The 57671-nt window shown below is 42.1% G+C and carries 45 protein-coding genes (2 of these 45 cut by a window edge); 22 read left to right on the top strand and 23 right to left on the bottom strand.

Annotation, left to right across the window (positions count from 1 at the left end):
• The 3 genes from gcvP to ACSX1H_RS11585 all read right to left on the bottom strand — a co-directional run.
• Positions 1-2553: the 5' portion of an aminomethyl-transferring glycine dehydrogenase gene (gene gcvP / locus ACSX1H_RS11595; protein ID WP_439184108.1), read on the bottom strand. The gene continues 318 nt to the left of window position 1, outside the view; the window shows 2553 of its 2871 coding nt (coding positions 1-2553); its start codon is at positions 2551-2553; the stop codon falls past the left edge of the window.
• A gap of 165 nt (positions 2554-2718) precedes the next feature.
• Positions 2719-3360 carry an MBL fold metallo-hydrolase gene (locus ACSX1H_RS11590; protein WP_439184106.1) on the bottom strand — a complete coding sequence of 214 codons (642 nt, stop codon included), beginning with the start codon at positions 3358-3360 and terminating at the stop codon, positions 2719-2721.
• A 51-nt stretch (positions 3361-3411) separates the two neighbouring features.
• Entirely contained in the window at positions 3412-4062 is a 651-nt protein-coding gene (locus ACSX1H_RS11585) for a protein-L-isoaspartate(D-aspartate) O-methyltransferase (RefSeq protein ID WP_439184105.1), read from the bottom strand.
• A 221-nt stretch (positions 4063-4283) separates the two neighbouring features.
• Here ACSX1H_RS11585 and ACSX1H_RS11580 point away from each other — a divergent pair, with 221 nt between their 5' ends.
• Complete coding sequence (locus ACSX1H_RS11580; RefSeq protein WP_439184103.1) at positions 4284-4970, top strand: sugar transferase; 687 nt, start codon at positions 4284-4286, stop codon at positions 4968-4970.
• Between the two features lie 36 nt (positions 4971-5006).
• Here ACSX1H_RS11580 and ACSX1H_RS11575 read toward each other — a convergent pair whose 3' ends face one another.
• The 4 genes from ACSX1H_RS11575 to ACSX1H_RS11560 form a co-directional block, all read right to left on the bottom strand.
• Entirely contained in the window at positions 5007-7808 is a 2802-nt protein-coding gene (locus ACSX1H_RS11575; protein ID WP_439184101.1) for an alpha-amylase family glycosyl hydrolase, read from the bottom strand.
• Between the two features lie 61 nt (positions 7809-7869).
• A complete protein-coding gene (locus ACSX1H_RS11570) occupies positions 7870-8892 on the bottom strand; it encodes a SusE domain-containing protein (RefSeq protein ID WP_439184172.1) in 1023 nt (340 codons plus the stop codon).
• Positions 8893-9000: 108 nt separating this feature from the next.
• A complete protein-coding gene (locus ACSX1H_RS11565) occupies positions 9001-10617 on the bottom strand; it encodes a RagB/SusD family nutrient uptake outer membrane protein (protein ID WP_439184099.1) in 1617 nt (538 codons plus the stop codon).
• Positions 10618-10629: 12 nt separating this feature from the next.
• A complete protein-coding gene (locus tag ACSX1H_RS11560) occupies positions 10630-13635 on the bottom strand; it encodes a SusC/RagA family TonB-linked outer membrane protein (RefSeq protein ID WP_439184097.1) in 3006 nt (1001 codons plus the stop codon).
• A 490-nt stretch (positions 13636-14125) separates the two neighbouring features.
• Between ACSX1H_RS11560 and ACSX1H_RS11555 the strand changes: the two genes are divergently transcribed.
• The 4 genes from ACSX1H_RS11555 (at position 14126) to ACSX1H_RS11540 (ending at position 20687) form a co-directional block, all read left to right on the top strand.
• Positions 14126-15154 (top strand): LacI family DNA-binding transcriptional regulator, encoded by a 1029-nt coding sequence (locus ACSX1H_RS11555; protein ID WP_439184096.1) that lies wholly within the window; start codon positions 14126-14128, stop codon positions 15152-15154.
• Between the two features lie 1136 nt (positions 15155-16290).
• The gene (locus ACSX1H_RS11550) at positions 16291-17649 is read left to right on the top strand and encodes an MFS transporter (RefSeq protein WP_439184094.1); all 1359 of its coding nucleotides are present in this window, start codon (positions 16291-16293) and stop codon (positions 17647-17649) included.
• Between the two features lie 9 nt (positions 17650-17658).
• Positions 17659-18312, top strand: a complete 654-nt coding sequence (gene pgmB / locus ACSX1H_RS11545; protein WP_439184092.1) for a beta-phosphoglucomutase — start codon at positions 17659-17661, stop codon at positions 18310-18312.
• Positions 18313-18374: 62 nt separating this feature from the next.
• Positions 18375-20687, top strand: a complete 2313-nt coding sequence (locus ACSX1H_RS11540; RefSeq protein ID WP_439184091.1) for a family 65 glycosyl hydrolase domain-containing protein — start codon at positions 18375-18377, stop codon at positions 20685-20687.
• A gap of 322 nt (positions 20688-21009) precedes the next feature.
• Here ACSX1H_RS11540 and nhaD read toward each other — a convergent pair whose 3' ends face one another.
• Positions 21010-22383, bottom strand: coding sequence for a sodium:proton antiporter NhaD (gene nhaD / locus ACSX1H_RS11535; RefSeq protein WP_439184089.1), 1374 nt, complete (start codon positions 22381-22383; stop codon positions 21010-21012).
• A gap of 75 nt (positions 22384-22458) precedes the next feature.
• The gene (locus ACSX1H_RS11530; RefSeq protein ID WP_439184088.1) at positions 22459-22797 is read right to left on the bottom strand and encodes a hypothetical protein; all 339 of its coding nucleotides are present in this window, start codon (positions 22795-22797) and stop codon (positions 22459-22461) included.
• A 168-nt stretch (positions 22798-22965) separates the two neighbouring features.
• On the opposite strand from ACSX1H_RS11530, the gene ACSX1H_RS11525 reads away from it, so the two are divergent.
• From ACSX1H_RS11525 to ACSX1H_RS11490, 8 genes are all read left to right on the top strand, one after another.
• The gene (locus tag ACSX1H_RS11525) at positions 22966-23589 is read left to right on the top strand and encodes a DUF4294 domain-containing protein (protein WP_439184086.1); all 624 of its coding nucleotides are present in this window, start codon (positions 22966-22968) and stop codon (positions 23587-23589) included.
• A 66-nt stretch (positions 23590-23655) separates the two neighbouring features.
• Positions 23656-24276, top strand: coding sequence for a recombination mediator RecR (gene recR / locus ACSX1H_RS11520; RefSeq protein WP_439184084.1), 621 nt, complete (start codon positions 23656-23658; stop codon positions 24274-24276).
• Between the two features lie 2 nt (positions 24277-24278).
• Positions 24279-24731 (top strand): hypothetical protein, encoded by a 453-nt coding sequence (locus ACSX1H_RS11515; RefSeq protein ID WP_439184083.1) that lies wholly within the window; start codon positions 24279-24281, stop codon positions 24729-24731.
• A 12-nt stretch (positions 24732-24743) separates the two neighbouring features.
• Positions 24744-25178 carry a BT0820 family HAD-type phosphatase gene (locus ACSX1H_RS11510; protein ID WP_439184082.1) on the top strand — a complete coding sequence of 145 codons (435 nt, stop codon included), beginning with the start codon at positions 24744-24746 and terminating at the stop codon, positions 25176-25178.
• A 45-nt stretch (positions 25179-25223) separates the two neighbouring features.
• Positions 25224-26396, top strand: coding sequence for a glycosyltransferase family 2 protein (locus ACSX1H_RS11505; protein WP_439184081.1), 1173 nt, complete (start codon positions 25224-25226; stop codon positions 26394-26396).
• A gap of 108 nt (positions 26397-26504) precedes the next feature.
• Positions 26505-28094: a hypothetical protein gene (locus ACSX1H_RS11500; protein ID WP_439184079.1), complete on the top strand. Its 1590-nt coding sequence runs from the start codon at positions 26505-26507 to the stop codon at positions 28092-28094.
• Between the two features lie 130 nt (positions 28095-28224).
• Entirely contained in the window at positions 28225-30138 is a 1914-nt protein-coding gene (locus ACSX1H_RS11495) for a tetratricopeptide repeat protein (RefSeq protein WP_439184078.1), read from the top strand.
• Between the two features lie 5 nt (positions 30139-30143).
• Positions 30144-30650 carry a GNAT family N-acetyltransferase gene (locus tag ACSX1H_RS11490; RefSeq protein ID WP_439184077.1) on the top strand — a complete coding sequence of 169 codons (507 nt, stop codon included), beginning with the start codon at positions 30144-30146 and terminating at the stop codon, positions 30648-30650.
• Between the two features lie 4 nt (positions 30651-30654).
• Here the strand turns inward: ACSX1H_RS11490 and ACSX1H_RS11485 are convergent, their stop codons facing one another.
• Entirely contained in the window at positions 30655-31107 is a 453-nt protein-coding gene (locus ACSX1H_RS11485) for a type I restriction enzyme HsdR N-terminal domain-containing protein (protein ID WP_439184074.1), read from the bottom strand.
• Positions 31108-31250: 143 nt separating this feature from the next.
• Here ACSX1H_RS11485 and ACSX1H_RS11480 point away from each other — a divergent pair, with 143 nt between their 5' ends.
• From ACSX1H_RS11480 to ACSX1H_RS11460, 5 genes are read left to right on the top strand one after another with little or no spacing between them, the layout of a single operon-like run.
• Complete coding sequence (locus tag ACSX1H_RS11480; RefSeq protein ID WP_439184073.1) at positions 31251-32027, top strand: AMP nucleosidase; 777 nt, start codon at positions 31251-31253, stop codon at positions 32025-32027.
• A gap of 12 nt (positions 32028-32039) precedes the next feature.
• Positions 32040-33041 (top strand): DNA polymerase III subunit delta, encoded by a 1002-nt coding sequence (holA, locus tag ACSX1H_RS11475; protein ID WP_439184071.1) that lies wholly within the window; start codon positions 32040-32042, stop codon positions 33039-33041.
• Positions 33042-33079: 38 nt separating this feature from the next.
• Positions 33080-33691 (top strand): rhomboid family intramembrane serine protease, encoded by a 612-nt coding sequence (locus tag ACSX1H_RS11470; protein ID WP_439184069.1) that lies wholly within the window; start codon positions 33080-33082, stop codon positions 33689-33691.
• 2 nt (positions 33692-33693) lie between these two features.
• Positions 33694-34191, top strand: coding sequence for a D-glycero-alpha-D-manno-heptose-1,7-bisphosphate 7-phosphatase (locus tag ACSX1H_RS11465; RefSeq protein WP_439184067.1), 498 nt, complete (start codon positions 33694-33696; stop codon positions 34189-34191).
• A gap of 11 nt (positions 34192-34202) precedes the next feature.
• Positions 34203-35069 carry an aminotransferase class IV gene (locus ACSX1H_RS11460; RefSeq protein ID WP_439184066.1) on the top strand — a complete coding sequence of 289 codons (867 nt, stop codon included), beginning with the start codon at positions 34203-34205 and terminating at the stop codon, positions 35067-35069.
• Here the strand turns inward: ACSX1H_RS11460 and ACSX1H_RS11455 are convergent.
• A complete protein-coding gene (locus tag ACSX1H_RS11455; protein ID WP_439184064.1) occupies positions 35038-35652 on the bottom strand; it encodes a YqgE/AlgH family protein in 615 nt (204 codons plus the stop codon). The genes ACSX1H_RS11460 and ACSX1H_RS11455 overlap by 32 nt on opposite strands.
• Before the next feature lie 297 nt (positions 35653-35949).
• Here ACSX1H_RS11455 and ACSX1H_RS11450 point away from each other — a divergent pair, with 297 nt between their 5' ends.
• Positions 35950-37869: a Na+/H+ antiporter NhaC family protein gene (locus ACSX1H_RS11450; RefSeq protein WP_439184062.1), complete on the top strand. Its 1920-nt coding sequence runs from the start codon at positions 35950-35952 to the stop codon at positions 37867-37869.
• 44 nt (positions 37870-37913) lie between these two features.
• On the opposite strand, the gene ACSX1H_RS11445 is transcribed toward ACSX1H_RS11450, so the two are convergent.
• Entirely contained in the window at positions 37914-40337 is a 2424-nt protein-coding gene (locus tag ACSX1H_RS11445; protein ID WP_439184061.1) for an alpha-ketoacid dehydrogenase subunit alpha/beta, read from the bottom strand.
• A 155-nt stretch (positions 40338-40492) separates the two neighbouring features.
• Between ACSX1H_RS11445 and ACSX1H_RS11440 the strand changes: the two genes are divergently transcribed.
• On the top strand, positions 40493-40735 hold the full coding sequence (locus ACSX1H_RS11440; protein ID WP_439184059.1) for a hypothetical protein: 243 nt from the start codon (positions 40493-40495) through the stop codon (positions 40733-40735).
• Positions 40736-40819: 84 nt separating this feature from the next.
• On the opposite strand, the gene ACSX1H_RS11435 is transcribed toward ACSX1H_RS11440, so the two are convergent.
• The 10 genes from ACSX1H_RS11435 to ACSX1H_RS11390 all read right to left on the bottom strand — a co-directional run bounded on the left by ACSX1H_RS11435 (position 40820) and on the right by ACSX1H_RS11390 (position 54015).
• Positions 40820-41824 carry an FAD:protein FMN transferase gene (locus ACSX1H_RS11435; protein WP_439184057.1) on the bottom strand — a complete coding sequence of 335 codons (1005 nt, stop codon included), beginning with the start codon at positions 41822-41824 and terminating at the stop codon, positions 40820-40822.
• Positions 41825-41897: 73 nt separating this feature from the next.
• Entirely contained in the window at positions 41898-43028 is a 1131-nt protein-coding gene (locus tag ACSX1H_RS11430) for an efflux RND transporter periplasmic adaptor subunit (protein WP_439184056.1), read from the bottom strand.
• 31 nt (positions 43029-43059) lie between these two features.
• The gene (locus ACSX1H_RS11425) at positions 43060-47409 is read right to left on the bottom strand and encodes a CusA/CzcA family heavy metal efflux RND transporter (RefSeq protein ID WP_439184055.1); all 4350 of its coding nucleotides are present in this window, start codon (positions 47407-47409) and stop codon (positions 43060-43062) included.
• A 121-nt stretch (positions 47410-47530) separates the two neighbouring features.
• Complete coding sequence (locus ACSX1H_RS11420; protein WP_439184053.1) at positions 47531-47923, bottom strand: hypothetical protein; 393 nt, start codon at positions 47921-47923, stop codon at positions 47531-47533.
• Positions 47924-48112: 189 nt separating this feature from the next.
• Positions 48113-49372, bottom strand: coding sequence for an NADH:ubiquinone reductase (Na(+)-transporting) subunit F (gene nqrF / locus ACSX1H_RS11415; RefSeq protein WP_439184051.1), 1260 nt, complete (start codon positions 49370-49372; stop codon positions 48113-48115).
• A 19-nt stretch (positions 49373-49391) separates the two neighbouring features.
• On the bottom strand, positions 49392-50024 hold the full coding sequence (gene nqrE / locus ACSX1H_RS11410; RefSeq protein ID WP_439184049.1) for an NADH:ubiquinone reductase (Na(+)-transporting) subunit E: 633 nt from the start codon (positions 50022-50024) through the stop codon (positions 49392-49394).
• A gap of 18 nt (positions 50025-50042) precedes the next feature.
• A complete protein-coding gene (locus tag ACSX1H_RS11405; protein ID WP_439184048.1) occupies positions 50043-50702 on the bottom strand; it encodes an NADH:ubiquinone reductase (Na(+)-transporting) subunit D in 660 nt (219 codons plus the stop codon).
• A 13-nt stretch (positions 50703-50715) separates the two neighbouring features.
• Positions 50716-51414: an NADH:ubiquinone reductase (Na(+)-transporting) subunit C gene (gene nqrC / locus ACSX1H_RS11400; protein WP_439184047.1), complete on the bottom strand. Its 699-nt coding sequence runs from the start codon at positions 51412-51414 to the stop codon at positions 50716-50718.
• Between the two features lie 12 nt (positions 51415-51426).
• Complete coding sequence (locus ACSX1H_RS11395; RefSeq protein WP_439184046.1) at positions 51427-52584, bottom strand: NADH:ubiquinone reductase (Na(+)-transporting) subunit B; 1158 nt, start codon at positions 52582-52584, stop codon at positions 51427-51429.
• 81 nt (positions 52585-52665) lie between these two features.
• Positions 52666-54015: a Na(+)-translocating NADH-quinone reductase subunit A gene (locus ACSX1H_RS11390; protein WP_439184045.1), complete on the bottom strand. Its 1350-nt coding sequence runs from the start codon at positions 54013-54015 to the stop codon at positions 52666-52668.
• Positions 54016-54105: 90 nt separating this feature from the next.
• Between ACSX1H_RS11390 and ACSX1H_RS11385 the strand changes: the two genes are divergently transcribed.
• Both ACSX1H_RS11385 and pruA read left to right on the top strand, forming a co-directional pair.
• On the top strand, positions 54106-55446 hold the full coding sequence (locus ACSX1H_RS11385; protein WP_439184044.1) for a type IX secretion system plug protein: 1341 nt from the start codon (positions 54106-54108) through the stop codon (positions 55444-55446).
• Positions 55447-55825: 379 nt separating this feature from the next.
• Positions 55826-57454 carry an L-glutamate gamma-semialdehyde dehydrogenase gene (gene pruA, locus ACSX1H_RS11380; protein ID WP_439184043.1) on the top strand — a complete coding sequence of 543 codons (1629 nt, stop codon included), beginning with the start codon at positions 55826-55828 and terminating at the stop codon, positions 57452-57454.
• A gap of 69 nt (positions 57455-57523) precedes the next feature.
• On the opposite strand, the gene ACSX1H_RS11375 is transcribed toward pruA, so the two are convergent.
• Positions 57524-57671: the end of a lipopolysaccharide kinase InaA family protein gene (locus tag ACSX1H_RS11375; RefSeq protein WP_439184041.1), read on the bottom strand. 629 nt of this gene lie beyond the right edge of the window; 148 of the gene's 777 nt are visible here — the last part of the coding sequence; its start codon lies beyond the right edge, outside the window; it ends in the stop codon at positions 57524-57526.

The following is a 57671-nucleotide window of genomic DNA, read 5'->3' as shown; positions in this document are numbered from 1 at the left end:
CACCATTAAGGTTCCATATACCGGGAACGATAAAGTTGGGGCATGAAATCCGTAATCCATCAAGCGCTTGGCAATATCAGTTTCGGTAATGCCAGAAGCTGCTTTAAAATGACGACATTCCAAAATCATTTCGTGGGCAACACGGCCATTCTTACCTGTGTAAAGAATACCATAGTCATCCTTCAGCTGCGAGGCCATATAATTGGCATTTAAAATAGCCATTTTGGTCGACTGCGTCAGTCCCTCACCACCCAGCATTTTGATATAACCATAGGTAATAGGCAATACACTGGCACTGCCCCAAGGCGCTGCAGAAACAGCCGTTATACCTTTTCGTCCGTTATCAATAACAGGGTGAGTAGGTAAGAAATCAACCAGATGCTTGGCAACACCAATTGGTCCAACACCTGGTCCACCACCACCGTGTGGGATAGCAAATGTTTTATGTAAATTCAGGTGGCATACGTCTGCTCCAATGTGTCCAGGGCTGGTCAAACCAACCTGAGCATTCATATTAGCACCATCCATGTATACCTGGCCACCATTATCATGAATAATCTGACACACCTCAATAATCGACTCCTCAAACACACCGTGTGTTGATGGATAAGTCACCATTAAGTTCGACAGGTTGTCTTTGTGCTCCTCGGCTTTGACACGCAAGTCTTCAACATCAATGTTTCCTTTTTCGTCGCACTTAACCACCACAACCTTCATACCAGCCATTACAGCACTGGCCGGGTTAGTACCGTGGGCTGAAGCCGGAATAATCGAAATATTACGATGCCCTTCTCCACGACTTTCGTGGTAGGCCTGAATAACCATTAAACCAGCATATTCACCGGCTGCACCTGAATTTGGCTGTAAGCTCACATCGGCAAAACCAGTAATTTCAGACAGGTCGCTGCGTAACTCATCCATCATCATGTGGTAACCTAAGGCCTGGTTGGTAGGAATAAATGGGTGCAAGCCATTAAACTCAATCCAGCTCAAAGGGAACATTTCCGTTGAGGCATTCAGTTTCATGGTACAAGAGCCCAGTGAAATCATCGAATGCGTTAAAGAAATATCGCGGCGCTCCAGCTTTTTAATGTAGCGCACCATTTCAGCTTCGGAACGGTATTTTTTAAAGATGTCCTGAGTAAGGAAAGGACTAGTACGGGCCAACTCGGGCCTGATAGACATCTCGTCACTGAAATCACCAATAACAGGCACGTCTTTTCCAGCCGCCTTAGCAAAAACCTCGATAATCCAGTTAAGGTCGAACAGGTTGGTCGTTTCATCAATACTGATACCCACATCCCCGTTTTCGTAGTATCGGAAGTTCATTTCCAAATCGAGGCTGAAACGCTCGATATCTTCAACCTTCACCCCTGCAGGCAATTGGAAACGAATGGTATCGAAATAGTCCTTATTTAGTTGCTTATACCCTAGTTTTTCAACCTCACGGGCAATTTGATAGGTAATCGCATGAATGCGCTGAGCAATTGCCCGTATGCCTTCCTCACCATGATATACCGCATAAAAACCGGCCATGGTTGCCAATAAGGCCTGTGCTGTACAGATATTTGAAGTGGCGCGCTCCCGCTTAATATGCTGCTCACGGGTTTGCAAGGCCATCCGCAAAGCACGCTTGCCATTCACATCTTTGGTGATTCCGATAATACGGCCTGGCAGCTGACGCTTTAATTCTTCTTTGGTAGCAAAATAGGCGGCATGAGGTCCTCCGTATCCCATTGGAATACCAAAACGCTGAGTGGTTCCAAATACGACATCAGCTCCCCACTCTCCCGGAGGTGTAAGCAGAGCTAAAGACATCAGATCGGCTGCTACTGCAATGCGGCAATCGTGTTCGTGAACCTTTTCAGTTAAGGCTTTGTAGCACTCGACCGTACCATTAGAGTTCGGGTACTGCACCATCACACCAAATACCTTGTCATCGCAGGCAAAGGCATGAATATCGCCAAACTGCAACTCAATACCAAGTGGTTTAGCTCTGGTAACCAATACCTCCTTGGTTTGGGGCCACATGTTTTCATCGGCAAAAAACACATTAACGTCTGCTTTTACCTGCTTACGGCTTCTGGAGTTAAACAGCATAATCATTGCTTCGGCAGCGGCCGTCGCCTCATCCAGCAAAGATGCGTTGGCTAACTCCATGCCTGTCATCTCTGTTACCACCGTTTGAAAATTCAGTAAGGCTTCAAGGCGTCCCTGTGAAATTTCGGCCTGATAAGGCGTATAAGATGTGTACCATACCGGATTCTCCAAAACATTACGTTGAATAACGGCAGGTGTAATAACATCGTAATAGCCCATACCAATATAGGTGTTGTACACTTTATTTTGTTGGGCAATATCATGTATCTTCCTAAAATACTGACGTTCAGTCAACCCCTTTCCTATATTTAAAGGCTTTTTCAACCGAATCGAAGCCGGTACGGTTTGTTCAATCAGCTCATCGAGGCTCGATGCGCCAATTGTTTGTAGCATGGTGTCAATCTCATGATCCCTAGGACCAATGTGGCGAGAGACGAACTTATCGGTTCCCATATGCTTATGCGTTTATGTTATCGATTTACTTTTGTTAAAATGAAGATTCAAATTGATTAATAAAAACTTAAAAAGACAATGATATTTGCTTGGTTAATAGAAAAAAAATATCAGTGCCATTAAACAAAAAACTCCTTTGTTGCAGGACAAAGGAGTTTTAAATAGCTAGCTCAAAAATGGATTATTGGTGCGTTCATGTCCAATTGTTGATGACGGCCCGTGTCCGGGATAGATGGTCACATCATCATCGAGTGTGAGCAGTTTACTTTTGATATTAGCGACTAATGTTTCAAAATCGCCTCCCGGTAAATCAGCCCGGCCAATACTTTCGCGGAACAAAACATCACCAACAATGGCCATCTTATCGTCCTTGCTATAAAAAACGATGCCTCCGGGTGAATGTCCTGGCACATGAATAACTTCCAGAGATGAATGACCAAAGCTTACTGTATCCCCTTCGCTCAGGTAGTTGCCTATTGCTGGCGGATTGGCATCGAGCTGCATGCCGAAATTAGCGGCATAATCTACGGTTTGTTGGCCCCAGAACTCATCATCTTTATGCGCCTCTAATTTTAAACCATAGGTATCGGCTATAAATTTACTGCCAAATACATGATCGAGGTGCATATGTGTTTGCAACATACGAACCGGTTTATATCCCCGGTCATCAATAAATTTGGCAACTGAATTTCGCTCTTCGGGCGATAAGCACCCTGGATCGATAATAACACATTCTTTTGTTTCATCTGACAGGATATACGTATTTTCCTGCCACGGATTGATTGGTATTATGTCTACTCGTATCATCTATATTAAGGGTTTTGGCTATCAGCATTTAGCTGCAGCACATTATCATAATTACTTTCCGGCAATACCATTCAGCATTGGGACAAAAGCACACTCTTCAATTTCCTCTTGCTCAAACTCTTCCTCATTAATGCGGGTAATACGCATCAATACCTGCCGGGTATCTCCGAGGGGAATGACCATGATACCTCCCACCTTTAGCTGCATGAGCAGACTCTTGGGAACAAAGGGAGCCCCGGCGGTAATAATTATCTTATCAAAAGGAGCCTGTGCGGGTAATCCCTCATACCCATCACCCAAATAAAAACGCCCCTGATACCCTAACTCTCTGAGCAAACGCGTAGAGCGCTGATAAAGTTCACTCTGACGTTCAATTGAGAAAAGCTTCACCCCCATCTCAATTAAAACGGCCGCCTGATAGCCAGAACCGGTTCCAACCTCCAGTACTTTCTCCCCGGCTTGTGCTTGGAGCAATTGCGACTGCAAGGCTACAGTATACGGTTGTGAAATAGTTTGTCCCGCACCAATAGGAAAAGCCTTATCCTGATAGGCGAATTTTATGAACCCACTTTCCAAAAATAAATGACGCGGCACTTTACCGATGGCCACCAGCACATTGGGGTCAACAATGTTTTTTTGTTTTAACTCCTGCACCAGGCGGTTTCGCATGCCTATATGTCTGAATGAATCATTACGCACCATGGCCGCAAAAATAGTGTTTTATTCGAATTACCATGAGGAGAGCCTCACTGTTTAGCTGCCATCCTTAATACTCTTTTTAATAACACCGCCACCTGCCATAAGCGGTAAGATAGAGCCCTGATCGAATAATTTAGAGAAGAAGGTATACTAAAACCTATTACACCTGCGTTATTCTTAGCATAGATACTAAGGGAAAACTTTTGAATGACAGGGGGAATACTATGCAACTTGCTCAGCTAGATATATATAATTACAATGAAGAAATAAGTAAGAGAATTGCAAAAAGCGAGCCTCAGCTGCAAACTACGCCCTATAAATGGGCACTAACTGCAGCAGCAATCAAACGTTGCTGCGACATTGCAGTTTCGTTAGTGGGTCTGTTATTGATTCTTCCATTTGTACCGCTTATTTACTGGAAGATTAAAAAAGATTCAGCAGGACCATTTATTTACAGACAAGAACGCATTGGAAAAGGAGGACGTAAATTTATTATTCTCAAATTCAGAACTATGTATATGGACGCTGAAAAAGATGGTCCGGCCCTCTCTTCGCAAAACGATGCCAGAGTAACTCCTTTCGGCCGCTTTTTAAGGAAATGGCGGCTCGATGAATTTCCCCAATTTTGGAATGTACTTAAAGGCGATATGTCCGTAATTGGCCCCCGGCCAGAAAGACAATATTACATTGAGCAACTGGCCAAAGATGAGCCTTGTTTTAACGAACTACTCAATGTAAAACCTGGCATTACCTCGTTGGGTCAGGTCCTTTATGGATATGCTGAAAACAAAACAGAAATGCTTCGTCGCATCAAACTGGAACTGTTTTATACCAGAAACTACTCTATGAGCCTTGACCTAAGAGTATTTGTTTATACGCTCAGAACCCTGATAAAAGCGGAGGGGAAATAAAAAGAGGCTGCTAAAACTAACAGCCTCTCCGCATAACTATTGTTTGACAAGCTTAAGTACTTCGGTACTTTCATTATCGCTAACACGCAAGAGGTAATGGCCCTGAGGCAACTCGCCCCAGTAGAAAGTTGTTTTTTGATGATACAACCATCCCTTCTTTAATAACGCCCCTGCTAAACTATAGAGTTCGTATGAAGCATTGCTGGATCGGGTGGTAATATGTATCTGATTTTTAAAAGGATTTGGACCAACCAATAATTGTGAGCTCTCTGAAGGATCTTTAACCGAAGTAGGCTGGTCAAAGCCCGTTAGTTTCTTTTGGCTATACATCAGATACTCCCCAGGTTTCAAGGTAAGTTCCATCTGCCGGTCAGTTACATTGATGCTATCGCGTGCAAAAATATCGTACCACTTTCCTGTCGTACTAAAATTAGGCGTTATAGTGGCAGCTGTTACGCCAAAGTTAGCCACCATCCGAATGTCTGAACCACTCATGTTTAACTCAATTCGCTTAGTGGTTCCTGCCACATCCATCGAGTAGTCGGCAGTTGAAAAAACGGGCTCGTTTTTCTTGTAATCAATCATTAGCTGATAGACTTTAAACAAACGTCGGCGCTCAGCACTGTTTTGATACTCCCAAACGGGTGGTTTAGGCGCCAATCTGCAATCATTACTGTTAGACCCATCTGTACAACGGTTAATACTTAAATCGAAACCCAGCTCGCCAAACTGCCAAATCATCGTCGGTCCGGGGATGGCCATCAACATGGCTGCGGCGGCCTCTGTGCGCCGTAAAGCTGTCGCTTCTAATTTAACATTGTAGTCGCCACTAGCATTGCCATATTGCAGGTTTTTATACATGATACGTTCCTCATCGTGGCTTTCCATATAATTGACAATGTGCGGCTTATCCCAGCCTCTTTTTTGGTAAGATGTCCAGGAGAAATCAGAGGCATACCCCATTGTAGCTTCATTAAATGAATGATTGGCATTGCCCCATAGCAATATTCCATGATTGGCTAGCTCCAATTCTTCGGCATTATCAGCCAGGTGCTCAAAAATAACCAAAGCATCGCTTTTGCGTTTCCAAATTTCATCGGCCATCCTTTTCAAAAGGCTTACTCTATCAGCATCGGGCCCATTGGCCCACTCATCATGTGCAATTGTAAAAGGTGTATTGGAAAATCCTTTTGTAAAATCAAAACGAAAACCATCCACTTTATATTCACTCATCCAATAACTACAAATGCTATCGACCAATTCCTGGGTATCCAAACTTTCATGGTTAAAGTCATAGCCCCAACTTAAACCCGGATTCTCAATATTTGATTCAGCATTGTACCAAGGATTGTTCAATGGTTTGCCATCAGGCCCCAGGTACATTTGGGCAAAAGGGGACTGTCCATAAGAATGGTTCAATACCATGTCCATGATAACTGCTATTCCTGCTTTGTGGCACTCATCTATAAACGTTTTATAATCGTCAACGGTGCCGTAGGCCTTGTCTGCAGCAAAATAAAACGACGGATTATAGCCCCAGCTGTCATTTCCTTCAAACTCATTAAAAGGCATTAGCTCAATGGCATTTACTCCGAGCCGTTTCAAATACGACAAGGTGTCTGTGATGGTTTTGATATCCTTATTGGCCGTAAAATCACGAATAAGCACTTCATAAATCACCAGTTTCTCGGGTGCTGGCGCTACAAAGTTGGGTACCTCCCAGTTAAAGCTTTGTTCAGCAGTAGTAAACGCACTTACAATACCATCTGTTTTTCCTGCAGGATAAGCTTTTAGATCAGGGTAAATTTGCTCGGGAATATACTGATCATTCCACGGGTCCAGTATTTTTGTGGCGTAAGGGTCGGCCACCTTTAGGTCACTCCCTATCCAAAACTGATAGGCATATTCCTTTGTGTCATCCAAGCCGTTGAGTGTTAACCAAAAATAGTCACCGTCCTTTTTCATCATGGCAGAATTGGATGGCTCCCAATTATTGAAGTCGCCCATTAAATATACATATTCTTTATTTGGCGCGTACAACACAACTGTTGCGGTATTGGCATCCATCACATTAACACCACGCAATAATTGTTTGGGCATTGGTTCATGAACCACTTCCCCTCTGACGAAAAACTTGGTGATAGCAGATACCGACCCATTGGCATCAGATGCAATGGCTTCCAGCTGATATTCATCCAAAGTAACATTGGTGATAGCGTGCACAATTGACTGCCCTGAACTGGTGGCCACAACTTCATCATTGACCTTGAGTTGCAAGTCATTATTCATAATAGCATTCACCTGGACCTGCACGGTTGAACCACTTTCATAGATCGAATTGTTGAGCGGACTACTAATGGTTACGGACAGCTGTTCATTAGTCACATCAACAAAAATATCCTTGTTGCCAGTATCTTTACCTTCTTTGGTATTATCGGCACTGCGAAAAACAAAAGCCATCTGCTTGATATCTTCCGATGCTGGCACGCCGTAATAATCACGAATATTTGGTGAAATTGTGAGCGTATATTGATTGGCGGAAACGCGTTCCATCTTGTATTTAGCATTGTTATCGCCCCAGCTGGGTGCATACTTCCAATCACTACCGCTAGCACTCTGGTTAGTAATGACCCCGGTGTGGGCATACACATCACCTTCATAGTCCATCAAGCCCTGCGTGCCTTGATCGGCATGAAAAGTAATGGTGACTGGCTTGGACAAAACCGGAATTGCCGGATCGGTGGTCACCACCTGTGCCACCATATGCCCTGAAAACAGAAGCAGACACAAGTACAACGCTACCTGCCTAAGAAACTTTATCTGGTAATTATCTCTCATAGTTGTTGTTTAAAAAAAAGCCGCCACAATGGGCGGCTTTTACTATAACAATTTTATCTGGTTAGTTGGCAGAAATGGTAATTGTAGCTTCTCTCTTATTTACCACAACATGATAGTTTCCTGTTTGAGCAACAAAGTACCAATTAGGGTCTCCATGATCTTCTGCTATAATTATATAATCTGTATCAAACGTTGTCAAAACATCATGACCATACCCTACAGGTCCCCAATCTGCCTGCTCAAAACATCTGAATGCACCTCCATTGTTAAAATCCACATCACCTTCCCAAATAAAGTGACCAACCCACTCCAATGAAGTTGGCTCTGTCCATCCCCAACCGTGAGTTGCGTCACCAGTCAAATACAAAGATGGTTCCGACGTTGCTTTCATTTGGATCGTGCCAGTTCCTTCATCAACCCAAATTTCATACCAACCGGTAGTACCAATAAACTCGAAGTTAGGATCCCCATCGCCAGCTTTTGGCTGTAAATATTCAGCAGGATAATTTGTAAAAACGTCCCAACCACCAAGAGATGACCCCCAATCCGGATTAGTAAAGAATCGGAAGTTTCCGTCTCCATCTGAGTCAAAATACGCTTTTGTGTAATATTTCTGTGGCTCTCCAGTTGAGGCTATCTCAACTGCTAAAGCAGGATCCCAACCTCCAACACCAGCTCCAATCATATAGATCGATGGGAATATGGTTGAATAGGGTGTTACTTTAATTGTAACTACTTCACTATAGTCTTCTGGTATTTGATAATTAACAGTCGACTCGATTCTAATATCAACTTCCGCTTCCTGACCCGCCTTTAATCCCATTTCAAGAAGTTTCTTATTTAACTCGGCATGGGTAAGGGATAGAGTATCTTCAGTTGTTATTGCTAAATTGCTAGCGGAACTAAAGTCACCTCCTTTTAAATCAAGGTCAACTGAAAAATCAATCTTAATATCCACTCCAAAGTCTGGCTTATCCCAACGGATTACCATCGCCACCTCATCTTTATCTTCCAAGGACAACGCAAAGCCATCACCTGACAAAGGCTCTGTTACAACAGGTGCATCTACATCTTCGGGATTCATTATTTTCACAAGCTCTTTGTCTTCTGAACAAGATGACATCACAGTCGTAAAAGCAACTAAAACTAAGAACAACTTATATAATCTTTTCATAATCTTAAATCTAACTTATTAATAGTTATCATTCTGCACAGCATTGGGATTCGCTGCTAATTCTGAAGAAGGAACAGGATAGACTGTCCGATGAGCACCTAATGAACGTCCATTGATTACACCACCTTTCCATGGCCATAAGTAATCACCAGTCGTAAACTTACCAAAGCGAATCAAGTCCTGACGACGATATCCTTCCCAGTAAAATTCACGCCCACGTTCCTCTAAAAGGAAGTCAAGGGTTAGATCTGCATCAGAGATATTATTATCAGCGTTACCGTAAGCCCTTTCAATAACCTCGTTAACATATCCAAGTGCCTTATCCCTTGTTCCATTACCACCTCGAACAACTGCTTCAGCATACATTAAATAAGAATCGGCTAAACGAAACATTGGATAATCAGTATCAACAAAATAGGGGTCTGCACCATTAGAAGTTCCATCGCTCGTTCTATTCTTAAATTTAGTCACATTAACCCCTTGAGTAAAATCTAGTGGGTTATCCATATCCAAACCAGCGTTAATGACCATTGTTGTGTTGTACTCTAAGTTTTCGCTAATATTCTGCGTTTTGGCTCGCATATCCCCAGCGGGTCGTGACTGAAATTTGTCGTATACCGAACGGGTTGCATGATTACCTCCCCAGTTACTAGACGGGTTTCCAACGTGATTCCCTAGTGCACCATTAGTACCTGCAGACATAATGTATTGACTAGCCGAGAACCCTTGTGTTTTTGATGCATCGATGGCTAAACCAAAAATGATCCCCTCAGCTTCATCATTATCTATCGAAAATAATTTCAAATAATTAGGCTCAAATGTATAGGCTGCATTGACCATCTCAGTATATTTAATAACCTCATCATAACTCGTTTTTCCTTCAACAGGATTTTCGACTCCGGAGAAGTTAACGGCGTTGATATACATTTTTGCCAAAACCATATACGCAGTTCCTGCATCCATGCGTCCGTATTCTCCATTACCAGCGGCTGGCAGTGCTGGAATAATTTCATTTTCCAGCTGATCTACGATCCAATTAAATAGTTCAACTCTTGTTGCAGGCGTTGGATATGCTTCTGTTGAGTTTTCATCGATGATAGCCATTTTACCATATAAATCGATTCCATGATAATAAGCTATTGCTCTGACTAACTTGGCTTCTGCACGCATTTGTTTAAACTCATCTGGATTAGCTTCCACAACTCCCCCACCAGCTGATTCTCTAAGAAACTCATTGGTCAATGATATCATGTAGTATAAACGATAGAACATACCAGCCACATACTGGTTATCTGCCGACCAAACTCCGTTCTGAATAGCTACTAAACCTCCATCATTCCAAGCATTCATGCATTCACCCGTTGGTAACTCTTGTAAATTCCAATAGTTACGCAAGTAGGCTGACATACCACCATCTGAAATGGTAGATAAATCACTCTCATTGTCATCACCATATTGTCCCGCAACATGATAACTACCATAAATCTTAGCCAATACTTGTTTATAACCTTCCAATGAAGAATAAACTTCCTCTCCAAATACTAAATTGGGATCGATTGGCTTTACATTTAAATCATCCTCACAAGCAGATAATACACCTGCAAGAAGAAATATATATACAATTAACTTTTTCATGATCTTACTTTTTTAGAATCCAAAATTAACACCAAACATTATCGTTGTCGGTCTTGGGAATATGTTGTTATCAATTCCACTAAACACCTCCGGATCTAGACCAGAATAATCTGATATAAGAAGTAAATTCTGACCAGTCAATGATAATCTTAGGTTTGAACCATCCAAACCAAATACTGATTTGAAGCTGTAACCAACAGAAAGGTTATCTAATCTAAAGAAGTCTGCATTTTCAATCCAATGAGATGAAAATTTTCTTTGTTCTTCACTGTATAAGAAGTTTGTTTCATCAGCAGCAGTCATTTTATTGGAAAGTGCTTGCGTTGTTGCATTATATACGTTTACATAGTTGGCTCCACCTTCTGCTACTCCGTTGTAAATTTGAGCACCAAATTGGAAACGACCACTCAAGCTAAAATCCCAGTTCTTGTATCTAAGAGTTGAATTAATACCGACTAATACATCTGGTGTGGCATTACCATAATAAATACGGTCATCAGAATTTATTACACCATCCCTATTCTGATCTACATACACTCCTTCGAGCGGATTACCTGCTTGATCGTAAACTTGTTCGTATACATAAAAAGTGTTTATAGGTTGTCCAACTGAATTCATTTGAATAAAGTTACCAGAACCCAGATCCCCAGAAGGTACACCTACATAGTTTGGATCATCAACTGCTGTAAGCTTAGTAATTTCATTTTTATTATAGGTCATGTTAGCGCCAACTTCCCAATATAAATCTTGTTTGGAAATTATTCGACCCAATAGATTAACTTCAACCCCTTGATTCTCTAAACTACCAACGTTAGATACAATTCTATCTGACAAAGAAGTTCCAGCCGCGACAGTAATCATGTTCAGCAAGTCTGTTGTTTCTCGATAGTAATAATCAACCGAACCACTAATACGACTGTTTAAGAATGCAAAATCAATTCCCACATTCGTACTTGTTGTTTCCTCCCATTTCAAGTTTGGATTATAAGCATTCGGTCGGTAGGTATTATACCACGTATCTCCTAAAATGTACATGGCGCCGTTATCTGATAGTGTGTAAGTACCATAACCAACGTAATCATTACCTGTAACATCCTGCTGACCAGTTACTCCCCATCCTAAACGGAGTTTCAAATCGGAAAGAACATCAACATTTTTCAAGAAACTCTCCTCCTTCATTTTCCAAGCAAAGGCAAAGGCAGGGAATGTACCCCAACGGTTACCATCGGCAAATCGAGAAGTTCCATCACGGCGAATAGTACCCGTAAGTAAATATTTATCGTTCAATGTGTAGTTAAAGCGACCATAATAAGAAATCAGATAATTTTCTCCGGCAAATGGACGGTCAGTAGTAGGTGTTTCACGAATATCATAATAGTCATTCTCATAATTATATCCCTCATTCTTAAAATGTTGCCATGAATAACCACCCATTATATCAAAAGTATGCATTCCAATTGACCTCTGATACTTCAGATACATATCAAGAACTTTATTAGTTTTTTGCTGATCGTAGTAGGCCTTAACGCCCCTAATTTCAGCGCTCTCGTATTCTGCTCCGGAATCAGGTGAAACAACACGATCTCCTTCACTATCTGAATGGTCAATTCCTAAATTAACCACAGCATTCATTTCTGGTAAAAAATGAAACTTATAATCAAGGCTTAAATTAACAATGGCCCGTTGCACATCAGAATAATCTGTCTGCTGCTCTAACAATGCCAATGGGTTGCGAGGAGCAAACTGACGAGGTACACCTGTAGCAGGATCAATCCACTGAAAGTAGCCTCCCCATTGTTCTCCATTTTCATGCCCATAAAACTTATAAACTGGCTGCGTAGGATCCATTCCCACAGCTGCTCCAATGGCTCCTTCATTTGCAAAAGAATTATTTACAAAACTTCCTTTGGCATTTAAAGTTGTTTTTAAATGGTTATCAAAAAAAGTAGGATTCAGATTTAAACTCAATGAATGTCGTTCAATATTTGACGTTTTTAATACCCCATCTTGGTTATTATATCCATATGAAAAACGATATGGCATAAAATCTAAACCTCCTTGTATACTAACATTATGATCCTGACCAAAAGCAGTTTGATAAATTTCATCTTGCCAGTCTGTATTAGCCGTTCCAAGTGCTTCTATAGCAGCCGGAGTTGGATTATCAGAATCAGGGCCATATAAGCTTTCAACTAATTCACGATACTTATTTGCTCCATAAACACTTACCCTATCATTTGCTGTGCCAACTGAAAACTTACCAGAATAATTTACAGAGAATGGCTGACCTTTAGAACCCTTCTTGGTAGTAACAATGATCACACCATTAGATGCTCGTGAACCATAAATAGCAGTAGCTGAGGCATCCTTTAAAACTGTAAACGTCTCGATATCATCAGGGTTTATAGTTGCTAATGGGTTTGAAATACCGTTAATATCATCTGATGCAACCGGTACACCATCAATAACGAATAACGGCTCATTATTTGCCGATAAAGATGCACCTCCACGAATTCTAATGGTTGAGCCTGCACCTGGAGCACCTCCGGCAGAAGTAATCTGAACACCCGAAGTCTTACCAACAATTAGGTCTTGTGGTGAAGCAATTGCTCCCTGGTTAAAATCATCAGCGCTAACAGCAATTACGGAACCAGTAGCATCTTCCTTCTTGACTGAACCATACCCAATCACCACTACCTCTTCCATTCCTATCACATCTTCTTCTAATGCGATGTTAATAGTTGTGTTACTTGCCACAACTTCTTGTGATTTATAACCGATGAATGAGAAAACCAGTGTTTGCCCATTCTCTACATTTAAGGTGAATTGTCCATCAGGCATGGTAATTGTACCTGTGGTAGTCCCTTTAACTGCAACAGTAACGCCTGGCAATGGCATTCCGTCCGCAGCATCAGTAACCGTACCCGACACTGTCATTTGTTGCGCATATAAAGCCGAAAAACTAAATAGGGCAACAATAATAAACAGTAACTTAAAAAGATTTGACTGTCTTTTCATAAAAACTAGATTTTCATGTGTTGATAAAATAAATTAATTTATCATGTTTGTTAATCCCAAATCAACTGGGAAAGGCATTAACCATCAAATAAACAAATTCAAATTAACATTGTGGTTCATTACCTATATTAAACATTAGCTATCCGTTTTAAAGGATTTTTCAATTTGTGGATTAATTGAGAAGATGTACCTGTTAAACCCTTTAAACAATGCTTAATTGACCACTAAGAACTTTACAAACATATCAATTTTCCCACAGGAAGTAAACATTTGTTAACACTAGAATACAGAATTTTGCAGACTTTTTACCGCAAACGTTTGCGAGGTCGTTTGCGGTGTCGTTTGCGAGAATAAAGGCTGTTGTAAAACATGTTTTAATGGATGGTGCTTCCTTGCGCATCGCCGACATTTTTGCCCGGCTACTACCACCTATTGATGTTTTTACTATCTTTAGTTTTTACATTCTAACTATTGTTCCATTGTTGCACAAATGAAATCCCAACCGATCACAATCAAAGATATTGCCCGCATACTGGGCATTTCACCCTCGACCGTTTCAAGAGCTTTAAAGGATCATCCTGACATTAGCCCTAAAACAAAGCAATTAGTTCAAACATTTGCTGAAAAGGTGAACTACCGTCCCAATGCCTTAGCACTAAGTTTGCGAAGTAGTAAAACCAACACCATTGGTATTGTTATTCCGGAAATCGTTCACCACTTTTTTTCATCGGTTATTAGTGGTATTGAAGATGTTGCTTACGGAAGAGGTTATAACGCGATTATTTGCCAAACCAACGAAAACTACCAAAGAGAGGTCATTGACCTTCAGGCGCTTGTTGACAACCGCGTTGACGGGATATTAATTTCGATGAGTAAGAATACCCATGAATTTGCTCATTTTGAGAGATTAAGGGAGAATGGTGTTCCTGTCGTCTTTTTCGATCGGATATGCGAACAAATAAGCTCCGACAGAGTGATAGCCGACGATTTTGAAGGAGCCAGAATCGCCACCCATCACCTGGTTGAGAAAGGCTGTAAAAAGATAATGCACCTGGCTGCCCCGCAACATCTTTTAATCGGTAAAAACAGAAAAGAGGGATACATTAGTGCACTAAAGGAGAATAAATTAAACTTCGACGAACGTCTGATAATAAAATGTGATACGCGCGAAACTGTTTTCGCTAAAGCTGATGATATCATTCGACTGGCACCAGAAATTGACGGCATTTTTGCGGTGAATGACAGTACAGCTATCGCCGCCATGCAAGTTCTGCAACGAAATGGCTATACAATACCCAAAGACATTGCAGTAGCCGGTTTTGGCGATGGCCCTAATGCAAACATTGCCTACCCACCTTTAACCACCGTTGAGCAAAAAGGCTATGATATTGGTCAGGCTGCCATGCGTTTGCTAATTGGGCATATCGAAAACAAGGTTGAAGAAGAAGAATACGAAACAAAAATATTCACACCAGAACTTGTCGAACGCTCCTCTTCACAACTAGGCAGTACCTATTAATAGATCGTTTTTTGAAATTTCTTATAGCTGCATTACTTGTTGGCCAGGCCCCGGTATGCGCATATTTGTGCATTGAGTAATGCAGAGACTTACAAAAGTTGGGTCTGAATTACACAGGCGCCATCTTTGTGGCAATTATGTTGAACGTCATCACTACTGCTTTAAAAAACACGTCTTACCACAGGGTGTATTGGATCAATTTACGATCTTAGATTTTCAGCAAGGCGATAGTGGCCAGTATGTTTATGACGAAACACTAACAATCTTTCTAGAAGAGATAAATAATCCTCGATAAATATAAAAGCTATCGGTTCACATCTATTGACTTTATGGGGCCTCGATTCATCAATGATTGTCCCATTCGCAGCATGCTGGTTACGCTTAGTTTCAAGCAGCAACGCTGGGATGTGGAGATAGGTAGACGGATTTGCAATGAACTAAACAATTAACTATCAACACCTGTAACGAACCAACAAGCTATTAAACTCAAAGTAAAGTCATATTAAACTCATACTAAACTCAAATTAAATTCGATTTTTAATGAGTTTAATATAACTGAAATATGTAATTACTCTGACTTAATATTGAACTTGTATAATCTCTGTTATTAGAATAGTGTATCCATAAATTTAAGAAGATTGGGTGTTAGCAGGCATGAGCATCCTTTGAGGGAATAGTAGAAAAAGTTAACACCCCTAACCTAATTTTGTAGCTGATCCCAGTTTTTTCCTTTACAGATTGTGTAAGATTTATGCCTAGACCCAGAAATTGTGCATGGTCCGTAAAGCCTGCTTTCACATCTCCGAAAACGTTTGCATTGCATTACATTCAATATTTTTTACAAATTACCAGAACAAAAAAAGATGCACCGCAAACGTTTGCAATGTGTAACTATACTGATTTTATAGACCATACAGCTATCTTACGCAACAAGAAACAGTAGTCTTCCAATAAATAATACCATACATTTGTAGTGGATTTAATTGAATAAGATACTTACCTGTTTTTAACCTTTTATGAATGCTTATAGCTTTATAAGTATAAAAGGATATTATTGTACCACTACTAAGGCAATGAATATGATTTAGCTCTTACGTGAGAGGTATTTGGTATTCTCAATACTAAAACAAGTAATTATGAAACAATTACCAAAGTTATCTTTTTGGCAAATTTGGAACTTAAGCTTTGGCTTTCTTGGCGTACAGTTTGGCTTTGCATTGCAAAATGCCAATGCCAGTCGTATTTTAACCAGTTTAGGAGCAGATCCTCATAATCTCTCTTTCTTTTGGTTGGTAGCCCCAATTATGGGGCTGGTTGTACAACCCGTTGTGGGTGCAGCCAGTGATAAAACCTGGACGCCCTTAGGACGTCGATCACCTTATATTCTAGGCGGCGCCATTGTTTCAATGATTGCGATGTTTTTCATGCCGAATGCACCATTGGTAATTAAGGCCGGCGGTGCAGGTGTTTTGCTGTTCGGAGTAGCCATGCTGGCACTAATGGATGGGTCGTTTAATGTAACGTTTCAGCCCTTTAGAGCTTTAGTAGCCGATATGACACCCGAAGAACAGCGCAACATAGGCTATTCGGTTCAGAGTTTCTTGATCAACACGGGGGCTGTTATAGGTTCTGCCTTACCATTTATATTAACAGCCATCGGAATTGAAAATGAACCTGAAGCAGGAAACGTAGCACCCTCGGTTATATGGTCATTTTACATTGGAGGAGCCTTGCTGCTATTAAGCGTACTGGTCACCGTTTTTAAAACGAAAGAATATCCTCCTGAAGAATTTGATTCGTATAAAAATATTACCGCGGAGGATAAAGCACATAAAGAAAGCTTTTGGAAACTGTTAACAAACATGCCGGCAACAATGCGACAGTTATCGCTTGTCCAATTGTTTTCATGGTTTCCACTTTTCCTGATGTGGGTGTATTCAACAACGGCTGTTTCACAGCACTATTTCGGCGTACCTATCGATTTTAATGCCGAAACAGAAACCAACGAAACGATACTCAAAGCTTTTAACGAAGCTGGTAACTGGGTAGGCATTTGTTTTGCTGTATATAGTGCCGTTGCTGCGCTCTTTTCAACCGTAATGCCATGGTTTATAAAACTTAGCAGTCGAAAAACGGTATATGCCGGGTCACTGCTGCTGGGAGGAATCGGCTATATTTCCACCTTTTTCTTTAACGACCAATACATGCTGTTGCTGTCAATGGTTGGAATTGGAATAGCCTGGGCAGGCATTTTAGCAATGCCATACACCATCCTTTCCGGCTCACTTCCCCCAAAACGAATGGGCATCTACATGGGCCTGTTTAACCTCACTGTTGTGGTGCCCCAAATACTGAGTGGCATCGTAGGTGGTCCAATTTTAAGAACATTCTTTGGTGGTGAGGGCATCTATATTCTTGTCATGGCGGGTGTTATCATGATTTTAGGAGCCTTTATGGTCTCGTTTGTAAAATCAGAAATTAAAACTAACGAATAAAACGAATTGATGGGACAGATTAAAGCTTGTTTATTTGATTTGGACGGTGTAATTGTTGATACAGCAAAGTATCACTACATCGCGTGGAAAGAACTGGCGAATGAGTTGGGCTTTGAGTTTAGCTTAGAGGATAATGAGCGTTTGAAAGGCGTTAGTCGAATGGCCTCATTAAACATACTGCTCGAAATAGGTGGAATCACCCTAAACGAGGAAGAAAAAGTGCGCCTGGCTGAAAAAAAGAATGACAACTACCGAACATTCATTTTAAAAATGCAGCCCAACGAAATATTAGCAGGAGCGAGAGAATTCCTGGAAGAACTGAAAGCCAGGGGAATTAAGGTAGCTCTTGGGTCAGCAAGCAAGAATGCAATGACCATACTCGAGCGCCTACAACTCACCGAACTATTTGAAGCAATTATTGACGGAACCAAAGTGTCGGAAGCTAAACCTAACCCTGAAGTCTTTCTAAAAGGAGCCGCCGCTTTAAATGTTGCCCCATCCGAATGTGTGGTGTTTGAGGATGCCGAGGCAGGTGTTGAAGCAGCATTGGCGGGTCAAATGAAGTGCGTAGGCATAGGGTCTCCATCGGTGCTGGGTAAAGCCCATCTGGTGATTGATGGCTTGCACCAAATGACCTATGAAAAATTAATGGAACTAAACTAGAATTACGGTTTTAATGAAAAGTGGCGCTAGTCACCAACTTAAAATCTTAAAACCAAATTACAATGAAGGAGTATTTAAAACACGATGAGTGGTGCATTATAGAAGAGGGCTTTAACCCTGAATACCATCAATCCTCTGAGAGTATTTTTAGCTTGGGCAATGGTAAAATGGGACAAAGAGCCAATTTTGAGGAGAGCTATTCAGGCCCTTCTCTGCAAGGAAGTTACATTGCGGGTATTTATTACCCGGATAAAACACGTGTAGGTTGGTGGAAAAATGGCTACCCCGAATACTTTGCAAAAGTACTAAACAGTCCGAATTGGATTGGAATAGACGTGCAGATTGATGGTCACCACCTGGACTTATATACCTGCAAAACAGAAAACTTTAAACGCACCCTCAACATGAAAGAGGGCTATCTGTTGCGCGAGTTTACTGCCATCCTTGACGATGGCAAACAGCTTCAAGTATCGGCGAAGCGGTTTGTGAGCATGGCCGATACTGAAAATGGAGCCATCCGCTACTCGGTCACCCCAATCAACTTCAACGGAAAAATCGCATTTACGGCCTATTTAGACGGCGACGTGGTTAACGAAGATGCTAACTACGATGAGAAGTTCTGGAACATAGTTGATATGCAGGCGCATGCCGGCGAAGCTTACCTGCTAACCGAAACAAAGAAATTAGGTTTCAGGGCCGGATTCGGAATGAAGGTGCTGGCGCGTATTAATAACACTGAACTCACCTCAACACCCGAAGTACTAAAGAAAGAAGCTTGGGTAGCCAATCGCATTGAGCATGAGGTTAAAGAAGGCGAATGCTATTCTATTGACAAAATTGTAGGTGTAACCAGCTCGCTCAATTACGAAAAGGGAGCTCTTTTGGAAGCTACAAAAAATGCGACCTCATCCGCCTGGGAAAAAGGCTTCGACACCCTGCTTGAAGATCATATAAAAGTATGGGCCGAAAAATGGGTGCTCAGCGACATTCGTATCAAAGGCGATGTAGCCGCTCAACAGGGCATCCGCTTCAATATCTTTCACCTGAATCAGACCTACACGGGCGAGGACGAACGCCTCAACATAGGTCCTAAAGGATTTACCGGTGAGAAATATGGCGGTTCGACCTACTGGGACACGGAAGCCTATTGCGTACCCTTTTTCATAGCAACAGCACCCGCCCAAGTAACACGCAACCTATTAATATATAGATACAAACACTTAGATAACGCCATCAAGAATGCCGAAAAACTTGGCTTTAAAGATGGGGCGGCTCTTTACCCAATGGTAACCATGAATGGTGAGGAATGCCATAATGAGTGGGAGATTACTTTTGAGGAAATTCATCGAAACGGAGCCATTGCGTTTGCCATACACAACTATATCCGTCACACCAACGACGAAGCCTACCTTAGTGAATATGGCTTAGAAGTGCTGCTTGGCATCGCTCGTTTCTGGAGTCAGCGAGTGAGTTTCTCCGAAGAGCGTCAAAAGTATATGATACTAGGCGTTACAGGTCCTAACGAATATGAAAATAACGTCAACAACAACTGGTATACCAATAAAATGGCCGTTTGGTGCTTAAAATACACCATTGAAGCATTGGAAAAGGTAAAAGCCATGAATGAACAGCGCTACAACGAGCTGCTAAATAAAACCTCATTCCAATATAATAAAGAGGTGCCACGCTGGAAAGCTATCATCGAAAACATGCATCTCCCATATAACGAGCAGCTGCAAGTATTTATGCAGCAAGACAACTATATGGATAAAGAGCAAATACTGGCCAGCGAGCTCAATCCGGCAGAACGTCCAATCAATCAATATTGGTCGTGGGACCGCATCTTGCGCAGCTGCTATATTAAGCAGGCCGATACGCTTCAGGGCATTTATGTGTTCGAAGAAGAGTTTGATACCGAAACCATAAAACGGAATTTTGAATTCTACGAACCCCGAACCGTTCATGAATCATCACTTTCGCCTTGCGTACACTCGGTTTTGGCGGCCAAAATAGGCGATTTTGAAAAAGCTTACGAGATGTATCTGCGGACCTCACGACTGGATATTGATGACTATAACCATGAGGCGCACGAAGGACTGCACATCACCAGCATGGCGGGCACCTGGATGTCGATAGTTGAAGGGTTTGGTGGCAAACGGGTACATGATGGACAGCTCTATTTAAATCCAATAATACCCAAACAATGGAGTGAATATTCGTTCCGCATCTCTTTTATGGGTAACGACATGGAAGTAATTGTAAATGAAAAGGAAGTGAGCATTCTGTCACATTCGGCAACAGCTATTGAGCTAATGGTTTACAATGAAAAAGTAAAAGTAGATGCCGGCCAATCAATTGCCGTTAAAACCAGATGATCGAAAATTAAATCAATAACCAGGAGACTGTCCCCAAAGGATGGTCTCTTTTTTATTTTAGGACCATCGAACCAGGTATTTTCTGATAAAAAAAGTGAGCAACCGGATAACCAAAAATCAGGGACGGTTGTTATCCGAGTCACTCACTAAAACCAAAAAAATTAAACAGACCCTACTATTATTCTGATCAGCAGAATAATAATAGTTAATATCACAACTCCCAGCCACGGCTTAGAAACCCGGGAATCAGTATCTTTTGTTATATGTATTGAATTGTATTTCATGGTCATTACTATTCTTCTATACACTCTTAATCAACTTATTAAAATATTTGGACTTGCAGGTAGTAAACAATCGCGCCCGCGAAATAGCTAAGCAGTGCAATCCATGTCACCCGCCGCAGATACCACAAAAAGTTTATCTGCTCCAGGCCCATCGCTGCCACACCTGCAGCTGAACCAATAATGAGTAAACTACCTCCCGTACCAGCACAATAAGTCAGAAAGGTCCAGAAATACCCATCCTGAATAAAGTTCTGAGCCATGCCTATGGCCTCCGGTCCCTGAATAGGGTACATTCCCATTGACGCAGCTACCAAGGGCACATTATCTACAATAGAAGAAATAATACCGATAAGTATATTGATAGCATACATATTATGCACTTTATTATCCAACCACTTCGATAGCACATCTAAGTGTCCGGCTGACTGAAGTGCGGCAACCGCGCTTAATACACCCAGGAAAAATAATACGGTTGGAATATCCACTGCTTTTAAGGCTGCAGTAACTGTGAGCTTACGCCGGTCTTCAGCACTGCGCTTTTTGAGATATCTGTCGGTCATTATCCATAAAACAGATAAACCTAGCAGCATGCCCAGAAAAGGTGGCAGATGGGTTAATGTTTTGAAAACCGGAACAGATATAAGGGCCAATGTACCAACCACCAGCATAAAAACACGCTCCTGATGAGTTGTAAATTCACGTGTTTCATCGTCAGGCAACACCGGTTTTAGTGTTTGACCCTTAACAGTAAATACACTAAACAAGGCCGTTGCCACCAACATATTCACCAGGCTGGGAAGAATGAGCGATCCGACAATATGCGGGGCCGTTACCTGTCCGCCAATCCAAAGCATGATAGTCGTAACATCACCAATAGGCGACCAGGCACCACCTGCATTTGCTGAAATAACGACGACACTGGCAAATATCCAGCGGTTCTCCTGTTTGGTAAGCAACTTTCGTAAAACAGTTATTAATACAATCGTTGTGGTTAAATTATCGAGTACTGCTGACATAAAAAAAGTGAGCAGACTAATGACCCACAATAACTGCTTAATGTTAGTGCTTTCAATTTTGTTAGTAATAACTCGAAAGCCCTGATACTTATCAACAAGCTCTACAATCGTCATCGCTCCCACCAAAAAAAACAGTATGGATGAAATTTCGGAAAGGTGATGAAAAAGCTGATGGTGAGTAATAAAATAGGTAACATCCTCGAGGTGGGTCTTCGAAAAGTTGGCCCAGGCTACACTGGAGCCGTTTGATAAAATCTGCTCGCCTCCCAGCGCATAAATTGCCCAAAGAACAGTGCCTATAAATAAGGCGGTTGCCGCTTTGTTGATGTGATTAATGTGTTCAAACACAATGAATCCGTAGCCTACGACAAAGACTACTACCATTAAAAAAAACATACGATTCCTTTCTAAGAGGTTTAACCTTTAGTTATAATTGAATTAGATACTTAACGAAAGTAGCGTGAACCTGAATCAGGCAATTGCCACGGCAGGAGGAGAAGTGTCAGCCTCAAACAGAATAAAGGAGCTGAAACGGCTAAAGAAGTGATAAACCAAGTCATTAACAGGGAAACTATGAAGCACCGCGTTATGACATGATACAACGTGATGCATTGACTCACCTGCGCCATCACCTACCTCCTCAACGAAGGTGTCTCCGTAAAATAAATCGAGGATATTTGCATGTTGCTCATAATAGCATTGTGCGGTCTGGGTATCCTTTTCTGCAGACAGTTCATGCGCCCCTGCCACCTTTAAGGCGTTAAAGGTCATCAGAACCAACATAAAAGATATGTACCAGATTTGGAGCATGCAAATAAATTAAGGCCGCAAAAGTAGTATAAACATTAATTGCTACAAACATAAATCGGTTAAATCTGACAAGAGTAACAAAAACAATTCATTCACTTCAACTGACGCTTGACACCTAAAAGCCAAAAATATTTGCACAAAACACCTGAGCGTTTCTATTTTTGTTACATGCAACAACCGGATACAAAACAGGCATGCTATAAAGGCATTATTATTAGTTTGCTGCTTTTTCTGACTTTTAGTATTGACATAAAGGGACAGGAATTAGCAGACTCCATCAATATTGTCCTTCAGCACCGCATTGTTGAACAAGATACCATGCCCCATGTCAACCTAAAAGAGGTTGCTGTTATTCCACCTTATAAATTTAAAAACAAACGCGCCAAACGCCGCTATGGAAAACTGGTCAGAAACATTAAAAAAGCCCTGCCCTATGCACGAAGCGCCGGTGAGAAAGTGAATGCAATCAATGCCCATTTGGCCACCCTCACCACCGAGAAACAAAAAAAAGCCTACCTCAAAGAAGCGGAGAAAGAGCTATTCGAGGAATTTGAAGAGCCTTTAAAAAAACTCACCTTCTCACAGGGCAGGCTGCTGATTAAACTTATTAACCGCGAAACCGGAAACACCACTTATGAACTAATAAAATACTACAAAGGAGGTTTTTCAGCTTTTTTTTGGCAAGGAATAGCACGCTTATTTGGTTCCAACTTAAAAGCAGAATATCATGCTGATAGTGAAGACAAAATGATTGAACACATAATATTACTCATCGATAGCGGCATAATATAAACCCGGCAAAAATCACAAGCAATATACATTCTTTACTATCTTTAAAGCCCAATAGATAAAAATGTAATGTCACCATCATCATATCCTTCCAAACTTTTAGAGAACGCTGTAAATGAATTTGCCAAACTACCCGGCATAGGCCGAAAAACAGCGTTAAGGCTTGTGTTGCACCTGCTCAAACAAGAAAAAGAGCATGTATTTAAATTTGCAGACACCTTGCACCATATGAGGCAAGAAATAATGTATTGCTCCAGTTGCCATAATATTTCTGACAGCATCACCTGCAACATATGTGCCGACCCTAACCGCGACCACAGTACCATTTGTGTGGTTGAAAGCATACGCGATGTAATGGCCATTGAGAGCACCCAACAGTTCTCGGGTATTTATCATGTTTTAGGAGGCGTTATTTCTCCCATGGATGGCATTGGCCCCGATGACCTGACAATTGGTCCACTGGAGGAAAAAATTAAGGCAGGCAGCGTTAAAGAAGTTATTTTTGCGCTAAGCACCACTATGGAGGGCGATACAACCAACTTTTATCTTTATAAAAAGTTTGAAAAATATGCCATCTCCACAACAACCATTGCCCGCGGAGTTTCTATTGGCGATGAGCTGGAGTACACCGATGAAGTTACCCTCGGACGCTCTCTGATTAACCGTTTACCATTTGAAAAAACACTGTAAAAATGAGCACTCAGAAAACACTTAAACAAATTAGACTCATCTACTTCATTGTCGCCATATTGCTGGCATTTTTTGCCGCATTGACGTTTGTATTTATCAGCACCAATGGCCGTGTTTATACCCTGGATACCATGGCCGAGAACAACTTAAAATCGCTAATAATTGTATTGGCTCTTGCCGGCATACCAGCGAGTTACATGTTTCACAACCGAAAGGTTAAACACATCGATCCCGAGCTAAGTGCTGATAAAAAGATGCAACAGTACCGCATGTCGTATTTCATTAAAATTATGACACTTGAAGGGATTTCTCTTCTTAGCCTGCTCAGTTATTTAATCACTGGCAACTTAAATCAGCTTATGACTTTTGGATTAGTCTACCTGTTTCTGATACTTAATTATCCGAAAAAAAATAACATTTTTGAAGAACTAAATATTGACCCAAGCGAATCTTAATGACCTTAACTTATGCTAATAGCTGTTGATTTTGACGGAACCATTGTTGAACATAAATACCCTGCCATTGGTAAAGAAAAAATTTTTGCCTTTGAAACACTAAAAGCACTTCAAAGCAAAGGCCATCTGCTAATATTATGGACCATTAGAACAGGCAAAGAGTTGGAGGATGCTGTTGAGTATTGCCGAAAAAATGGTATTGAATTCTATGCTGTCAACCGCACCCACCCCGAAGAAGAGATTGATGAGCACATCAGCCGAAAAGTCAATGCCGATTTATTTATTGACGACCGCAACGTGGGTGGTTTTATGGGATGGGGAGAAATATGGCAATGGATTAACAAAGATGCGACTGACGAGGAAACTCAGAACTATCAGAAAAGGTATCTGAAAGCCCAGCGAAAAACCTTTTGCGGTTTTTTACAGGCAATCTTCTGCGGCAAATAACAATTCTATCAAAGGCACGTTCTTAAATAGTGACCGTTTAAAGTTATGTGTAAGCCCCAGATAGAATTATCCATTATTATAGTTAGTTTTCATGCGATTGATTTTCTCAAGCTAACGCTGGATGCCGTTGAACAAGCCATTAAAAAAGTGCGTGCAGAAGTTATTCTCATCGATAACTCAAACAATGAGCACCTTCGCTCAACGGTACAAACTAATTACAAGTTCGTCAGGCTTCTGCCCAACCAAGCAAACCTGGGTTTTGCCAAAGCCAATAACCTTGGCCTTAAATGCGCCAACGGACAATACGCTCTGTTGTTAAATCCCGACACCATTGTTGCTGAGGATACTTTTATTAAAGTGCTTGAATATTACAGCCAACACCCCCAAACAGGAGGCTTGGGCGTTAAAATGATCGACGGCACCGGGCATTACCTGAAAGAATCCAAACGCGGATTTCCTGATTTAAAAACCTCCTTTTTTAAACTGATTGGCGCGCATCAACTTTTCCCCAAATCTAAACTGTTTGCCAAGTACTATTGTGGATATTTAAGCCAAGACGATATTCATCTGATTGATGTGCTTTCCGGAGCTTTTCTGCTTATTCCACGAGATAATGAAGGCCAACTAACGCTTTTGAACGAGTCCTATTTTATGTATGGCGAAGACATTGATCTATCCTGCAGTTTAAAAACCAAGCATGGAACTAATGTTTACTTCCCCCTCACTTCTATCATCCACTTTAAAGGCCAAAGCACTAATGTTAATCCAGTCATAATCTGGCATTTTTACCATGCGATGTGGCTGTTTTATCAACAACACATCTTCAAACAAAAACCATTTATTACAAATGCACTTGTATGGCTGTGCATTAAAGTGATTATACACCTGCGCATTTTAAGCAGCAAAATAAGGTTATTTCAATCTTCGTCTCAAATTAAAGCCTCTTTTTCATCGGCCTGCTTGTTATCCGAAAATAAGTCACTGCACAGCGCAATAGAGCCAGCGCTTGGCTGTAAGGTTGAACGACGTGCGGCTGACAATTTTATCCCCTCTGCCACACAGCTTCTGATATTTGATTTTAAGTACATCAGCTACAAGCAGGCAATTGAAATAATTTCCAGTCATCCGGGTAAATATGCGTTTATTACACAGGACAACAAAAGTCTTATCATTTGTGCGCAGGCTAGGCAAAAGGGCCAAGTCATTCACCTCAAATAAACTACAGCTCAACGAAATAAATTAGTATTTGCAGCTTTCACTTGTCTATCAATAATGATTTTTGCAATTTTAGTGAGATTATTTTAGCCAAAGACAAATAACCTCATCATGACCAGGTACCTCATCATTACCTTAACTTTCTTTTGCTTTAGCGCAACCGAAAGCACTGCCCAAAAGCCCCGAAAAAAGGATCTTATTCCTATTGAAAACCTCATAATGGCAGAAAATTACCCACAAGCCATCAGAGAGATTCAGCAACTACAAATCAACTATCCCAACCATGCTTATTTACAGCTCATCGAAGGCATTTGCCTGTTAAATACAGACGGGCGCATTCAAGATGCTATACCGCCACTGCTCAATGCCAGTAAGCAATTGGGACTTTATTCATCAAAAAACGACCATGCCATACGTGCTAACTACCATTTAGGACAAGCTTACCACCTATCATCGCAGTTCAATAAGGCCTTGCAGCGTTTTGAGCAATTACAAAAGGCCGTACCACCCAATAGAACAGATATTCATGAACAACTCAGGCAACAAATTAGCTACTGCAAAAATGCCATTGAACTAAGCAAACATCCGGTTCATTTTCGCATTACTAATTTAGGGAAGAGCATCAACTCCCGCTACGATGAACACAGCCCGGTAGTATCAGGCGACGAAAGCCTGCTGTTGTTTACTTCTAACCGAAAAAGAGGTGACCAGAAAGGCACTGATACCGCCTTTTCCCCAGAAAACATCTACGCCAGACAATGGGCTGATTCCCAATGGGATTTCACACCAGGCACCAGTCAATTAAATACCAATCAGTACGATGCTACTTGCAGTTTAAGTGCCGATGGTCAGTCCTTAATTATTTACCGCAACGAAGGTAATGGTGACCTCTTTCTCAGCGAATTGAATAAAGACCAATGGTCATCGCCCCAAAAACTAACCAAACCTATTAACTCCAGTTACGAAGAATCTCATGCCAGTCTTTCGCTCGATGGCAACTCCATTGTTTTCACCAGCAATCGGCCCGGTGGTTACGGCGGGATGGATATTTACCTATGTCAAAAGTTACCTGATGGCAGTTGGGGACCAGCAAAGCGGTTGAGCGATGCCATTAATACACCCCTCAACGAAGAAAGTCCATTTTTGTCTTACGATGGTCAGCTACTCTATTTTGCATCGGAGGGCCATACCTCAATGGGAGGCTACGACATTTTTAAGTGCGAAAAAGATAGTAATGGAAACTGGGGCCAAGCCATTAATATTGGTTACCCGATAAATACTCCCGGCGATGATCTATTTTACTTCCCAACCACAGATGGTCAGCGGGTTTACTTTGCCTCTGAGAGAAACGAGGGTTTTGGGCGAACCGATCTCTATATCATTGAATTTCCGGAAGATGATGAGCGTTCATTGGCCGTTGTGGCCGGCTATTTATTTACCGAAGAGGGCAAGCCGGCATCCTCTGCAGTTATCACCATTAACAAAAAAGAAAATGGGCAGCTCATGGGCACCTACCGACCACAGTCAGACACCGGCAAGTACACCCTAATTTTGCCAACCGGTGTTAGCTACCAGATGACCATTGACACACCAGACGCCATTCGTCTCACCAAAGACATCGAGATTCCTTACCAAGCTAACTATACATCCCGCACAAAAGCCATTTTTCTGCATCCCATGCTTGTCAAAAAGAAATATTAACAGTAACAGAGCTTAATTCAGTCAATTTTGGATGCCAATTCATAAAATAATAGAAACCAGACCTGTATAAACACACATTTTTACCTATTTTGCACAGTCAATTGAAAACCAAACGTTAAGTACCTATAGCATGATACGATTAAATGCACTCCTTGTAACAATTCTTCTGCTTATAGCTCAGCTAAACCTGGCGCAATCAGATGAAAAAAACAACAATAAAAAATTTAACGAGGCCATAAAATTTGCCGACGACGAAGATTTTAGCAGAGCCATTAAACTCTTCTCCGAACTATTGGAGGATGAACCTGACAACATCCCAACGCTATACAATCTTGGTAACTGCTACCTCAACACTTCCGACGGCCCTGATACGGCCATTATCTATTTTCAGAAAGCCTATCACCTGCTTAAAGAAGATGAAAAAATAGGAGATTTAGGAGTGGATCTTCAGCTTTCGATCGGCAAATCACATCAGTACCTGCTTCAGCACGAAAAAGCCATTGAAACTTATCAACAACTCATTGAGCTTTTGCCCATTGAAGATGAACAATTGAAGCAGGAAGCTCAACGGGAAATAGAGATATGCCAAAATGCCATTGAGCTGATGAAAACTCCGGTAGAATTAAAGGTGAAAAACCTCGGGCCGACCGTTAACTCTAAGTACGATGATCACAGTCCCTTAATTACGGCCGATCAAAACCTGCTGCTTTTCACATCCCGCCGGGCCTCCAGCTATAGCGAACTCCTTTATGACGGACAGTATGCCGAGCGGATTTACACCTCTGATAAAGAAGAAAATAACTGGAAAAAAGCAAAATCTTTAAAAGAGCTTTTCAGACGGTCAGGCCACGAAGCCGGTGTAAGCCTCTCCCCGGAAGGTACTGAACTAATCGTGTTTCGCAATGATGTGGATGGAGCTAACCTCTACACCTGCTTCTACGATGGCGATAACTGGAGCGAGCCAGTAAAAATGGATAGCCCAATCAATTCGAAGTACGAAGAAACTCACGCCACCACTTCGGCTGATAAACAAACCATTTATGTAAGCAGTAACCGCCCGGGTGGATTGGGTGGCTTCGATATTTACAGGGTGCGCCGCTTACCCAATGGCGAATGGGGCAAAGCCGAAAACATGAAAGCATTTAATACACCATACGATGAGGGAACACCCATCCTCCACCCCAATGGTAAAGTCATGTACTTTAGCTCTGAAGGACACAATTCAATGGGGCAGTTCGATATTTTTTATTCGGTAATGGATGAAAATGGCGAATGGGGTGAAGTTATTAACATGGGCTATCCCATTAATACGCCAGACGATGACTTCTTTTTTGTTCCGACTACCATGCCAAATATTGCCTACTACGCCTCAGCCCGCTACGATGATAATTTGGGTGGATCAGACATCTATCTGATTGAATATAAGGAGCCCGAAATTAACCGACTGGTGGTAATAAAAGGCTGCGTGAATGCCACTGCCGAAGCGCCTATTGAAAATGTTGTCATCGATGTGAAGGCCAAAGACACCAACGAAACAATAGGTTTATATAAACCGCACCCCGGAACCGGAAAGTATTTACTAATTTTGGAGGCTGATAAAAGCTACACCGCCGAGTACAAAGGAGCAGGCTTTGAAAGTAAGGTGAAAAACATCGATGTAACCAGGGAAATGACTTATAAAAGTACGAGTCAGGCATTTGATATAGATGACGTGATGCTGGTGGCCATTCCTCCAGAGGAAGAACCAGACATTGCAGCTAAAGCCCAACCTGATGTATATGACACCAGTGATGGAATTCCCTACTATACGGTTCAAATCCTCACGCTTAAAAAACCGGTTGCTTCCTTTAAGGTTTTTAAAGACTTAGAGCAAGAACTGATTAAAGAGTATAAGTGTACAGATGGCAACTACCGGTATTCATACGGCACTTTTAAAGGCTACAAGGCCAGCCTCAAAGCCAAGGAAAAAGTACTGAAAACCGGTTTATGGTCAGATAGCTTTATCCGCGACATTAAGCAATATGATCAACTAATAAAAAAATAATGTAAATGGAGGAGCTGGTGTTAAGAGCACTCGAACCAGAAGATATAGATCTGCTCTATCAGTGGGAAAATAATATGGATATATGGGAGGTGAGCAATACGCTCACCCCTTTTTCTAGGCATCAACTAAAAAAGTTTATTGAGCAGGCTCAACTGGATGTTTTCCAAACCAAGCAGTTACGTCTTATTATTGAGCTTGAACCCTCGAAAACAGTTGTGGGCATGATTGACCTGTTTGATTTTGATGGGTTTCACCAGCGGGCGGGTGTGGGCATTATCATCCATCAGCAATATCGCCAGAAAGGCTATGCCTCCGAGGCCTTAAACATGTTTTGTGACTATTGTTTTAATAACCTGGGCCTTAAACAGATTTACGCAAATATTTCAACAGAAAACAGAGCCAGTATTTCACTCTTTGAAAAAGCAGGTTTCAGCCTGGTTGGGATCAAAAAGCAATGGCGAAAAACAAAAGATGGCTTTACTGATGAAGCCCTCTATCAGCTGCTGAAGTAGTTAATCAATAAACATCTCCTGCAGTGGGGATGGCATTTTGCAGCTCATAATTACCTTGTTCATCGAGTAGGCGTGCGCAATAATGCTGTAACCCATTGGTAACAATCAGATAATCGACCTTAAGCTGCGTATTGTATCGGGCTGCCTGGTTAAACACCCGCCGGGTGACCGGCACATCAGGGGCTTTGCACTCCACGATAACAACCGGCTTGCCCTTTTTGTTGTAAAGCACAATATCGGCACGCTGACTCAAACCGTTTACTTTAACAGGTATTTCAACAGCCACCAATCCGGGCGAATAATTTAAATGTTTAACCAGATAATGAATAAAATGCTGCCTCACCCACTCTTCAGGCGTTAAAACCACGTACTTTTTTCGTACCTCATCGAATACCTGTATCCTGTTTTCAGTCGACCTGGTTCGTAGCTGGGCCGGAGGTAGATTAAGTTGCTGCATGAATCCCTATTTTTTCAACAAAATAAATCAATTTCATCAGAAAAAGTTACCTTAGCGTGAAGAATAAAATTCTGCTATTCGCACTTTATTCCCATCGTGCCAGGCGACACCGCTACCGCACTTAACCTTAAAATTTTATTCTCATGAAAACTAAAAAAGAGATTGTAGATAATTGGCTGCCACGCTACACCGGCAGAAAGCTGGAAGAGTTTACGCCATATATTCTACTCACTAATTTCAATCATTACGTTGAGTTATTTTCTGAATGGTACAATGCTCCAATTGTTGGGCGCAACGGCAACATGCCTAACTGCAGCGCCAATGGCATTACCATTATTAACTTCGGTATGGGGAGTCCTAATGCTGCCACCATGATGGACTTACTAAGTGCCGTAGCCCCCAAAGCTGTCCTGTTTTTGGGGAAATGCGGCGGTCTGAAAAAGAAGAATCAACTGGGCGACCTTGTTTTACCCATTGCAGCTATCCGCAGCGACGGAACCTCTGATGATTACCTGCCGCCTGAAATTCCGGCCCTGCCAGCCTTTAGTCTTCAAAGAGCTGTATCCAGTGCTATTAGGGATAATGAGCTCGACTACTATACCGGAACCGTATTTACAACCAACAAAAGGGTATGGGAATATGATGAGCGCTTTAAAAAATACCTGGAAAAAACCCGCGCGATGGCCATTGATATGGAAACAGCGACTATTTTTACAGTCGGTTTCTATAACCATATTCCAACAGGCGCCCTGCTGCTGGTATCCGATCAACCGATGATTTCAACCGGGGTAAAAACCTCTGAAAGCGATAAGGTGGTGACCGAAACCTATGTGGAAAGACATATCCGATTAGGTGTTAAAGCCTTGTCAACCATCATGAATAATGGAAAATCGGTGAAGCACCTGAAGTTTGATAGTTAACAAAGAAGTTAAATGACTTTTGAGCAAATAATACAAGAGCTGAAACAAAAAACCTATCGTCCTATCTATTTTTTAATGGGGGATGAAGGCTATTTTATTGATCAAATAACTAACTACATTGCCAATACTGTATTGACAGATGAGGAAAAAGGCTTCAATCAAACAGTGATGTATGGCAAGGATGTGGATACGACAGAAATTATCCACGCTGCCCGTCGTTTTCCCATGATGTCGCAATACCAGGTGATTATTGTCAAAGAAGCTCAAAACATACCCAAGATTGAAGATTTGGAAGTATATGCCAACAACCCGCTCAAGTCAACAATTCTGGTAATTAACTATCGCTATAAAACACTGGATAAGCGCAAAAAATTTTATAAGAGTGTAGCTAAAAACGGGCTCCTCTTTGAGTCGAAAAAGCTATACGACAATCAAGTTCCGCAGTGGATCAGCACTTACCTCCAGTCTAAAGGAAAATCCATTGAGCCAAAAGCCTCTGCCTTATTAACCGAGTTTCTAGGCAGTGACCTATCCAAGATTGCACACGAGCTGGATAAGCTGGAGCTGGCTATTGGCGCCTCGGTGCAACAGATCAATTCAGCGCACATCGAAAAAAACATCGGTGTCAGCAAAGATTACAACAATTTTGAACTTCAAAAAGCTGTTTTAAATAAGGACATTGCCAAAGCCAATAAAATTATATTGGCTTTTGGCAAAAATCCGAAGGCCTATCCAATTCAAATGACCACCGTTACCCTTTTTGGGTACTTTCAAAAACTATTAGCCTACTATTACCTGCCCGACAAGTCAAAAAATGCCGTAGCTTCGGCTTTAAAAATCAATCCTTTTTTTGTGGCTGATTACACCACGGGTGCCCGTCATTATCCGGCACGAAAGGTTGTTCAAATAATTAGTCTTATTCGTGAATACGACATGAAATCAAAAGGCTTTGGAAGTGCCACCACCGAGTCGGGTGAACTTTTAAAAGAGCTGATTTTTAAAATCATGAACTAATCGTCCAGCACAATGTTGGCTTTATTAAAGAGTTACATATGAATATTGGAGTTATTATTATTATCGTTATCAGTTTAATCAGCATAGCGGGCTTTAGCCGGCCCGAGCTAATCTATAAATACCAGTTTAACGCCTGGCAAATAAAAAACCGTAAAGAGTATATCCGTTGGATTAGCCACGGTTTCTTTCATGCAGACTGGGTGCATTTAGCAATCAACATGTTTGTGTTGTGGTCGTTTAGCAAGGCGGTGATCTACTATTTTATGCGTAGCTTACCGGGAAACAGCAGCATTGTATTTTTGGTTTTCTTCTTTTCAGCTATAGTGGCATCAAGCACCTTTTCGTACTTCAAAGAAAAAAATAATTATAACTACAATGCCATTGGTGCTTCCGGCGCCGTTTCAGCAGTTGTATTTGCCAGTATATTATACGATCCGTTCAGGATTATCTATTTATATTTTATTCCCATTCCCGGCATTGTGCTTGGTATAGGCTACCTGGTCTATTCCAGAATTATGTCAAAACGTAACGTTGATAATATAGGCCATGACGCCCACTTTTGGGGTGCCGTTTATGGTTTTGTATTTCCGATACTATTGAATCCCTCATTGCTGGGACATTTCTTTAACGAATTATTAGCTATTTTTTAAGCATGAGTCAAAAAGCAGTTTTTATTGATAGAGATGGTGTTATTAATAACGATGAAGGCCATTACTACATTTATAAAGTCAAAGATTTTAAACTAAACAAAGGCATCATTGAAGGCTTAAAAATGCTCCAGGCTGCCGGCTATAAAATGATTGTCATTACCAATCAGGGAGGCATTGCCAAAGGAGAGTATACCGAAGATGATGTGGAAATTATCCATGGCCATTTCCTTCAGGAAATGTTCGACAATAACATTCGCATTACTGATATCTATTATTGCCCGCACCACGATAGCGTAGCGCCCTGCGAATGCCGCAAGCCAAAAGCCGGAATGATTTTTCAGGCCATTGAAGAGCATCACATCGACCCTAAACAGTCCTTTTTAATTGGCGATTCGGAACGAGACATCGCAGCAGGTGAAACAGCAGGGTTGAAACAATGCTTTAAAATTGACAAAAACACGTCGATTATTCCTGTTTGTGAAACCATCATCCAACAGTGAAATAAGCGTTCATGTACATTATTTTAAATGGCATTAAACAATTAGATACCAGGGCATCGCTGAGTATTAGCAACCGAGCATTCAGGTACGGTGATGCCCTGTTCGAGACCATTCGCTGCATGCATCAGCGGCCCGCCTGGTTCTCTGATCATTACCAGCGTCTCATCAACGGAATGAGCCTGCTGAAAATGGATATAAAAAGTCTTCCTCCGGCCCGGGTAGTAGAGGAACAAATAAGCAGTTTAATTCAAAAGAACCGTCTCTTTGGGGATGTGCGAACCCGCTTAACAGTGTTTCGAGAAGATGGCGGTTTATACACCCCCCTCAGCAACAAAATCAATTACCTGATAGAAGTGGCTCCTTTAACCACCCATCACTACGAACTAAATGCCAAGGGCCTTTTGGTTGATGTATTTGATGAAGAAAAAAAACCACTCACCAGCTTTTGTCATTATAAAACAGCCAATGCCTTATTGTTTGTTCTTGCCGGATTATTTAAAAGTCAGCAAGGAAAGGATGATGTGCTCATAATGAATGAGAAAAACCAAATTATTGAAGGGCTTGCATCGAACCTGTTCTGGATAAAAAACGAAACATTTTTCACCCCTCTGCGCTCCTCTGGTTGTGTTGATGGGGTAATGCGCAAACAAATAATCCGTTTGTTAAGAGAAAACCATTGGCCCCTGCAGGAAGTAAGCGGCACCGATTTGAACACGCTTTTATCTGCTGATGAAATATTTTTAAGCAATGCCGTTCAAGGCATACAATGGGTGGTTGGGCTAAACGACAAGCGGTACTATTGTAAATTAACGAAAGAACTTAACCATCTCCTCAATCAGAAGGTATCTAATTATATGCGGGATTTTCCGGGAAGTTAGTCCAGGCTTTAAAAACGGTTCCTAAACTTTCCATGGCCTGCTTCCAGATGTGATCCACATCCTCATCCATAATCATATCGGCATCTACATCTGCCACTATCCATGAGTTTTCATCAATCTCACCTTCCAGCTGTCCGGGTGCCCACCCCGAGTATCCGGCAAAAAACTTCACTTGAGTGTGATCGGCCAATCCGGTATTCACCAAATTTTTGATGACCTCAAAGTCACCTCCCCAATACAGCGAATCGGTAATCTGAACAGCATCGGGCACTTTATCTCCCAAGGTATGGATAAAATAAAGTGTATTGGCCGATACGGGGCCCCCAACATACAGCTCTCCTTTAAAGTTAAACAAGTCCTCAATCACCTCATCAGGATATAAATCAGATGACTTATTTAGCACAAAACCAACTGCACCATCATCACCATGCTCTGTTAAAAACACTATGGACCGGTTAAAATATGGCCCCTGTAAAAAAGGTTCAGCAATGAGTATTCGTCCTTTAGCTGGTTTAAGTCCCGGCTTCTGTCCTCTAAATATGTCAAAATCCAAACTTTTCATCTTTACAATTACTTTTTTCATTCTCCCAATGCAGCTGATCACAAATTACAACATCTTGAAAGCAGCTCTTTAAATGTACTATTTTAAATTTTAACACTCTGGTTAGATTGGGACAAATCTCAATTATAATGCGGCATATACAGCCATCCTGGTCTGGCTAACAGCTTAATTTACTAGCCTTTGACATCAATTTAATACATATATTAAGAGATTACAAGCATTTAAATGTATTTTTGCAGCCGATTAAGCTAAGTTTTTGACATCAACGTAACCCTATCTAGAGCGTGTTAATCTTATACATTAGTAAAATCAAGTAATATGCCGTTGAAGCCATTTATCAAGCAATTATTAATCAGTACCCTTTGCCTTTTATTTCCGTTAACCTCTATACAGGCAGCCGGTGAGCAAACCACGCACCTGCAATTGCCTCCCGCTGTTATGAAGCACGTATCAGCAACCATACGGATTCAGCAAGAACCAGCCGAACAAGTTATTGAACCTGTTGTAATCATTGACGGTGTTCAGCAAGTAATTCAGAGCGATGATGAAGGGTTGTATTGTGAGTACACATTCGACCAAGCCACCGAGGTTCAACTCATACAGGGGAGCCACAGTGAAAAGAGGCCTGTTAACCCGATTCCTCTTTGGTTATCCATTCTGCCCCCTTTAATTGCCATTCTGATGGCACTTATCACTAAGGAGGTATTTTCTTCGCTGTTTATCGGACTCCTTATAGGAACATCTGTAATTTATAAATATGCCGGTGTTGGGTTTTTCGCAGCCATATTCAAAGGTGCCTTTGCCATTATCGATACCTACCTGATGCATGCGCTGCTGAGTCAGGAACACCTTTCCATCATTATTTTCAGCATGCTCATTGGAGGCATGGTCACGCTCATTTCGCTCAACGGAGGCATGAAGGGTGTGGTGAATATTCTTTCGAGATATGCGAATAACCGCCGTTCCGGCCAGTTAATTACCTACCTGATGGGGCTGCTTATTTTCTTTGATGACTACGCCAATACCCTGGTAGTAGGCAACACCATGAGGCCGATAACCGATAAACTTAAAATATCGCGCGAAAAGCTGGCCTACCTGGTCGATTCCACTTCGGCGCCCATTGCTGCCATTGCTTTTATCACCACCTGGATTGGTGCTGAGCTCAGCTACATCCAGCAAGGTATTGCCGAAATTGGGCTGGAGGCTTCAGCCTATTCGGTATTTCTTGAATCGTTAAGGTACTCGTTCTACCCCTTGCTAACCTTGTTGTTTGTGCCAATGCTAATATGGCAAAAACGCGACTTTGGGCCAATGTACAAAGCCGAAAAACAAGCCAAACTTTCAGAGATTGAGATAACAGATAAGAAAAAGCGCTCGCCTCAAATTATGAAGGAACTGGAAATGGCGGATGATGTAACTCCAAGATGGTTTAACGCTGTTATCCCTGTACTCATTGTGGTGTTAGGAACTATCGCGGGCTTAATTTACACAGGCTGGAATCCGGAAGTATGGGGCAACCAAAACATAAATTTCACCAGCAAACTGTCAACAACCATTGGTGATGCCGATGTTTTTAATGCTCTGATATGGTCCTCGCTGGCAGGTGTGTTTGCCGCATTACTTTTAACGACATCACAGCGCATTCTCAATTTAAAAGAAAGTATTGACGGACTTATCAATGGCTTTAAAACTATGTTTCATGCCATATTAATACTTTCACTAGCCTGGTCACTGGCCCTATTAACTGAGCATTTACATACTGCAGAGTTTATTACAGGCCTTTTAACAAACATCAATATAAGTCCGCAGTTTATACCTGCCTTGACGTTTGTTTTCTCAGCCATTATCGCATTCAGCACTGGTTCGAGCTGGGGAACAATGGCGATAATTTACCCGCTGGTACTACCGGCTATTTGGAAGATAGGCCTGGAGTCAGGCATGAATACAGAAGACATACTACCACTTTTTTACAATGCCGTTTCAACGGTATTAGCCGGGGCTGTTTTGGGTGATCATTGCTCGCCAATATCCGATACCACCATTCTTAGCTCTCTGGCTTGTTCGTGTAACCACATTCACCACGTTCGCACACAAATGCCGTACGCTTTGCTCGTAGGTGGCGTGGCATTGCTGGCAGGAACCTTACCATCGGCATTTGGCTTCCCAATTATAATATCCTACCTGATTGCTGCAGGTATACTTTATGCATTTATTCGCTTTAAGGGCAGACGGGTATAGAACAAACAAAAAAGCTGTCAGTATTACACTGACAGCTTTTTTGTTTAATAGATGGCAGGAAACCGTTTAGGATCAAATTCTGCCATTAAAGCATATATTGTTTCGTATACGTCTTCGGCATTGGGATTACTGAAGTAATCACCATCGGTACCATAAGCCGGACGGTGATCTTTAGCTGTCACCGTTTTTGGTGATGCATCCAAATGGTAGAAAGCACCATGCTCTTCAACCACTTTGTGAAGCATATAAGCCGTTGCTCCACCCGGCACATCTTCGTCGAAGAATACTACCCGATTGGTTTTTTTAACTGATTCGAAGATGATTTTATTGATATCAAAAGGTAAAAGCGTCTGTACGTCAATCAGCTCCACCGACACACCAATCTCGGCCAACTGATTAACGGCATCCTGCGCTATTCGCACACACGAACCATAGGTCACCAAAGTCACATCCGTTCCCTCCTGAATGATTTCAGGAACCCCCAAAGGTATTTTAAACTCCCCAATGTTAGAGGGGCGCTTTTCGCGCAGGCGATAGCCATTTAAGGGTTCAATCACCAGGGCTGGATCATCAGCCGCCAGCAAGGTGTTATAGAAGCCTGCAGCCCTCGTCATATCCCGGGGAACACAGACATACACCCCACGGATGGAGTTAATGACCATACTTAATGGAGAGCCACTGTGCCAGATGCCTTCCAGACGGTGCCCTCGCGTACGAACAATCAGCGGTGCTTTTTGTCCATTTTTAGTCCGATAACGCGTAGTTGCCAGGTCATCACTCATGGTTTGCAATGCATACAACAAGTAATCGAAGTATTGAATTTCGGCAATGGGTCTTAGTCCACGCAGGGCCATACCGATCCCTTTCCCAAGGATGGTGGTTTCGCGAATCCCGGTGTCACGAACACGCAATTCGCCATACTTGGCCTGCATCCCTTCCAGGGTTTGATTAACACCACCTAAAAAGCCGGTATCTTCACCGAAGGTGATTACTTTGGGATTATTCGCAAAAATATAGTCGAAATTATCCCGTAAAATTTCTCGCCCGGGAACAGTTGACGCATCACCTTCAAATTCGGGGGCCACCGGTGTGACTTTCAGGGCCGAATTATCATCCTCACAATACAGCCATTTACTATAATTCTCCTGCCCTTCAGCATAGTACTTTTGCACCCACTCTTTGAGTTGTGCCTTCATGCTGTTCGGCTTTTCACACGCTGAACAATAATGACGTAAGACCTTTCGGGCGGCACTCAATATCCCTTTTCGGTTGAGTGACATACTGGACTTTAGCTCAGTCACAATTCCATCAATCTTTTCCTGCTTTATTTCATTACAAACACAGTTTTTACGGGTTATAATGTCCAGCAGCTCCTGACGTTCAGACTTAAAGGCGTCCATCAGGTCCTTATAAGCCTCTTTTTGCGCAGCCTTCACCTCAACAACAGCCTCTTCCTCTATCGCATCCAGCTCTTCAGCAGAAGCCAGCTTAATTTCAAGCATCCATTTACGCATTTGCAGCAGGCCATCGTGCTCTTTTTCCCACTCCAATCGCTCTTCTGTTTTATAGCGTTCGTGAGAACCACTGGTTGAATGGCCTACGGGCTGCGTCAATTCTTCGACATGGAACAATACCGGCACATGCTCTTCGCGGCAGCGCCGTATGCCCTCTTCATACATTTGACACAATCCGGCATAATCCCATCCTTTAGCAGTGTAAATGAGCATGCCTGTTTTATCCTTTGGTCCTTTTTCGAACCCTTTTAAAGCTTTACTGATGCTCTCCTTTGTGGTCTGCATCTTTTTAGGAACGGAGATGCCATAGCCATCGTCCCAAACAGATACCGCCATAGGAATTTGCAAAACACTGGCGGCATTTAGCGTTTCAAAAAAATGCCCTTCGGACGTACTGGCATCACCAATAGTCCCAAAGGCCACCTCGTTTCCATTTATACTAAACTGCTCGAATTGCCTGAGCTCGGGATTATTACGGTATAATTTAGAGGCCATCGCCAAACCAACCAAACGCGGCATTTGACCCGCTGTTGGTGAAATATCAGATGAAGTACACTTGATATCGGTCAAGCGTTTCCAGTTACCATTTTCATCAATCAGGCGTGTGCCAAAATGATTATTAAAGGAGCGTCCTCCGTTATCCGGATTCAGCTGAGTGTTGGTTTCTCCGTATAGCTGGGCAAAAAACTCTTTGGGTGTTATCATGCCTGCAGCTAGAATAAAGGTCTGGTCGCGGTAATAGCCCGAACGCCAGTCTCCTTTTCTAAACTGTTTGGCCATGGCAATCTGGGGGATTTCTTTGCCATCACCAAAAATTCCGAATTTTGCCTTGCCTCCAAGCACCTCTTTACGGGCCAAAAGGCTCATATTGCGACTCACGCAGGCAATTTTATAGTCGGTAATCACTTCTTTTTTAAACTCAGCAAAGCTAAGTTCACTTTCATTTACAGACATATAAATAATCTTTACTGTTTTTAGTTGCTGAACACAAATCTAGCAAGATTGTGCCATTATTTATTGGGCACCTATCAAACATATGAAGCGGCTCGTTTGTTTGCCTAATAGTAAATTTTAGTACTTTTGTACCGAATTAATAAAAGGGAAAGATTATGTGGCCGGTTTTAATACTAAGCATTGTTTTAATGGGAATTGTGTTTGTGCTGATGTCTATTCGCATTCTGCTGCAAAAAAACGGTAAATTCCCCAACTCGCATATTGGTGGCAACAAAGCGCTCAACGATAAAGGTATTTATTGTGCAACCACACAGGATAAGCTTGCACGAAAAGAAGCCTTTAAAATTAAACCGCTTAAGCTAGATGGCGAATTTGAGAGCCAGACTACCAGTTGCTAAACAATTAACAAGGAGGCTGTTCCTTAAAGAACAACCTCCTTGCTCATGCTTGTTTTATAACCCAATCTTTTTATAGCTTACCTTTTATTTATCGATAACATATTTTGAAAAGCCTTCTGTCATTTCAATAACATACTCACTGTTATCGCCATTCATTATAAAATATGCTTCCAGCTCGGGATGTGCTTCAACAATGGCCCGACTTTTTTCATAGCCCAGCACCATAAAAGCAGTGGCATAAGCATCGGCCATCATGCAATTATCTGCCAATACAGACACACCTAAAAGCTGGTGATCAACCGGATAGCCAGTAAACGGACTGATGGTATGTGCATATTTTTTCCCGTCTTTAATATAAAAGTTCCGATAATTGCCAGAGGATGCCAAGGCCACATTGGAAATACTAATGATCTCCTGTAACTGTCGGTTTTGCACCTGTGGATCATCAATGGGCTTATCAATGCCCACGCGCCAGTTAACGTGCTCCGGATTGCGGCCTTTCACCCGCATTTCTCCGCCAATTTCCACCATGTAATTCTCTACAGCCATACTTTCCAGTAAAGCTGCCACTACATCCACAGCAAATCCTTTGGCTATGGCGCTGCCATCCAGCATTATTTCGGGCTTATCCTTAACCAGTCGTGTTCCATCGAGGTGCACCATGTCCATACCTACAAAATTCCGGATGGAATCAATGGCGGCCTCTGTAACACTGTCTTTTTTTGAGAAGCCAAAGCCCCATAAATTAACCAGTGGTGCAACAGTCATATCAAAAGCTCCATTGGTGGCAGCTGTTATTTCTTTCGCAGCGTTAAACACCGTCCGAAAATACACATCTGTCTCATTCGACTCGTTTCGGTTAATTTTACTGATAACCGACTGTTCTTTATAGGTGGACATAGACCAGTCAAAGGCATTTAAGGTACTCTGAATGGTGTCGGATAAATCTTCCGAAGCTTCATAGGTTATATGGTAAATTGTGCCAAAAATAAGGCCCTCATTGCGGACATATTCTTTTTTAGGCTGGCAGGCAAACAAGCCAAGTACTAACAAGGTACCCACAAATACATTAAGCGTTTCTCGCATCATCTTCTGTTTTATTGAACAAATTTGATAAAATACCTTCTTAAATCCCAAACCAGCCCACTATTTTTCACATCTGTTAGTCCACCTGAAGATTGTACACCCCGCTCACAATTACCTGCTCGTTTGCCAGCGCGTTTTGTACCTCCACAAATCCATTATAGCTATCGCCAATAATCGCCCTTTTCTTTTCCAGAAAATACAGTTGTTCATTCTGCTTTTTCACAACGAAATAATAGCTATCACCCCCAAGTTTAACGAGCGCTTCTTCGGGCAGCCCCAGGCCGTCGTTCTGGCTGGTGATGATTTGTGCCTTAACATATGCTTTATAAACGAACTCTTGCATATCTTCCGGCGCAATCGAAGCCCGGCATTCAATGGACTTAGAGTGCTCCTGAACTCGTCTGGCAATAGCGGTGAGCTGTCCTGTATACATTTCCTGGGCCTTATTCACCACCTGAAATACAACCGGACTGCCGGTTTTAACAAAGGGCATGTCCTTTTCAAAAACTGACAGACTCAGCTGCAAACGCTTCGTATCTATTACTTCGGCAATATTCTCCTGCACTTCAATACCATCTCCAAGCACCACATTCAACTGTGTCAATTCCCCTTCGATGGGGGCTATCAAACAGTAACTGTCAACAATATTACCTGCGCCAATGGCCTCCAGATCCAGATTCAATCGTTTTAGTTGCAAGCTAAGGGCATTGTAATCGGCTACTACCAAACGGTACTCACTCTCAACCATTAAGAACTCCTTCTCACTGCCAATATTGCTTTTATAAAGCTCCTTTATTCGAGCATAATCGGCTGTAAGCTTCTTCCTTAGCGCAATAGCTCTCAGGTAGTGTTGCTGCAAATCGATTAGTTGAGATGAGGATATCAAAGCCAGCTTTTGGCCCTTTCGCACCTTTTGCCCAAGTGTTACATAAACGGCTTCCACCCGCCCCGGCAAAATCGAATTTACTTGTGCCACCCCATTGGGCTGCGCGCAGATATACCCGTTGGCACTTATACCCGACTTAAACAGCATCTGTGTGGGGGACGCAATTTTCATTGCTTCAGTTTCAAACTGCTGTCTGGTGAGTTCAATGAACTCCGATTGATTCTCTGCCTCATTATTAGTTTGTCCGCCTGAGGAAGAACACGCCAAAACGGTTAAGGTAAGACTGATGAATAAGGCTGATTTTATTATAAACTGTTTCATGATATGTCGTCTGATTGAATAAAATAACATTTTACTGAAGGTAGTTGAGTTCCAGCACCAGGTTGTTGTACTTGTAAATATTCTCATAATAATCCTGCATCAACTGTAAGGCATTCTCCACAGTCATGATGAATTCCAAAACATTCATCTCACCTAGCTCATAACTCATATGGGCTGTTTTTAGCAGTTCATGACTCAAAGTCATTCCTGTCTCTTCGTAATAGCTAATTGCTTTTTGGTATTTAAGCAGCTCCGACTGCAGGTTACGGTAACTGGTGGTTAACGAACGTCGGTAATGGGCCTGCATCTTCTGACTAATTTGAACTCCTATCTTACCCGCTTTGATTCGGGCTCGTTGTTCTCCAAAAAACAAAGGTATGGATACACCAGCGTAAACACCAGAATAATGCTCGGCTCCCGCTTGTGAGTTGGTACCATTAAAATAGCCCAGCGAAATATCGGGCAACAACTTGTGTTTCTCAACACGCAACAGCACATTTTGGTGCTGTTCCTGCTGCACCAGCTTAGCCAACTCGATGCTCTGCTCGGGATGAAAAGCCCGGAGTTCTAGTAATTGAAGAGGCTGGTGAGGCACTGTAAGCACACTGTCGGTCTGCAGTAGTTTATTAAATTGCTCCCCGGCAATGTCTAAATCATAATTCAGTTTTGTTACAATGGTTCTTATGTGCTGATGCTTAGCCAGTGCATTTAATTTTTCGACCTGACTGATGGCTCCCATAGAAAACCGCTCTTCAGCATTTGCAGAAAAATCGGCATACACACTGTCCACCTGCACCAGAAGCTCTTTTCGGTTTTGCAAATACACGATGGCATAATACACCTGCGACACCTCTTTCACCACCTGAAGCTTCTGCTTTTGGTAGTCCTTTTCAACCAACTGAGTGCGAATATTGTTCGCTTTCTTTTGTGTACCGTAAACGGTTGGAAAGCTAAAACTTTGCTCCACTCCCAGCACATTTAAGGGATGACCATTGGCGGCGATATTGTTTGCATCCCGCTCATAGTAGAGCATGGTTTTATCAATTGCAAATGCAGTGGCTGCCAGGTGCTCGCTTTCTTCAATCCGCAGCTGATAGGCGCCCAGCTGTTGGTTGTTTTCGAGGGCAATTGCCACCGCCTGCTCCAAACTAACATCGCCAGAACGATCACTTTGGGCCCATACAGAACTACCTGCCATAAAAAGGAGTGCTAACGAGACGGCCCCTTTTCTGATTATCCGAAAAGGAAACAGACTAATGCGCTTCACATTGTAGAATATTTCAAACAGCAGTGGCAAAGCCACCATGGTTAAAATTGTGGACGTAACCAATCCGCCAATAACAACCGTTGCCAGTGGGCGCTGTACTTCGGCCCCAGCACCTGTTGAAATGGCCATTGGCAAGAATCCCATAGCTGCTGCAGAAGCCGTGAGCATAACGGGGCGCAACCTATTTTTTGTTCCCAGAATAATTAATGTGCGTGTATCTTTAGTATTGCCATTGAGCTTTAACTCTTTGAGGTGCTCGATTAACACAATTCCGTTGAGGACGGCTATTCCAAACAGGGCAATAAACCCAATTCCTGCAGAAACACTAAAAGGCATATCTCTGAGCCATAGCGCCACAACACCACCAACGGTGGACAAGGGTACTGCCGTAAAAATAAGGAAGGCATCGCGCAAAGAGTTAAATGCAAAGTGCAGAAAAATAAATATTAGCGCCAAGGCTAAAGGCACTGCAAAAAGCAGTCTTCTACTGGCGTTTTTCAAGTTTTCGAACTGTCCCCCAATTTGAATATAATAGCCCGGAGGTAAGGTCACCTGTTCCTTAATCAGTCGATCGATGTCAGCCACTACTGATTTTAAATCGCGGTTGCGCACATTCACACTCACCACCACACGCCGGCTTGTATTCTCCCTCGATATTTTAGCTGGCCCCTGGCCAATGGTAATTGTAGCCAACTCTTTCAGTGGCACCTGATGCCCGTTATTCAATGGCACCAGCAAGTTCTCAATATCCGCCATCTCTTTGCGACTTTGCTCAGGCAGGCGTACCACCATGTCAAAACGTTTCTCGCCTTCGAATACAACACCTGTTGTTTCACCTCCAAAAGCCATAGTGAGGTACCGGTTAAGCGCAGCGATATCGGCACCATAATAGGCTATTTTACTACGGTTATACTCCACACTCATTTGCGGCAGACCTACTGTTTTCTCGAGGATAATATCAGCCGCCCCCGGTACTCCTTCAATAAGTTGCTTTATTTCGTTGGCTTTCGCATCCAGATAAGTTAAGTCTTCTCCAAATATTTTAACTGCTATATCTGCTCTCACCCCAGTTATTAGCTCATTGAATCGCATCTCAATAGGTTGCGTAAACTCATATTCAACACCGGGAATAACAGATAGGGCTTCCTTGAATTGCTCAGCCAGCTCTTCCTTGGAATCGGCCGAGGTCCATTCACTTTTAGGGTGTAGCTTGATAATCATGTCAATCTCCTCCATCGACATGGGATCGGTTGGTACTTCTGCGGCACCAATGCGACAGACAATCTGATTCACCTCAGGAAACTTATTCTTTAAAATCTGTTCCATGCGGGTCGTCATATCGATGGTTTTGGATAAAGACGTTCCCGTTTTTAATACCGGCTGAATAACAAAATCCCCTTCATCAAGTGTTGGAACAAACTCGCCCCCCATGCGGGCAAACAGGATACCAGTGCCAATCAAAGCCATCAGTGAGAAACCAAGTACCGCTTTCTTATGGCAGCAAGCCCACCTGATAACCGGTTCGTAAGAACGATAAGCTGCCGACATCAACAAACGGGTTAATTTATTTTTTTTAGTGGTTTCGGGTTTTAGAAACAAAGATGCAGCTACGGGCAACCATGTTAAGCCTAAAATCATCGCTCCTATGATGGCAAAGCTAAAAGACAGGGCCATGGGGCGAAACATTTTCCCTTCCACACCGGTGAGCACCAAAATAGGAATAAACACAATCAGAATAATTATTTGACCAAAAATGGCCGAATTCATCATTTTAGAAGCACCTTTAAAAGTGAGGTCATCCATTAAGGATTGCTTGTCACTGAGCGAACCTTTGGCAAAAGCACCTCTTTTTTTGGTGAGCTGAATAACTATAAACTCAACAATAATAACCGCTCCATCGATAATAATACCAAAATCCAGGGCCCCAAGACTCATCAGATTGGCATCCACACCAAATACATACATCATGGACAAGGTAAACAACAAGGATAGCGGAATCATGGAGCCAATGACCAAAGCTGAACGAATATTCCCCAGAATTAGAAAAACGATGAAAATAACGATAATACAACCAAACACCAGGTTCTCAACCACAGTAAGTGTTGTTTTACCGATTAGCTCGCTTCGCTCCAACACAGGATTGATAAAAACACCCTCGGGCAAACTCGACTGCACTTCTTCCACACGCTGTTTAACCGCCTTAATCACCTCTTTAGAGTTCGCATCTTTCAGCATCATGATTTGGCCCAACACTTTTTCGCCGCTTCCATTGGCTGTGATGGCGCCATAGCGATTGGCATGCCCGAGATTGACATCTGCCACATGGCTGATAAGCACCGGAATGCCATTACGGGTCTTAATCACAATCTGTCGAATATCATCAATGGATTTGACCAGGCCATCACCCCTGATAAAATAGCTCTGATTGTTTTTCTCGATGTATGAAGCCCCCGATATACTATTGTTGGCTTCAAGGGCGGTAAACACATCCATCAGGCTTATGTCCAGACTGGCAAGCTGAGCAGGATTAACCGCTATTTCAAACTGTTTGAGGTAGCCTCCCCAGCTATTGACCTCAACCACGCCATCGATGCCTGATAACTGCCGCGCAACAATCCAATCCTGGATGGTACGCAAATCCATTACCGAATAGCGCTCTTCGTAGCCGGGCTTTACATCCAGTACGTATTGGTAGATCTCCCCGAGTCCGGTTGTAATAGGGCCCATCTCGGGTTCGCCAAAGCCAGGAGGAATATTGGCTGATGCAGATTTTATCTTCTCTGCAATCAGCTGACGCGGCAAGAAAGTACCAATCTCATCGTTAAACACAACAGTTACAACTGACAATCCAAATTTTGAAACTGATCGTATTTCTTCGACACCGGGTAGGTTAGCCATCTCCAATTCTACAGGAGCCGTAATAAACTGCTCAATTTCCTGCGTGGAAAGGTTGGAGGAAGTTGTAATAACCTGCACCTGATTATTGGTAATATCGGGCACGGCCCCAATGGGAATATTGACAATAGAATAAATCCCTGCCCCAACAATGGTCAAGGTAAACAATATAACGATCAGTTTATGCCTGACGCTATATTCAATCATTTTACTAAGCATACTTTTCGATTTACACCTTGCGCGCTGCAATTTATTAGCAAGGTTTGTATAGCAAACAAGATTCTAAACACCTATTTAAATCTCCTACCTACAAAAACATATAGGCATTGACTCTTAGTATTTAACAGGGTGAACCTCGTAAACTGTAAACCGAATAAAAATGGAGCGTTGGACGAAAAGAGAACGTATAAACCGGATAAATACAGGAACGCTCTCTAATAGGCGGTTCTTCGGGAATAGAAGCGGTAGTAGCAGGTGCGCTCTTAACGGTTGCTGATGAATTTACAACCGCTTTCTTGTGCCGATAGTCTTCTAAATGATAGCTACCGGTATTGCTCGCAATAACGACCTCTAAAAGATACAGAAGCCCAGATTTTTCGCTCGCTTCAATCTGCTGGAAACTTACACACCGTTCATGAGAATGTGCCAGTGAAGAATGCCCCAGAATAATCAGGAGCACCAACGAGAAGAGTATTTGTCTGACCAGTTTCATCGTGTGTATAACAGTGCTCATTTCGTATTGTTTATGACTAAGCACTTCAAAAGCCAAACATAAATAATTTTAGTTAATCCTCATCTACGCGTATGACACTATCACATAAGGGGTGCAAAAGATCATACTTCCTATTTAAACAAAGCATCGCGATGCGGCGATCACTCACTTAACTCCATAAAAAAAGCCCCAGTTAAGGGGCTTCTATATTTATGATCCAAAATCATCAAAGGCAATCATCTCATCGGGTACTCCCAGATCATACAGCATTTTATTAACTGCATCGTTCATCATAGGAGGTCCACATAAGTAGTATTCGATATCCTCTGGCTCGTCATGCTTGCTTAAATACTCGTCATGAATAACCTGGTGGATAAAGCCTGTTGCACCGTCCCAGTTGTCTTCAGGAAGCGGCTCCGACAGGGCAATGGTAAACTTAAAGTTAGGGAACTCTTTTTCGATGGCGCGGAAATGATCTTCGTAGAAGATTTCCTTTTTCGAGCGAGCACCGTACCAGAAAGTTACTTTACGACCTGTTTTAACAGTGTGGAACAGGTGGAAAATATGCGAACGCATAGGTGCCATTCCGGCTCCACCACCAATAAACATCATCTCGTTATCAGTTTCCTTAATAAAGAACTCACCATAAGGTCCTGAAACAGTCACTTTATCTCCTGGCTTACGCGAGAAGATGTAAGACGAACAAATACCAGGATTCACGTTCTTAAATCCGCCAGTTACACGGTCAAAAGGTGGTGTTGCAATACGAATGTTCAACATCACAATGTTTCCTTCGGCTGGGTGGTTAGCCATTGAGTAGGCTCGGTAAGTTGGTTCCGGGTTCTTCATCTTCAGATCGAACATGCCAAACTTCTTCCATTCCTCCTGATACTCTTCACCAACTTCCATATCTTTGAAGTCCACATCTATTTTTGGAACATCAATCTGGATATATCCACCGGATTTAAAGTCAAGGTTTTCACCTTCGGGCAACTTCACCACAAACTCTTTAATAAAAGTCGCCTGGTTATCGTTGGATACAACAGTACATTCCCACTTTTTAATACCCATTACTTCCTGTGGAATCTGCATGGTAAGGTCTTCCTTAACTTTTACCTGACAAGCCAGGCGCCAGTTGTTAGCCTGCTCTTTACGGGTAAAATAACCTGTTTCTGTAGGCAATATTGACCCTGCTCCACTATCTACCTGACAGCGGCACATGGCACATGTACCACCACCACCACATGCTGATGGCAAGAAAATTTTGTTGTTCCCTAATGCCGAAAGCAAGGTTTGTCCTGGCTCTACCACCAACTCTTTTTCACCATCATTAATGTTAATGGTTACTTCACCAGATGGCATCAGCTTTTTCTTAGCGTACAATAAAATCGACACCAATGCGAGGATCACCAACAGGAAAATCGCAACACTGGTAAAGATTACTGTACTATCAATTGCTAGTAATGTCATTTCTAATACTTTTTTCTTTTTACAACTGAATTCCCATGAAACTCATAAATGCCACACCCATTAATCCGGTTACAATAAAAGTAATCCCTAAACCACGTAAAGGCGCTGGAATATCAGAATACTTAATTTTTTCGCGGATAGCAGCAATACCAACAATAGCTAATAACCAGCCAATGCCAGAACCTAAACCAAATACGGTGGCTTCGCCAAGGTTTGCATAATCGCGCTCCTGCATAAACAATGAACCTCCTAAGATGGCACAGTTTACAGCAATAAGCGGTAAGAAGATACCCAGTTGCGAGTAAAGAGTAGGTGCAAACTTCTCAACAATCATTTCTACTAACTGTACCATTGACGCGATAACAGCAATAAACATGATGAAACTTAAGAAGCTTAAATCATACGTTGCAAACGTATTTTGTAATCCCATCAGGTTATCCAACCATACCAGGGCCCCTTCGCTTAATACAAACTGATTAAGCAGGTAGTTAACCGGCACGGTGATACCTAATACAAAAGTTACGGCAATCCCTAACCCTAATGATGTATTCACAGTTTTTGATACAGCCAGGTATGAACACATACCAAAGAAGTAAGCAAATACCATGTTATCAATAAAGATAGACTTGATGAATATATTTATATAATCCATTTTTCTGCTTTTTTCTGATTATGACTCTATCAATTCTTTGTTACGTGAACGCTGTACCCAAATAATGATACCTACAACAATCAGTGCCATTGGAGGCAAGGTCATAAAACCATTATTTACATAGCCCATTTCATAAAATACTTCTGGAATGATCTGGAATGATCCAATCCCTGGCAACGACAAACCGCCGGTTCCGAAAAACTCACGGAAGAAAGCAACTACAATCAGGATAAATCCATATCCGGCTCCATTACCAATACCATCTAAAACGGCAGGCCATGGCTTATTACCCAAAGCAAAAGCCTCCAAACGTCCCATAATGATACAGTTGGTGATAATCAGACCAACAAACACCGAGAGTTGCAAACTCACTTCATAGGCATAGGCTTTCAACACTTGGTCAACAATAATTACCAAGGCTGCCACTACCACCAGCTGAACGATAATTCGAATACGTGCTGGAATAGTATTACGAAGCAGGGATATAATCAGGTTTGAAAATACCGTTACGAACATAACAGAGATGGACATCACAATGGCCGGCTCCAACTTAACTGTCACCGCCAAGGCAGAACAGATACCCAGCACCTGAATGGTAATGGGATTTTGTGCTCCCAGAGGAGTTGTAATCAGCTTTAAATTTTTGGCTGAGAACAAAGGTTCTTTTTCACTACTCATCGTCACAATTATTTTAGTTCTTTAAAAACTTTTCATATCCACTCAAACAGTCATCCAACATGGTGCCAACACCAACACTGGTAATTGTACCACCTGAGATACCATCCACTTTGTGCGGATCGCCTTCTGACTGTCCTTGCTTAACAACTGCAATTGAGGCAAACTCCCCATTATCTTTAAATAGTTGCTTGCCAACAAACTGCTTCTGGAAAGCATCGGTTGTAATTTCAGCTCCCAGACCTGGTGTTTCACCTTTATGGCCGAAGGTAGCTCCGAACACAGTATTCTTATCCTCGTTTAAAGCTACATAGCCCCAGATAGGGCCCCATAAACCTTTTCCACGAACCGGAATAACATACTTCGTTGAACCATCGTCCAACGTACACTCATAAATAGGATATGCCTGATCGGCAGCATCCTTTTTAATCTCTTTAGCTAAATCAACAGTAAATGCTTCAACTCCGCTTTGTTTTTCACCGTTGATATTTAATACATAAGCATTATCACCAATGTATTTTTCATATTTTACCTCAGCATCGGCTGCTGTACTCTCCACCTTAATGGTTTTCAGAATATCCATTTTTTTGGCCACGGCCTCATTCTTATCCTGAATAGGTTTTAACGATTGTGCTAGAAAGGCCAAAATTGCCGCTACCACAATCACCATAACAGATGCGTACAGAAAGGTATAAGTATTTCCTTGTCTATCCATTTTACTAATAATTTAGGCAGCTACTTTAGCTCTTCTTAAACGACGTTTGATATTTCCTTGTACCACATAGTGGTCGATAAGCGGTGCAAATGTGTTCATCAATAAGATGGCTAACATTACCCCTTCCGGATATGCCGGGTTAAAGACACGTACCATCACGGCCAGGAACCCAATTAAAAATCCATAAATCCATTTCCCTTTTTCGGTGCGGGTAGCCGAAACTGGGTCGGTCGCCATAAAGACAGCACCAAAAGCAAAACCACCTAAACACAAATGATGTATCGCATCCACTTGCATAAGTGCGTTGGCACCCCACAGGTTAAATAATAAGCCCATGATGTAACCACCGGCAAAAACCGATACCATGATTTTCCAGCTGCCAATACCTGTGTAAATCAAAATAGCTGCTCCAATCAGAATAGCCAGTGTTGATGTTTCACCAATCGAACCCGGAATCATCCCCAGGAAGCTTTCCATAATGGAATGGCTGGGTGCCATACCTGAAGCTGCCTGACCTAATGAAGTGGCTCCAGAAAAACCATCAACAACACCTTGTCCATCGGTTAAACCTGAGATCCATACCTTGTCGCCCGACATATTTGAAGGGTAGGCAAAGAACAGGAATGCACGAGCTATCAGTGCAGGGTTCCAGATATTCATACCAGTACCACCAAATACTTCTTTACCAATGATCACTGCAAAAATGGTTGCAATAGCCACCATCCACAATGGAATATCAACTGGCAACACCAAAGGAATAAGCATCCCCGATACCAGGAAGCCTTCCTGTACTTCGTGACCACGGATTTGAGCAAAAATAAATTCTACACCCAAACCAACCAGGTAAGATACCACAACAATTGGTAAAACTTTTAGTGCTCCATGACCCACCTGGGCCCAAAAGGAAGCCTCAACGCCCATCGCAAGGAAATGCTGATAGCCAGTATTCCAGATACCAAACAGCAGTGCCGGAACTAATGCCATCACAACAATTGCCATGGTACGCTTCAAGTCAACCGCATCGCGCACATGAACACCATTTTTGTTCGTTGTATTAGGAACAAAAAACAAGGTTTCCAGTGCATCGAAGGTTGAATGAAATTTTTCAAACTTCCCGCCTTTTTGAACGTGAGGTTTGATGTTATCTAATAAATTTCTTAACGCTTTCAATGTTATATAGTTTTATAGTTATTAGCCAGAAACAGTAGCTTTAAAATTAATAACCACCAGTCTTTCTGACTACTGACTAATTTAACTCAACTCCTTAATCATTAATTCAATACCCTTACGCAAAGTCGCTTGCAATGGCTGTTTAGAAGTACAAACAAACTCACAAAGAGCAATATCCTCTTCAACAAGTTCATAAATACCTAACTGTTCCATCTTATCGATGTCTTCAACCAAAATAGCTCTGAATAAGAACTCAGGCAGGATATCCATTGGCAACACCTTGTCGTACTGACCCGATACTACAAATGAACGAAGCCCTCCGTGCTTGTTGGCATCTAAACGATACTCTTTGTTTTTACACATCCAGCTAAAGAAGGAGTGCGACATACTGAATTTACCAAAGCCAGGCATGGCCCAACCCATAAACTCATAGTAATCGCCTTCAGGAATAACTGTTACCTGCGAATGATAAGCACCTAAGTAACCGTCTTCCTCAATTTGTGTACCAGTTAATACGTTACCACTGATGTAGCGCAGCGTCGTATCGGTTGTTGTATTGTTTTTCACTAATGTAGAGATGCTGGCGCCTAACTTCGTTCTGAAATAGCCCTTCTTTTCAATTTCACTACCGGCGAGAACCACAATGCGATTTGCATCATAAATACCCTCAGTAAATAGTTTACCGATAGCAACAATATCCTGCGGTTGAGCTACCCAAACAACTTCTCCCTTGCTAATAGGCAGGGTATGGTGAATCTGAACACCTACGTTACCGGCCGGGTGAGGACCGCTAAACGAATGGAGTGTCACACCCTTCAGGCTTTTAAATGCCTTTGAGGCTGATTCGTTCTGCACACCTACATGTACATTGCTGCAAAGCTGCTTGATAACGTTGACTCCGGCCTGTAATGCTTCCTCCTGTCCAGATAAGATAAAATCCATATCCGGTGCCAGTGGGGCACTGTCAAAAGCCGAAACAAAGAAGGCTTTGGGAGTTTCATTGGCATCTGCAATCACATCGTATGGGCGCTTACGAATAAACGGCCACAACCCAGCGGCTTGCAGTTTCTCGACAATCTGTTCTTTTGAAAGGTCTGCAGGATTAGCAGTTTCAAACTGCTCTTTCTCATCTGCTCCATCAGACTTTACGACTACTTCAAGGATTTTTCGGCGTTCGCCACGGTTTACCGCAGCCAACTCTCCACTAACAGGAGACACAAATTTTATTTCCGGACGATACTTGTCAAAAAATAAAACTGTACCCGCTTTCACCTTGTCCCCAACTTTGACAGCCATTTTTGGCACCACACCGTGAAAATCGGTGGGCTTAACGGCAAAAAATTCGGGCAAATCAGCCTGTCCAAAAACTTTCTCGGCTTTGCCGGCTAGCTGGATATCAAGACCTTTTTTGATTTTTATTACCTCTGACATGTTTGAAAAACGGTTTTTTTATTTTTACGCGCAAAAATACATAAATTTATCACTAATCCATATATATTGCGTTTGTAAAACACAGTAAACATGGAGTATTTTAATATACCTTGCCATTTGAGTGGCACAAAAAGGTTTTTCAACACTATATTACCTAAAAAAATAGTTGCACTTACAGGAGGCCTTATCATTATTTGCAGCAGTTATTTAACGGCCAAAGCACAAGAACCGGTGCAAACCGCCTCCAACATTCATACAGTGCAGTTATTTAAAAAGGGTTGGAAAATGTCGTACCCCATAATTAATTTACACCCACAGGAGCAATTACGACTTGAGTTTGATGACTTTGCTTATGACTCCAAAAATTATCAGTATCGCATTATACACTGCAATTCCAACTGGGAAGAATCGAACCTGATGCCCACCGAATACATTGATGGCTTCATGCCTAACTCGGTTGATGATTATCAGTATTCGTTTAATACCACCTTTGATTACATTCACTATACACTCGATTTCCCAAACGAAGATGTTAAACTTAAAATATCGGGGAATTACATCATTCAGATATTCGAGTTAGGTAATGAAGATACACCAGTTCTAACGCGCCCGTTTTATGTTTCCGAAGGCCAGGTAAATATTTCTCCACGGATAAAGTACACCTCAAACTCTAATTTTAGAGAATCGATGCAGGAAGTTAATTTCACCATCCAACACCCCCATTTCAGAATTAACAATCCGCGTGAAGACCTAAAAGTGGTGCTCCAACAAAATGGCCGCTTTGATAATCAAATTGATGACCTAAAACCACTGTTTATTCGCAATCAGGAACTTGACTACTCGTATAACCGGGAAAACTTATTTGATGGCGGCAACGAATACCGCTGGCTCGACATCAGAAGCACGCGCTTTGCTCCTGAACATGTTGCCAACATTTCGTTTTTTGACCCACACTACCACTTTACGCTGTTTCCCGATAAGTTTTTGAGCCAGAAACCCTACTTCTATCGCGAAGATTTTAATGGAAAATATTACATTGATGTGAAAGAAAACCGGGATCCGGTGATTGAAGCAGACTACGTATATGTCCATTTCAAACTGCCTGTTAAAGCCCCTTTCATCGATGGAGATGTGCATGTAACAGGCGGCTTAAACGATTGGCTCTTAAACACCTCCAACCGTATGGAATACAACTTCAACACCCACACCTACGAGCTAACCATGCTGCTAAAGCAAGGTTTTTACAATTACCAGTACCACTTTTTAGAGAACGGACATAAAAAGGCTGAGGTTGAACGGTTTGAAGGCAGCTTTGGTCAAAGTGAAAACGATTACATCATATTTGTTTACTACCAAAGTGTGAGCGACAATTATGAGCGCCTGATAGGGGTCAATATTTCAAATTCGCTAAAGTATTCAATCAGTAAGTAAGCTGTTATCCGGATGCTGCTTAACACTCATCCGCACAAACACGTGATGCTAATACATAAACCACTGACCGGTTGTTAATTCAGTAAATTATTATTCTGATTTTAAAGGCATTTTTGTTTGTTCACCCCGTCTAAGCTGGTGCCAAAAAATAAAAAACTCACGAAGGCATAAAAGCTCATGAGCTCTCTGTGCATCAGGCTGTAAGCCCAAACTACAAAAACCTGATAAATATTAGCTGAATTTGCACCCAAACCCTGACTTTTTTCATGTACATCGGCTTTTTAATTTCATAGATTTGTTTTACTCAGATGATTTTGGATTAAATCTTTTCGTTAAGGTCAAGCAGTTGACTGAGTGACAACCAAAAAAAATAAAATCTATGCCAAAAGGAATTTTTCAAGTACCACCGGCTGTTAATGAGCCAATTAAGAGTTACGCTCCCGGAAGCCCTGAGCGTGCTGAGTTAAAGAAGATGCTGGAGGAACTTCGCACGCAAGAAATTGACATCCCTATGTTTATTGGTGGCGAAGAAGTGAGAACAGGCGATAAAAAACGTATTCACCCGCCTCACGAAATTAAGCACACCCTAGGTTACTACCATCAAGGCGACGAAACGCATGTACACATGGCCATTGATGCGGCTTTAAAAGCCCGCAAACAATGGGCAGAATTAAGCTGGGAACACCGCGCATCCATCTTTTTAAAAGCAGCTGACTTACTTGCTGGTCCATACCGCCAGGTTTTAAACGCTGCCACCATGTTAGGCCAGTCAAAAAATGCCTTCCAGGCAGAGATTGATGCAGCTTGCGAGCTGGCTGATTTTTTCCGTTTCAACGTACAGTATATGACTGAAATATATGCTGGCCAGCCGGAATCATCACCTGGCATTTGGGACCGTGTAGAATACCGTCCACTGGAAGGATTTGTATTTGCTCTCACGCCGTTTAACTTTACCTCTATTGCCGGTAACCTGCAGACTGCTCCGGCATTAATGGGTAACGTAGCGGTATGGAAACCCTCAAAAACAGCTGTATATTCAGCTTACTTCTTAATGAAATTATTTAAAGAAGCAGGTGTGCCCGATGGCGTTATTAACCTGGTTTATGTTTCGGGCCCGGTAGCTGCTAAGGTGGTATTTGAACACCCTGATTTTGCTGGTTTCCACTTTACAGGTTCTACCGGAGTTTTCCAAAGTACCTGGAAAGCAATTGGCGATAATATCTACAAGTACAAAACCTATCCGCGCATTGTTGGTGAAACAGGTGGTAAGGATTATATAATTGCACACAAATCGTGCGATGCCAAGGCAGTAGCCACCGCATTGGTTCGTGGCGCCTTCGAGTACCAAGGTCAAAAATGTTCGGCTGCTTCGCGCGCCTATCTGCCAGCCGGCCGATGGGAAGAGATTAAAGGCTATGTTGGCGAGCAACTGAAGGACATGAAGATGGGACCACCTGAGGACTTTTCCAACTTCGTTAATGCAGTTATTGATGAAGCTTCATTCAACAAGCTAGCTGGTGCTATTGACGATGCCAACGCCAGTAACGAAGCAGAAGTGATTTTTGGAGGTAACTATGATAAGTCAATAGGTTACTTTATTGAGCCAACCATCATCCAGACAAGCAATCCAAAGTACCCAACCATGGAAGAAGAATTGTTTGGTCCGGTACTCACCATTTATGTGTACGAGGATAATAAGTTGGACGAGACCATGGATATTCTGGATAGCACATCCATCTATGCACTTACGGGAGCTATTTTCTCGCAGGACAGATACATTATCGAAAAAATGACGAAGCGACTGGTGAATACTGCCGGTAACTTCTACATCAATGATAAGCCAACAGGTGCTGTTGTTGGCCAGCAGCCATTTGGTGGTTCACGTGGCTCGGGAACCAATGATAAAGCTGGTTCGGCCATTAACCTGATGCGCTGGGTGAGTCCACGCACCATTAAGGAGAACTTTGTTCCACCTCACGACTACAAATACCCATTCTTAGCTGAATAAAACCAAGGAGGCTGTCCGAACGACAGCCTCCTTTTTTGAATCATCCTTTTTAGGTTCCCAGACTAAATATTATTGAAGCATCGTTTTCAGAAAGTGTAAAAAGCGCTTGGTATAACGGCGCCTTAACCTTGCAATTGATTTCACCAACATCAACTCATAAACTGTATCATCCGAATCAGCATCTTTAAAACGGGCATAAAAACGCGCTAACTCGGTG

It is taken from the genome of Carboxylicivirga taeanensis, from assembly GCF_051851475.1.
In the GTDB taxonomy this organism is placed as follows: Bacteria; Bacteroidota; Bacteroidia; order Bacteroidales; family Marinilabiliaceae; genus Carboxylicivirga; species Carboxylicivirga taeanensis.
This window is presented reverse-complemented; position numbering and strand designations above follow the sequence as displayed.

Bases quoted from the DNA above. Each gene is read 5' to 3' on its own strand.
- ACSX1H_RS11590 (WP_439184106.1), bottom strand. From the start codon at position 3,360: ATGATACGAGTAGACATAATACCAATCAATCCGTGGCAGGAAAATACG.
- ACSX1H_RS11585 (WP_439184105.1), bottom strand. From the start codon at position 4,062: ATGGTGCGTAATGATTCATTCAGACATATAGGCATGCGAAACCGCCTG.
- ACSX1H_RS11580 (WP_439184103.1), top strand. From the start codon at position 4,284: ATGCAACTTGCTCAGCTAGATATATATAATTACAATGAAGAAATAAGT.
- ACSX1H_RS11575 (WP_439184101.1), bottom strand. From the start codon at position 7,808: ATGAGAGATAATTACCAGATAAAGTTTCTTAGGCAGGTAGCGTTGTAC.
- ACSX1H_RS11570 (WP_439184172.1), bottom strand. From the start codon at position 8,892: ATGAATCCCGAAGATGTAGATGCACCTGTTGTAACAGAGCCTTTGTCA.
- ACSX1H_RS11565 (WP_439184099.1), bottom strand. From the start codon at position 10,617: ATGAAAAAGTTAATTGTATATATATTTCTTCTTGCAGGTGTATTATCT.
- ACSX1H_RS11560 (WP_439184097.1), bottom strand. From the start codon at position 13,635: ATGAAAAGACAGTCAAATCTTTTTAAGTTACTGTTTATTATTGTTGCC.
- ACSX1H_RS11555 (WP_439184096.1), top strand. From the start codon at position 14,126: ATGAAATCCCAACCGATCACAATCAAAGATATTGCCCGCATACTGGGC.
- ACSX1H_RS11550 (WP_439184094.1), top strand. From the start codon at position 16,291: ATGAAACAATTACCAAAGTTATCTTTTTGGCAAATTTGGAACTTAAGC.
- pgmB (WP_439184092.1), top strand. From the start codon at position 17,659: ATGGGACAGATTAAAGCTTGTTTATTTGATTTGGACGGTGTAATTGTT.
- ACSX1H_RS11540 (WP_439184091.1), top strand. From the start codon at position 18,375: ATGAAGGAGTATTTAAAACACGATGAGTGGTGCATTATAGAAGAGGGC.
- nhaD (WP_439184089.1), bottom strand. From the start codon at position 22,383: ATGTTTTTTTTAATGGTAGTAGTCTTTGTCGTAGGCTACGGATTCATT.
- ACSX1H_RS11530 (WP_439184088.1), bottom strand. From the start codon at position 22,797: ATGCTCCAAATCTGGTACATATCTTTTATGTTGGTTCTGATGACCTTT.
- ACSX1H_RS11525 (WP_439184086.1), top strand. From the start codon at position 22,966: ATGCAACAACCGGATACAAAACAGGCATGCTATAAAGGCATTATTATT.
- recR (WP_439184084.1), top strand. From the start codon at position 23,656: ATGTCACCATCATCATATCCTTCCAAACTTTTAGAGAACGCTGTAAAT.
- ACSX1H_RS11515 (WP_439184083.1), top strand. From the start codon at position 24,279: ATGAGCACTCAGAAAACACTTAAACAAATTAGACTCATCTACTTCATT.
- ACSX1H_RS11510 (WP_439184082.1), top strand. From the start codon at position 24,744: ATGCTAATAGCTGTTGATTTTGACGGAACCATTGTTGAACATAAATAC.
- ACSX1H_RS11505 (WP_439184081.1), top strand. From the start codon at position 25,224: ATGTGTAAGCCCCAGATAGAATTATCCATTATTATAGTTAGTTTTCAT.
- ACSX1H_RS11500 (WP_439184079.1), top strand. From the start codon at position 26,505: ATGACCAGGTACCTCATCATTACCTTAACTTTCTTTTGCTTTAGCGCA.
- ACSX1H_RS11495 (WP_439184078.1), top strand. From the start codon at position 28,225: ATGATACGATTAAATGCACTCCTTGTAACAATTCTTCTGCTTATAGCT.
- ACSX1H_RS11490 (WP_439184077.1), top strand. From the start codon at position 30,144: ATGGAGGAGCTGGTGTTAAGAGCACTCGAACCAGAAGATATAGATCTG.
- ACSX1H_RS11485 (WP_439184074.1), bottom strand. From the start codon at position 31,107: ATGCAGCAACTTAATCTACCTCCGGCCCAGCTACGAACCAGGTCGACT.
- ACSX1H_RS11480 (WP_439184073.1), top strand. From the start codon at position 31,251: ATGAAAACTAAAAAAGAGATTGTAGATAATTGGCTGCCACGCTACACC.
- holA (WP_439184071.1), top strand. From the start codon at position 32,040: ATGACTTTTGAGCAAATAATACAAGAGCTGAAACAAAAAACCTATCGT.
- ACSX1H_RS11470 (WP_439184069.1), top strand. From the start codon at position 33,080: ATGAATATTGGAGTTATTATTATTATCGTTATCAGTTTAATCAGCATA.
- ACSX1H_RS11465 (WP_439184067.1), top strand. From the start codon at position 33,694: ATGAGTCAAAAAGCAGTTTTTATTGATAGAGATGGTGTTATTAATAAC.
- ACSX1H_RS11460 (WP_439184066.1), top strand. From the start codon at position 34,203: ATGTACATTATTTTAAATGGCATTAAACAATTAGATACCAGGGCATCG.
- ACSX1H_RS11455 (WP_439184064.1), bottom strand. From the start codon at position 35,652: ATGAAAAAAGTAATTGTAAAGATGAAAAGTTTGGATTTTGACATATTT.
- ACSX1H_RS11450 (WP_439184062.1), top strand. From the start codon at position 35,950: ATGCCGTTGAAGCCATTTATCAAGCAATTATTAATCAGTACCCTTTGC.
- ACSX1H_RS11445 (WP_439184061.1), bottom strand. From the start codon at position 40,337: ATGTCTGTAAATGAAAGTGAACTTAGCTTTGCTGAGTTTAAAAAAGAA.
- ACSX1H_RS11440 (WP_439184059.1), top strand. From the start codon at position 40,493: ATGTGGCCGGTTTTAATACTAAGCATTGTTTTAATGGGAATTGTGTTT.
- ACSX1H_RS11435 (WP_439184057.1), bottom strand. From the start codon at position 41,824: ATGATGCGAGAAACGCTTAATGTATTTGTGGGTACCTTGTTAGTACTT.
- ACSX1H_RS11430 (WP_439184056.1), bottom strand. From the start codon at position 43,028: ATGAAACAGTTTATAATAAAATCAGCCTTATTCATCAGTCTTACCTTA.
- ACSX1H_RS11425 (WP_439184055.1), bottom strand. From the start codon at position 47,409: ATGCTTAGTAAAATGATTGAATATAGCGTCAGGCATAAACTGATCGTT.
- ACSX1H_RS11420 (WP_439184053.1), bottom strand. From the start codon at position 47,923: ATGAGCACTGTTATACACACGATGAAACTGGTCAGACAAATACTCTTC.
- nqrF (WP_439184051.1), bottom strand. From the start codon at position 49,372: ATGACATTACTAGCAATTGATAGTACAGTAATCTTTACCAGTGTTGCG.
- nqrE (WP_439184049.1), bottom strand. From the start codon at position 50,024: ATGGATTATATAAATATATTCATCAAGTCTATCTTTATTGATAACATG.
- ACSX1H_RS11405 (WP_439184048.1), bottom strand. From the start codon at position 50,702: ATGAGTAGTGAAAAAGAACCTTTGTTCTCAGCCAAAAATTTAAAGCTG.
- nqrC (WP_439184047.1), bottom strand. From the start codon at position 51,414: ATGGATAGACAAGGAAATACTTATACCTTTCTGTACGCATCTGTTATG.
- ACSX1H_RS11390 (WP_439184045.1), bottom strand. From the start codon at position 54,015: ATGTCAGAGGTAATAAAAATCAAAAAAGGTCTTGATATCCAGCTAGCC.
- ACSX1H_RS11385 (WP_439184044.1), top strand. From the start codon at position 54,106: ATGGAGTATTTTAATATACCTTGCCATTTGAGTGGCACAAAAAGGTTT.
- pruA (WP_439184043.1), top strand. From the start codon at position 55,826: ATGCCAAAAGGAATTTTTCAAGTACCACCGGCTGTTAATGAGCCAATT.